Source organism: Planktothrix serta PCC 8927, from assembly GCF_900010725.2.
Taxonomy (GTDB): Bacteria; Cyanobacteriota; Cyanobacteriia; order Cyanobacteriales; family Microcoleaceae; genus Planktothrix; species Planktothrix serta.
The window spans coordinates 57,995-115,665 of the sequence record NZ_LR734826.1 but is presented as its reverse complement, the minus strand read 5'-3'; the positions used below and the strand labels follow the sequence as shown (position 1 = coordinate 115,665).

Annotated in this window: 46 protein-coding genes, 1 tRNA gene and 1 pseudogene; 20 read left to right on the top strand and 28 right to left on the bottom strand. The window is 38.1% G+C overall.

All coding sequences use genetic code 11. From position 1 onward, the window contains the following. Positions 1-201: 201 nt before the first annotated feature. The 6 genes and pseudogenes from PL8927_RS02135 to PL8927_RS02110 form a co-directional block, all read right to left on the bottom strand. Positions 202-384, bottom strand: coding sequence for a hypothetical protein (locus PL8927_RS02135; protein WP_083617099.1), 183 nt, complete (start codon positions 382-384; stop codon positions 202-204). Then, positions 377-955 (bottom strand): annotated as a pseudogene (locus PL8927_RS02130) (zeta toxin family protein); the annotation flags it as partial. The pseudogene PL8927_RS02130 and the gene PL8927_RS02135, both read right to left, overlap by 8 nt. Before the next feature lie 35 nt (positions 956-990). Continuing rightward, positions 991-3,858, bottom strand: coding sequence for an ATP-binding protein (locus tag PL8927_RS02125; protein WP_083617094.1), 2,868 nt, complete (start codon positions 3,856-3,858; stop codon positions 991-993). Between the two features lie 322 nt (positions 3,859-4,180). Beyond that, a complete protein-coding gene (locus PL8927_RS02120) occupies positions 4,181-7,042 on the bottom strand; it encodes a DUF1156 domain-containing protein (RefSeq protein ID WP_083617091.1) in 2,862 nt (953 codons plus the stop codon). A 62-nt stretch (positions 7,043-7,104) separates the two neighbouring features. Beyond that, positions 7,105-7,395, bottom strand: a complete 291-nt coding sequence (locus PL8927_RS02115) for a HigA family addiction module antitoxin (protein WP_083617088.1) — start codon at positions 7,393-7,395, stop codon at positions 7,105-7,107. Positions 7,396-7,663: 268 nt separating this feature from the next. Next, positions 7,664-11,101 carry a helicase-related protein gene (locus PL8927_RS02110; protein ID WP_083617085.1) on the bottom strand — a complete coding sequence of 1,146 codons (3,438 nt, stop codon included), beginning with the start codon at positions 11,099-11,101 and terminating at the stop codon, positions 7,664-7,666. A gap of 353 nt (positions 11,102-11,454) precedes the next feature. Here PL8927_RS02110 and PL8927_RS02105 point away from each other — a divergent pair, with 353 nt between their 5' ends. Then, positions 11,455-11,667 (top strand): hypothetical protein, encoded by a 213-nt coding sequence (locus PL8927_RS02105; protein ID WP_083617081.1) that lies wholly within the window; start codon positions 11,455-11,457, stop codon positions 11,665-11,667. Positions 11,668-11,769: 102 nt separating this feature from the next. Further along, positions 11,770-11,842: transfer RNA gene (locus PL8927_RS02100), tRNA-Ala, on the top strand. A gap of 137 nt (positions 11,843-11,979) precedes the next feature. On the opposite strand, the gene PL8927_RS02095 is transcribed toward PL8927_RS02100, so the two are convergent. From PL8927_RS02095 to ruvA, 3 genes are all read right to left on the bottom strand, one after another. Next, positions 11,980-15,588, bottom strand: coding sequence for a Yip1 family protein (locus tag PL8927_RS02095; RefSeq protein ID WP_083617078.1), 3,609 nt, complete (start codon positions 15,586-15,588; stop codon positions 11,980-11,982). 272 nt (positions 15,589-15,860) lie between these two features. Beyond that, positions 15,861-16,319 carry a phosphate-starvation-inducible PsiE family protein gene (locus PL8927_RS02090; protein ID WP_083617075.1) on the bottom strand — a complete coding sequence of 153 codons (459 nt, stop codon included), beginning with the start codon at positions 16,317-16,319 and terminating at the stop codon, positions 15,861-15,863. 150 nt (positions 16,320-16,469) lie between these two features. Beyond that, positions 16,470-17,102, bottom strand: coding sequence for a Holliday junction branch migration protein RuvA (gene ruvA / locus PL8927_RS02085; protein WP_083617072.1), 633 nt, complete (start codon positions 17,100-17,102; stop codon positions 16,470-16,472). A 71-nt stretch (positions 17,103-17,173) separates the two neighbouring features. Here ruvA and PL8927_RS02080 point away from each other — a divergent pair, with 71 nt between their 5' ends. From PL8927_RS02080 to PL8927_RS02070, 3 genes are all read left to right on the top strand, one after another. Beyond that, positions 17,174-19,792 carry an ATP-binding protein gene (locus tag PL8927_RS02080; protein ID WP_083617069.1) on the top strand — a complete coding sequence of 873 codons (2,619 nt, stop codon included), beginning with the start codon at positions 17,174-17,176 and terminating at the stop codon, positions 19,790-19,792. 101 nt (positions 19,793-19,893) lie between these two features. After that, positions 19,894-21,168, top strand: a complete 1,275-nt coding sequence (locus PL8927_RS02075) for an MFS transporter (protein WP_083617066.1) — start codon at positions 19,894-19,896, stop codon at positions 21,166-21,168. Positions 21,169-21,189: 21 nt separating this feature from the next. Then, positions 21,190-21,381 carry a hypothetical protein gene (locus PL8927_RS02070; RefSeq protein WP_083617063.1) on the top strand — a complete coding sequence of 64 codons (192 nt, stop codon included), beginning with the start codon at positions 21,190-21,192 and terminating at the stop codon, positions 21,379-21,381. Positions 21,382-21,541: 160 nt separating this feature from the next. Here PL8927_RS02070 and PL8927_RS02065 read toward each other — a convergent pair whose 3' ends face one another. Continuing rightward, positions 21,542-22,777, bottom strand: coding sequence for a BaiN/RdsA family NAD(P)/FAD-dependent oxidoreductase (locus PL8927_RS02065; protein WP_083617060.1), 1,236 nt, complete (start codon positions 22,775-22,777; stop codon positions 21,542-21,544). 9 nt (positions 22,778-22,786) lie between these two features. After that, positions 22,787-22,951, bottom strand: coding sequence for a rubredoxin (gene rd, locus PL8927_RS02060; protein ID WP_083617058.1), 165 nt, complete (start codon positions 22,949-22,951; stop codon positions 22,787-22,789). A 96-nt stretch (positions 22,952-23,047) separates the two neighbouring features. On the opposite strand from rd, the gene PL8927_RS02055 reads away from it, so the two are divergent. From PL8927_RS02055 to PL8927_RS02030, 6 genes are all read left to right on the top strand, one after another. Then, positions 23,048-23,752, top strand: a complete 705-nt coding sequence (locus PL8927_RS02055; RefSeq protein WP_231505886.1) for a polysaccharide deacetylase family protein — start codon at positions 23,048-23,050, stop codon at positions 23,750-23,752. A gap of 42 nt (positions 23,753-23,794) precedes the next feature. Further along, a complete protein-coding gene (locus PL8927_RS02050; protein WP_083617054.1) occupies positions 23,795-26,248 on the top strand; it encodes a Calx-beta domain-containing protein in 2,454 nt (817 codons plus the stop codon). Between the two features lie 12 nt (positions 26,249-26,260). Further along, a complete protein-coding gene (locus PL8927_RS02045) occupies positions 26,261-27,829 on the top strand; it encodes an S-layer homology domain-containing protein (RefSeq protein ID WP_083617050.1) in 1,569 nt (522 codons plus the stop codon). A gap of 503 nt (positions 27,830-28,332) precedes the next feature. Continuing rightward, the gene (locus PL8927_RS02040; RefSeq protein ID WP_083617047.1) at positions 28,333-28,605 is read left to right on the top strand and encodes a hypothetical protein; all 273 of its coding nucleotides are present in this window, start codon (positions 28,333-28,335) and stop codon (positions 28,603-28,605) included. Then, positions 28,583-28,813 carry a type II toxin-antitoxin system HicA family toxin gene (locus PL8927_RS02035; RefSeq protein ID WP_156093069.1) on the top strand — a complete coding sequence of 77 codons (231 nt, stop codon included), beginning with the start codon at positions 28,583-28,585 and terminating at the stop codon, positions 28,811-28,813. The genes PL8927_RS02040 and PL8927_RS02035 overlap by 23 nt, the downstream gene beginning before the upstream one ends. Before the next feature lie 63 nt (positions 28,814-28,876). Then, positions 28,877-29,827 (top strand): class I SAM-dependent methyltransferase, encoded by a 951-nt coding sequence (locus PL8927_RS02030; protein WP_083617045.1) that lies wholly within the window; start codon positions 28,877-28,879, stop codon positions 29,825-29,827. 158 nt (positions 29,828-29,985) lie between these two features. Here PL8927_RS02030 and PL8927_RS02025 read toward each other — a convergent pair whose 3' ends face one another. From PL8927_RS02025 to remA, 4 genes are all read right to left on the bottom strand, one after another. Further along, on the bottom strand, positions 29,986-30,183 hold the full coding sequence (locus PL8927_RS02025) for a hypothetical protein (protein WP_231505885.1): 198 nt from the start codon (positions 30,181-30,183) through the stop codon (positions 29,986-29,988). A gap of 64 nt (positions 30,184-30,247) precedes the next feature. Then, positions 30,248-31,585, bottom strand: coding sequence for a GNAT family N-acetyltransferase (locus PL8927_RS28315; RefSeq protein WP_083617042.1), 1,338 nt, complete (start codon positions 31,583-31,585; stop codon positions 30,248-30,250). Positions 31,586-31,595: 10 nt separating this feature from the next. After that, on the bottom strand, positions 31,596-32,153 hold the full coding sequence (gene gmk, locus PL8927_RS02015; RefSeq protein ID WP_083617129.1) for a guanylate kinase: 558 nt from the start codon (positions 32,151-32,153) through the stop codon (positions 31,596-31,598). An 82-nt stretch (positions 32,154-32,235) separates the two neighbouring features. Then, positions 32,236-32,502, bottom strand: a complete 267-nt coding sequence (gene remA, locus PL8927_RS02010) for an extracellular matrix/biofilm regulator RemA (RefSeq protein WP_083617039.1) — start codon at positions 32,500-32,502, stop codon at positions 32,236-32,238. Positions 32,503-32,819: 317 nt separating this feature from the next. On the opposite strand from remA, the gene PL8927_RS02005 reads away from it, so the two are divergent. Continuing rightward, complete coding sequence (locus PL8927_RS02005; RefSeq protein WP_083617037.1) at positions 32,820-33,791, top strand: NAD(P)-dependent alcohol dehydrogenase; 972 nt, start codon at positions 32,820-32,822, stop codon at positions 33,789-33,791. A gap of 11 nt (positions 33,792-33,802) precedes the next feature. Here PL8927_RS02005 and PL8927_RS02000 read toward each other — a convergent pair whose 3' ends face one another. Next, a complete protein-coding gene (locus PL8927_RS02000; protein ID WP_083617034.1) occupies positions 33,803-34,279 on the bottom strand; it encodes a hypothetical protein in 477 nt (158 codons plus the stop codon). Between the two features lie 11 nt (positions 34,280-34,290). Beyond that, positions 34,291-34,971 carry an SOS response-associated peptidase gene (locus tag PL8927_RS01995; RefSeq protein WP_083617033.1) on the bottom strand — a complete coding sequence of 227 codons (681 nt, stop codon included), beginning with the start codon at positions 34,969-34,971 and terminating at the stop codon, positions 34,291-34,293. A gap of 13 nt (positions 34,972-34,984) precedes the next feature. Here PL8927_RS01995 and PL8927_RS01990 point away from each other — a divergent pair, with 13 nt between their 5' ends. Further along, the gene (locus PL8927_RS01990) at positions 34,985-35,512 is read left to right on the top strand and encodes a GNAT family N-acetyltransferase (protein ID WP_083617030.1); all 528 of its coding nucleotides are present in this window, start codon (positions 34,985-34,987) and stop codon (positions 35,510-35,512) included. A gap of 81 nt (positions 35,513-35,593) precedes the next feature. Here the strand turns inward: PL8927_RS01990 and mtnB are convergent, their stop codons facing one another. The 3 genes from mtnB to PL8927_RS01975 all read right to left on the bottom strand — a co-directional run bounded on the left by mtnB (position 35,594) and on the right by PL8927_RS01975 (position 38,104). Then, on the bottom strand, positions 35,594-36,223 hold the full coding sequence (mtnB, locus tag PL8927_RS01985; protein WP_083617027.1) for a methylthioribulose 1-phosphate dehydratase: 630 nt from the start codon (positions 36,221-36,223) through the stop codon (positions 35,594-35,596). A gap of 42 nt (positions 36,224-36,265) precedes the next feature. After that, positions 36,266-37,426 carry a RuBisCO large subunit C-terminal-like domain-containing protein gene (locus PL8927_RS01980; protein WP_083617024.1) on the bottom strand — a complete coding sequence of 387 codons (1,161 nt, stop codon included), beginning with the start codon at positions 37,424-37,426 and terminating at the stop codon, positions 36,266-36,268. Positions 37,427-37,531: 105 nt separating this feature from the next. Then, complete coding sequence (locus PL8927_RS01975) at positions 37,532-38,104, bottom strand: 1,2-dihydroxy-3-keto-5-methylthiopentene dioxygenase (protein WP_083617022.1); 573 nt, start codon at positions 38,102-38,104, stop codon at positions 37,532-37,534. Between the two features lie 181 nt (positions 38,105-38,285). On the opposite strand from PL8927_RS01975, the gene PL8927_RS01970 reads away from it, so the two are divergent. From PL8927_RS01970 to PL8927_RS01945, 6 genes are all read left to right on the top strand, one after another. After that, entirely contained in the window at positions 38,286-40,556 is a 2,271-nt protein-coding gene (locus PL8927_RS01970) for an AAA family ATPase (RefSeq protein WP_083617019.1), read from the top strand. 6 nt (positions 40,557-40,562) lie between these two features. Continuing rightward, complete coding sequence (locus tag PL8927_RS01965; protein ID WP_083617016.1) at positions 40,563-42,140, top strand: DUF2357 domain-containing protein; 1,578 nt, start codon at positions 40,563-40,565, stop codon at positions 42,138-42,140. After that, positions 42,130-43,698: a hypothetical protein gene (locus tag PL8927_RS01960; RefSeq protein ID WP_083617015.1), complete on the top strand. Its 1,569-nt coding sequence runs from the start codon at positions 42,130-42,132 to the stop codon at positions 43,696-43,698. Before PL8927_RS01965 ends, PL8927_RS01960 begins: the two co-directional genes overlap by 11 nt. Beyond that, on the top strand, positions 43,695-45,401 hold the full coding sequence (locus PL8927_RS01955; protein WP_083617012.1) for a phospholipase D-like domain-containing protein: 1,707 nt from the start codon (positions 43,695-43,697) through the stop codon (positions 45,399-45,401). The genes PL8927_RS01960 and PL8927_RS01955 overlap by 4 nt, the downstream gene beginning before the upstream one ends. Continuing rightward, the gene (locus PL8927_RS01950) at positions 45,398-47,758 is read left to right on the top strand and encodes a pepsin/retropepsin-like aspartic protease family protein (protein WP_083617010.1); all 2,361 of its coding nucleotides are present in this window, start codon (positions 45,398-45,400) and stop codon (positions 47,756-47,758) included. Before PL8927_RS01955 ends, PL8927_RS01950 begins: the two co-directional genes overlap by 4 nt. A gap of 273 nt (positions 47,759-48,031) precedes the next feature. Continuing rightward, positions 48,032-48,484 carry a DUF29 domain-containing protein gene (locus tag PL8927_RS01945; protein WP_197047286.1) on the top strand — a complete coding sequence of 151 codons (453 nt, stop codon included), beginning with the start codon at positions 48,032-48,034 and terminating at the stop codon, positions 48,482-48,484. Positions 48,485-48,976: 492 nt separating this feature from the next. On the opposite strand, the gene PL8927_RS01935 is transcribed toward PL8927_RS01945, so the two are convergent. After that, positions 48,977-49,165, bottom strand: coding sequence for a response regulator (locus tag PL8927_RS01935; RefSeq protein WP_083617003.1), 189 nt, complete (start codon positions 49,163-49,165; stop codon positions 48,977-48,979). A 220-nt stretch (positions 49,166-49,385) separates the two neighbouring features. Here PL8927_RS01935 and PL8927_RS01930 point away from each other — a divergent pair, with 220 nt between their 5' ends. Next, positions 49,386-49,646: a hypothetical protein gene (locus PL8927_RS01930; RefSeq protein WP_156093067.1), complete on the top strand. Its 261-nt coding sequence runs from the start codon at positions 49,386-49,388 to the stop codon at positions 49,644-49,646. On the opposite strand, the gene PL8927_RS01925 is transcribed toward PL8927_RS01930, so the two are convergent. The 7 genes from PL8927_RS01925 to iscB form a co-directional block, all read right to left on the bottom strand. After that, positions 49,599-50,327, bottom strand: a complete 729-nt coding sequence (locus PL8927_RS01925) for a DUF4335 domain-containing protein (RefSeq protein ID WP_083617001.1) — start codon at positions 50,325-50,327, stop codon at positions 49,599-49,601. The two genes, PL8927_RS01930 and PL8927_RS01925, sit on opposite strands and share 48 nt — an antisense overlap. Before the next feature lie 24 nt (positions 50,328-50,351). After that, the gene (locus PL8927_RS01920) at positions 50,352-50,909 is read right to left on the bottom strand and encodes a DUF3038 domain-containing protein (RefSeq protein WP_083616997.1); all 558 of its coding nucleotides are present in this window, start codon (positions 50,907-50,909) and stop codon (positions 50,352-50,354) included. A 136-nt stretch (positions 50,910-51,045) separates the two neighbouring features. Continuing rightward, on the bottom strand, positions 51,046-53,481 hold the full coding sequence (locus PL8927_RS01915) for an endonuclease MutS2 (RefSeq protein WP_083616995.1): 2,436 nt from the start codon (positions 53,479-53,481) through the stop codon (positions 51,046-51,048). A gap of 93 nt (positions 53,482-53,574) precedes the next feature. Further along, positions 53,575-54,030: an EVE domain-containing protein gene (locus tag PL8927_RS01910; protein WP_083617126.1), complete on the bottom strand. Its 456-nt coding sequence runs from the start codon at positions 54,028-54,030 to the stop codon at positions 53,575-53,577. Positions 54,031-54,035: 5 nt separating this feature from the next. Beyond that, positions 54,036-56,192: a polyphosphate kinase 1 gene (ppk1, locus tag PL8927_RS01905; protein WP_083616994.1), complete on the bottom strand. Its 2,157-nt coding sequence runs from the start codon at positions 56,190-56,192 to the stop codon at positions 54,036-54,038. A gap of 177 nt (positions 56,193-56,369) precedes the next feature. Beyond that, a complete protein-coding gene (locus tag PL8927_RS28775) occupies positions 56,370-56,504 on the bottom strand; it encodes a response regulator (protein WP_269321999.1) in 135 nt (44 codons plus the stop codon). A 93-nt stretch (positions 56,505-56,597) separates the two neighbouring features. After that, positions 56,598-57,671: RNA-guided endonuclease IscB (gene iscB / locus PL8927_RS01895; RefSeq protein WP_083616992.1), on the bottom strand; the 1,074-nt coding region annotated here is incomplete at its 5' end.

The window sequence follows — 57,671 nt, the reverse complement described above, 5'->3', positions numbered from 1 at the left end:
AGGTGTTTGACAATACTAAACCTTTCGCGCTTCTGTCTGAATCAGGCGATCGCCTGATCCTTAATTCCCTATATATAGCGTCCTTGCGTAAGTCCTGAAACCCTGGAATCGGTTTCCATTGTCCCTGATGTTTTAGGTTTAACGGATTCCAATAACGAATCGTTGATTTTGCCATAACATCAATTAGATTTAAAATAACAACTAACTTTGATGATGGGATGGAGACTGAGGAATTTCATCTGCGCTTAAGGTGACAACTTTTCCATCCTGCCAAATACTAATTGATTCTCCTAATTTCCGATGTCTATCTACGGCTTTAGCAATAGCCAGTTTTACACCTGTGTCAATTAGGCTTGATAATTTATCAGGAATCGGTTTATTCATCGTTAGAAGTTGTAATTTGTGTCCACAATTGAGGTTGATAAATAATCGGGTCTTGGCTAAAAGGGCATTCAGCTATAATCTGCAAATAGAGATTAGAGTTATCATAAACTATCCAGCGATTACAGAGGGATAAATACAAATTTGTTAGGTTTTTCCGTCCCCGCTCATAACGACGGCGAATAACATCTTCTGGGATATTATGACCACCGCTTTCTACCCGTCTGCGTACCCTGGCGATCGCTAATTCCGGGCTTTGTAACCAAAAATAAATTAAGTTTATCTCATACCCTTTATTTTTACAGTTTCTCAAAAAACGGGCATAACTGCGAGTTGCTAAAGTAGTTTCAAACGCAAAATCAGCTTCAGCATTAACTAAAGTTTCGAGTCTTTCTAACATTAATCGTCCGGCTTGAATCGCTACGGATTCAGGATTAAAGGGTGAAAGCCCCGCAGCAATTTCATCGGCATTTACATATTCAAACACTTCTAGGAAGTTGGGGAGAATTTGTAAAGCTGCGGTGGTTTTTCCTGACCCATTTGCACCACAAATTATGTATAAATTCGGCATTCTTGATCTGGCGTATTTTGATTAAATAACGTTGTTTTTTACTCCAGTTTAGTATTTGCCTGAATATCCATCTCATCTAAAGGTTCTTCAATTGCATTCCGAATCCAATTTTGGTCAAACTCTCCCTTAGTAGACGCTTTAATTTCAATCTTAATACTCATATCATCCGCTTTATCAGATAACCTTTGCAACATTTCAAAAAATTCAAAAACTTGGGCTTTATTCAGAATTGAACTCAGAGTATAGCGTTTAGCAGCTTGTTTACCATCCACAATATCAGCTATTACTGTACGAGTTAAACTGCTATTAGCTGACTTGTATTCAACTGTAGGTTTTTGTTCTGCAACCTTTGAACCTGTATTTCCCGTTAACGAATCAGAATAGTTAGTAGAATCCGATTGAGTTTCATCATTCTCAGGCTCAGGACAAGGTTGTTGAAACTGTTCAACAATACGGGGTGCTAATAAATAACCCGATAAATCTAATTCATCTGCTGGAATATGGCGATTAAAACTAATTAATTCTGGCTTATCAATTGCGACACTATCCCCCACAATCTTCAGTTTAGGAACATAACCCATATTACCATCTGCGATCGCTCCTAAGATAGCTTTCTTAATCGGTTCATCACTTAATAACTTAGGATAACCCGGAAACCGGAAAAAATAACTAATTAACTCATCTCCCTGAATTACCCCGATTTCAGATTCATTAATCTGAGAATAACTAATAATTTTAGCAACCGTAATTGAATTAAACACATAACTTTTTAACGCATCTAACACCCTATCTTGTAAATTTTGACTGGTATTAATTTGAGATTGTAAATCCACCATCTCTAAGCGAATTTGGGCTTGTTCCTGGGGACGTAAAGGCAATAAAATTTGTTCATAGAGACGACGTAAACCCGCATCTAAACTTGATGTAGCATCCTTGGCTTTTGCTTTTAACTCATCCAAATCCTCAATAGAAAACTTATGTTTATCTTTATCCTTGACTAAAGAATTCACCGCCAATAACGTTCGAGCCGCTTTTCTGGCTTTATCAAATTGGATAGCATTAGGAATAACAAAAGCAATGGCATTTTTATAATCCCGTTTATCATTACCCCGATTTTCTAACCATCTCATACCATCTTCTTGTAAAGCCTCTGTGCTTTTTTCCGCCCAACTTGCATCTAAATAAACTGTACAAAACTGATTAATATGGTCAGGAATTGCACTCGAATCCTTCGGCCATAAAACCACCTTACCCTGAGCAGTTTTTAAACTATTTTTCAAATCCCCCTGAATGCGTTCTAAAACATCATCACCCGCAATTTTATTTTCCTCATCCGTGACTAATTTATTCAAATTCGCTTTGGTTTCAAACCGATAACGCTGTCCAACATAATGCAGATAAAGCAATTCTTCTCGTAAATCATTTAACACTGTAACAATTGTATTTCTATCTAAACCCGGAGCTAAACAAGCGCCCACAATTTCCTGTTCAAAAACCCCCCTTTCTTCCCCACCTCTCGCCCCAAACGAATACATTAAAATCGCAGAAGCCAAACGACTCCCAACCTTCAAATTAGACTTAGTTGGAACATCTTGAGCAATTCGTTGGTCTACAAAATTCACCTTAGCTTTTCTGCCAATTAAATCAGCCGCCATGACTGCACTATAATTATCGCGTTCACCGACTTGACTAAAAAAAGCACTCCTCACCGCTTCATGGTCAAACAGAACATTTCCCGGTGAAATTAACCAAGACAGGTCATTTTTTTCTCGCAACGCATAAACCATCGAAGCCAAAAATTGTAACGCTCCCCTCGTGCGTTGATAACTGGGTAAACTGCCCCAACGATGATACATTAAATCCAACAAATCCGGGTGAAACGGATAACTTAACTTAATTCGTTCTTCTAATAGTTTGGCTTGCTGTTCAACTTCCTGTTTTTCTCGGTTTGTGGTGGTGTAACTTTCCCGAAATTTCCGAAATAATGCCGCTTGCTGACGGGCGACTTCGGCAATAATTTCTGTATTCCCAATATCAGTAAATAACCGTTTTCGCACCACCTCCATCACTTCATCCCCAGAGACGGGTTCTTTTTTCGCATCAATACGACTAACGAGTTTATCTAAAACACTTAATAACCCTTCATTTCCTATCGCTTCTTGCACACTAGCTTGTAGAGAATAAACTAAAACTGTTTTAGGCAATTCTCGCACGACTTCTGTAAGTTTCTGTATAAAAGTTAGAATTTGTCGCCCAAAGGTAGAGTCTCCAAGGGTGATTCCCATGGCGTTTTCAATATAAACTAAAAATTCATCCATGAGGATAAGAGTGGGTTTATCTCCGATTATTTTTCTTAAATCGTTATTACCTGGTGCGGTGCGGTTTTTATCGTCTGCTTCTATTAATTGATAGGCTTCAATTCCCCCAATTTGCCAAGCTAAATATCCCCAAGGGGTGAGAATGTGGGGGCCGTTTTCGATTTGCTCTCCGGTTGAAACACTAATATCTAACCCCGTAAACGCAGCCACCGTCACCTCCCCAGGGTCAGGCAAGGCATCTAACTGAGAAATTCCTCGCAATTGTTCGCGGTTTTTAGTGAGATGGTAGAGACTTAACAATGTGTGGGTTTTCCCTCCGCCAAAGGGGGTTCGCAGTTGTATCACTCGGTTTCCGGCATCTCCCTGTAACCCTTTGAGAACATCAGCTAAAATACCTCGGAGTTCTCCGGTTAGATAGGTGGAGTTAAAGAAATCACGGGCATCTCGATACAACCGAGGGCATTTTGGTTCTTGACGAATTACACTGCCTAAGTTAGCGGCATAAGTGGCATTATCTAATTTACCATCGAGAATATCAGGATGGGGAGTAACAACTTGTGTCCAGGGTTTTAATTGATAAGCGGTCATAATTTTTTAGGGAAATAAACAACAATTTGGAAGCAATTAATTACTGATAACTGATCATGGGCGGGAAGACTAATTGGTGTCAGCTTAAGCCGAAAACCTCTGATTGTAGCCTAGATTAGATCCCCCTAAATCCCCCTTAAAAAGGGGGACTTTGATCTCCTTTTTTTTCTCTTTGTTAATGCAGACTTAGATCTCCTGTCCCCCCTTGTTAATGCAGATTTGGATCTCCTGTCCCCCCCTTTTTAAGGGGGGTTAGGGGGGATCATTGACTTGAGTTAACTAATAACAGACGCGCCATGGCACGTCTCTACTGATAACTAATTCAAGACCTTCGTTGGGTAAATAAATTATCCTCAACTAACCGTTTCCAAGAGGCTAATAAAGTATCAATAGCTTGCTGTTCTTTGGTACGGTTAGAAAGGGTTTCTGTGGTTCCCGCTTCTGGGGTTAACGCTCGTCCTCCTAACGCTTGGGCGACTAATTTTAATTGAGTTGCATCGGGCATACTTTGGGCTAAGAAATTATTAACGTTTTGGGGTTGATGTTCCGCTAACCAGAGTAACCGATGCAGAATATCTATTAACGTTGGAGGTGAACCGATAGTCTGGGGGGTTTCGTTAAATTTTTGTTGTTTTTCAGTTTTCTGAATTCCTAAATCTTCAAATTCGCCCCGTTGACTATAATCCTGTAATTGTACTTGATTTTTAGTTTTCTTAACTAAGGATAATTTACCCTCGGTTAAACCTCCTAAACTATCGAGTTCAACGCCAACGCCTCTGGCTAAAGTATTGGCTTCATCAAATTCAACAACGGCTTCCCCATATTCATAACGCGCTAAAATATAATATTGGGTGGGTTTATCAACAAAACTCACGCCTTTTTTATCGCAAAGTAAGACTTCTGTTAACACGGTTTCTAAGACTTCTTTCTGGACTTCATCTAAGAAGGAATTGGCATCTAATTCATCCCCGTTTGGTAGTTCAACTTTATCATATTGAGTATAAGCGCGTAACCCCGCACCGACACAAGCAATAATTAAATCTGCCCCGGCTACTCCTTCTGACATTAAGCTTTTTACTCGGTCTTGAATTATGCTTTTGAGTTGCGGTTGTACGTCCATTGCATAATCACCAATTTCTGTATTGGTGCGTTTTCTAGCCACTAAAAAAATACTAGAAGCCAGAGAAGCCCGAAGACTTCTTAACCCGCCTTGCTGTTCAGTATCTAACGGCCATGCTTCTGTAATTGTAAATTTTGCCCGTCTTAAAGAATCAATTAAAGTTGACCATCCGGCGGTTGTTTTATGAGCATAAACGACAACCATCATTCCCCCATCTTTTAGGACTCGGTTGGCTTCACAAAAGGCTTGGTGCATTATGTCTTCATAAGCTTTAGCAGCTTTCTTTTTATCTCCGCCATGCCGAGAAGGTTCCATAGTAGCTTCATTTTTTTTAGGCGTTAATTGTCCTGAAAAATGTTCAGGATACAAATAGCCTATTGAACGTTTAAACCATACATAGAAGTAATCAGAAAGGTCAGCATACGGAATTGCATCGAAATAAGGTGGGTCTGTAATAATCGCATCTAAGCTAAAATCGGGTAAATCTAATTTTTGGCAAGGCTGCCTTTTAGCACTTGCTAGATTACTAATTTCTCCCAATTTTCGCAGGGTTGAAATTAAATACTCTTGTCCTTTTTCCCAACCACCCGAACCTTTTTCTAAAGGATTAGCTTCTGGAAAATCCCAACACATCGGTAAACGACCACTAGCTACTGGACTTTGAAGCTTTTCTCCTCCTGTATACCACACTCCAAGAGCGGAAAGTCTATCCAAAACTTTACCTATTCCTAAGCATAAATAAGTAACAATTGCCTTTGCTAATTCCTCCTCATATCCCTGCTGTAACATTTCCTGGTGTGCTAATTTTACCCATTTAACAAACGTCATTAACGATAATAATTGACGCGAAGTAAATAACTTTTCAAATTTATCTAAACCATAAAGAGGGGCATTAAAAACACCAGACCATACTTTTACAGGTTCATCTGGCGTGCTGATTCCTGTTTCTTCAACAATTTTTTCTAACCGTTTTGCAATAGCAAAATCATCAGGAATATAATGTTGATATGTTGTACCGCTTAAATAAGTTTTGCCTTGTTCTCCCTGTGTTGTACAAACAATAGCCATTAATTGCTGACCGATTTTCCCTGCTTTCCCCTGTTCTTGAATATAGGGTTTACTGGGAACCGTTGTTCCACAATGACGACAAATAGAATTACCTCTTGTACTTCCAGAAGACGGGTCAAACCCTAACCCTTTTTCTGTAGTAGATTCAAAAACTTTAAACTCTACTTTCTTGGTATCATAATTAGGAATAACCTGCAAAGCTACATACTTTTTACTTTTTTTACATAACCAAGTTTGTCGCACTAAAGGAACTGTCGCCCCACAACTAGGGTTAGGACATTTAACCGTTCTTGTCCATAAATAAGCAACCGGAGTTAAAGATTGTCCTGTAGAGACGTTGCATGCAACGTCTCTACATTGTTTCGGTTGAGATTGAGTAAATAATTCTAACTGTTCACCTTCTGGAATTAATATTTCTCCCACCCGAATTGCTGGATATAAATCCCCGATTTCCTCCCTCACTTTTTCAATTACCCAGTTACCCCATTTTTCCACCTCATCCGCCAAATTTTTCCCATATTTTTGCGGATAAACTAACGTACATAATTCAATAATATGGGCAACGGGGTTTAAATCAACCGCATAAGTTTCACAGCCTAACCGTAACGCCTCTAAAGGAATTGCTCCACCCCCGGCAAACATATCTAAAACCTTGGGCGGTGGGACTTCATCTAAGGGAGTATTTTCTGGTAAATTTAATCTAACTTTTTGGGCTTCTAAAATTTGTTTTCTAGCTTTTTCTAACGTCGGAGTTCCCGTTTCCCATTTACATAAATCAATCATAAATTGTTTCAAAGCCGTGCGTTTCTGGTGGCTTTCTGGCGCCGCCACTAAGGAAGCAAAAACCGCAGCCCTCGCCGCCACTAAGGGCCGTCTAGCCCACCATAAATGCAGGGTTGAAATATGACCCTTTCTAATCGATTTTTCTCTCGCGGCTTCAACAGATATTTCTCGAATGGGAATAAAATCTTCAATTAAACGGCGTTCTGGGTTCATGGGAATTAGGAATTAAAAAAGTTAGGGTGAAATCGGGTAATCAAGAAATCTAGGAAAAACTTTTAACCTGGGGCTAAAATAATGGGTGGTGTTTTAATTTTAGGTTGATTTAAAGTTAAATCATATTGGATTTGTAAATTCATCCAAAACTCAGGAGAAGTTTGGAACGCTTGAGCGAATAACCAAGCCGTTTCCGGTGTTATCCCTCGTTTTCCTTTAACAATTTCATTAATTCGTTGTACCGGAACCCCCAAATGTTCTGCTAAAGCCACTTGAGTTAAACTTAAAGGAATTAAAAATTCCTCCGATAAAATTTCCCCAGGATGAGTTGGAATTCGGTTTCGAGGTGACATATACAGGACTTACGCAAGCAGGTTATATATAGCGTGTCAAAAGTAGGCGCTCGCATACCAATGATAATAGCAATCGCCCTAAAAAGTCCTAATTATTTATTTTCCCCCCAATGTTGGGGGCTAGGGGGCTAGATGGCTTGAAATGTATAGGGTTTAGAATGATTTCTAAGGCAGCAATATTTGCCCCCTAAATCCCCCAAAATTGGGGGACTCAGGCAGCAATATTTGCCCCCTAAATCCCCCAAAATTGGGGGACTTTAAGAGAGTGCTATATCAGGGCATTTTTTTGTAAAGCTTCCCCCTCCACTAAATAACGAGTCACCTGCTGAATTTCCTTAGCATCCCTGGCTAAAACCTGAGTGGGGTTCGGAATTCTCAGTAACTCCGGGTTAGACGTATGACATCCCCAGACCACATATAACCAATAAGAATCCCCCAATTGTAAAGCTTTGCGCCATTCATTGGCCGTTAAAGACACCCCTTGCCCCCGTTGCGCCCGTCCCTTGACCTCAATGCGTCGCACCGGGGGCGGTTGCAGATTATCAGGACTCGGCCCAATACTGCGAATATCAAAACCACTGCCATCCTGATAGCCACTGACATCCTCCGGTTGCCATCCCTGCTGTCGTTCATAGTCCATCACGAACTGCATGGCAAAGGCTTCCACCTCTGGGTCATTTCGCATCATCGGGGTTAAGGTTTCCTGGGGTGTGGGATAAACGAGAGCCGTCCCCAAATACATCACCCGTCCGGGGCGAACAATTTGCAGATAACCCAGTTCGGTTTGTTTCGTTTTATACCGTTCTTGCAGGGTGCGGACTTTGTTTTGGGCGCTATCCCGTGCCACCCGATAGGTTTCATCCCCCTGGGCAACTTTAGCCGCCAACTTCATTTGAGTGCTTTGAGCTTCCCGAATTGCCGTATCCATAGCGGTTTGGAGATAATCTTGCCGAATTTGTAACTCTCGTTGGCGTTTGGTGCGGGCTTCAGTCATTAAACCTAGTTGAATTTTCACTTTTAACCAACTTTCTAGTGTTTGCTGTAACCGGGGAGTTAGGGGGTTTAAAATGTCCCCGGACTCTGGGACAAACCCAGCCGGAGTTGGAGATAAATCATGCAAACTATCCGCAGCCATTAAACTCAGTTCCCCAGCAAGGTTTTCAGCTAACGCACAGAGTCGGGCGTTGAGAATTTGGGGTTCTCCGCGACTGGTTTGGCCCTCAATTTGTACCTTGAAAAAGTGAATTCGATAAGGAGTATCTGTATCAGCATCGGTAAAAATAGCCGTTTGTTGTCCTACCTTTTCTTCCAGTTGTCCATCTAAGCGCTCGGCTAAAGCAGCAAATAGGCAATGTCCAGGGGAAAGAAATTCTATATCTGGGTGACTAGCAAGTTCTAAATGTTGTTTGTAAAACGTCAATTTTGCATAATTTTTGTCCGGCGTTCCTAACCGTCTCACCGCTTCTAACTGTTCAGAGCGAAATTCTTCTTTAACATAAGGAATGCGCCATAAACCATCCGCTCTGACTTCTAAATTCACCCGCAGATATTCACAAGCTTTGTGAAAAAAATCTTCCACATAATAGGGCATTAAACGCTGTTCTTCTGAATGATAATCTTGAGTTTGGGTTGTGCAGATTTGACTCAAATCAACATGGGATGTTGCTAATGCTAATCCCGTTGCTTGTTCTAAAGCTTGTAAGCGTTCAGTGGCAATATGGTCAATGGTTTCTATGGCTTTATTTTCGTTAGCTTGGGAGTAAGTCGCTTCTCGAACTAAATCCTCAAAGCGGATTTCATTGACTTGTAAAAGTTGCCCAATGACATCAAAAACCCTATCGCCCATCGCATTTTTAATTTCCTCTAATTTGGTTAATAATTTATTTAAAACCCGTCCTTCTACTGTTGTAATAGAAACAAAGTTAAAAATATAAACTTCATGTTCCTGTCCAATGCGGTGAATGCGTCCCATCCGTTGTTCTAAACGGTTGGGGTTCCAGGGAATATCATAATTAATCATTAACCGACAAAATTGTAAATTAATTCCTTCTCCGGCGGCTTCGGTAGCGAGACAAATTTGTTTATTAGACCGAAAATCTTGTTGTGCGACTTTCCGTTGTAAAACATTCATCCCGCCATGAATTTCACAGGTACTATAACCCCAAAGGTTAAGATTTTTTTTCAGATATTCTAAAGTATCCCGATGTTCGGTAAAAATTAACAGTTTTCCCCGTGCGTCTTTTAACTCGCTGAATTCACTCCGTTTTAAACAGTTTTCTAATTCATTCAGTTTACGTTCTGTTCCTTGTGCTATTGTTTCTTGAGCTAATTTAACTAACCGTTTGAGTTCCCGTAATTCTTCTCGTAATTGTTCCAATTGTTCAGCTAAGGTTAATTCAATGGCAAAATCCTCTAAATCTTCTTCTGAACAATCATCAGATTCTACTTCACTATCAACAGGTTTCCCTAAATTAATTAACCGTTGGCGTTGTTCTTGGGGAGGAAGTTGTTCTAATTCTTCTAATAAATCCGAAAACCGTTGTTGTCGTTTTTTTAAGGAATTGAGAATGGCGTTTAAACTACTCGCTAACCGTCGTTGTAATACCGTTCGCGCTAAAGCAACGGCGGCTTGTTTCCGTCCTGGGGTTTTCCCTAAATAGCGGTTAATATATTGGGTGACTTGGTGATAAAGAGATTCTTCAGCCGGAGACAGGGAAAAGGAAACGGTAATCGCATGGCGTTGTTTAAACAATTTTTTTCCGTTAAAATCTCGCAGTTCTTCTTTAATTCGTCGTAAAAACCAAGGACTATTTTCTAATCGGAGCAAATCGGGATTAATTGTATTAGAAATAAATTGTTCAGGGTCTAATAAGCGTAAAAAGTTATGAAATTGATTCACATCTCCTTGGTGGGGCGTAGCAGTTAGCAGGATAATTCGTTCTGTGATTTTAGAGAGTTCTTCTGCTAATTTATAGCGTCCAGTGCGGCGCAGTTCCTCCCCTTGGGTTCGGGCAGAACATTTATGGGCTTCATCAATAATTACTAAATCCCAATCGACTTGTAAAAGCCCCGGAATCACATCTTCTCGTTTGGCAAAATCAATGGAAGTAATACATTGACGAAACCGTTCCCAAGGGTTGCCAGCCAGTTGATTTTTTGCTAAAGTTGAGGTGATTACTTCATAGGTTTCAGCAAATTTGTTTTTAAGTTCATCCTGCCATTGAGTCGTTAAAGGCGCTGGAGTCAGAATTAAAACTCGTTCAATTACACCCCGCAATTTTAATTCTTTAATCAGTAACCCCGTCATAATGGTTTTACCTGCTCCTGGGTCATCTGCTAACAGAAACCGTAATCTAACTTGGGGGAGAATGCGTTCATAAACGGCTTCAAGCTGGTGCGGAAGGGGCCGGACTCCACTTAAACTAACAGCAAAGTGGGGGTCATAAGCAAAAGCGGTTTTAATGCGAGTTGATTCAATGAACAGCGAAAAAGCCTTGGCATCAACGGTTTGAGCAGAGAAGTTTTGCTGTTGGCTGAGGAGGTTTTCTACCTCTGCAACGCTGAGGATGGCTTCTCGCAATTCTCCGTTGGTGGTACGGACTTGTAACAGGACAGTATCTTCTATTTGGTCAGCCGTTTCAATGGTGACAGCCCCAGTAAATTGTGTGGGGATTAAAATACGTTTACCGACAATTGTATCAATCATCTATTTATTGGTAGGTTTACAACCCTAATTAATAAAGTTTGGCTTTTAGCTACACTTTATTAATTCTGGATTTGGGATTTTTTTTTAACTCAACCCAAGATAATTGATAGCGGGAATCAGAATCTTTTCAAAAGTAGCCAAATTAATCCGCTCAGATGGCGGAAATAACCAAGCTCTATGAGTGATGTAGCAGAGACTCAGTATTCTCCGTTTCCCGATTTCTTTTGGGAAGCGCGATCGCTAACTCCTTAGTCCGCTACATATAGCGTAACTGCTTAAGTCCCGTCTAAGTTAAACTCGCATTCTGCTCAGAACACCTGTTAGAATAGAGGAAATGTTACGAAACGTAACTTATGCTGATTCCTATTCTAATAATTGATGTCGCCCTCGTTGCTTGGTCATTACGCCTGATGAAACAAGCTGTTGAGTGCAAAGAATTTTCCTTCATGCTGGCCGGAATTTTGGTGGCGTTGTCGGCTGCGGCTATGGGGGTAGTGTATTTCCTGATGGGATCTTGCATTGGCCACATCGCCCAAATGTCTCAACACGCTTATATTTACTTTTAATGGCCATCGGAGTGATGGACACCGTTCTCCGACACTCCAAAAGTTTTTTTCCCTAAACTCTTGACAAAGCACAAGTTAAACGAGTATATTGGAATACTGCAAGGGGTTATAGCTCAGTTGGTAGAGCACCGCAATGGCATTGCGGGGGTCAGCGGTTCGAGCCCGCTTAGCTCCATTTAAAATTAGAAGCGAACCCAGAAACTGGGTTCGCTTCTAGGGTTTGAGTTAAAAAATAATATTCTGCGCGATTTGTTCGGGGGTTTGAGTTGTGGTATCCCCGATTAACGTGCGTTCTGGTGCTAGGGAATGAAATTAATCATATTTAAAGGGTTTTATTTTGGGAACCCCAAACCAAAAATCTGTGGGAATCATCGGTTGAATCAGGGGATCGTTCCCGCCGACTTGATTGGTACGAAGAATCCATAAATAAGCTCCTAATTGTAGAAAGATCATCGCCATTTGATCGTTAATTAATCGGGGTAATAAAGATCGCCAACTTTCCGCTAATCGAGACAAGGTTTTTAAGGGGGTTTCTTCAGGAAAACGGCCTAATGTTGGGGAACCATATCGCCAATCTTTTCTGACTTTTCCGGTGGGGGTTAAGATATTTTCTAAACTAGCTACTAAGGTATTGAGTTGAATAAATCGTTGGGTTTGTTCGTGGTCTGGATGTTCTCGCAACCATTTCATTAATAGAGGATTTAATTGAAATTGAGCTAACATCCGTCTGAGGGATAAATACAAGGCTTGACTGGAATCTTGAGAACAGGAATTAATTGCACTCACAAAGGTAGTTCCGGTTCCATCTCCAATGCGATATCGCGCCGTCATTACATCGAGTTCATTAATCACAAAATCCAAGGGAGAAAATTTAAACCCATCAAAATCATAATCTTGGGTTAGGGGATCAAATTTAATTAGAATATCGGTAAAGGGACGACATCCTAACCATCCAAATTGACGATCACCACTGTAGCGAGTCCAGTCTAAACTTCCTGAGATAATTCCATCACAATTATGAGTATAAATTTGACGATATTCGATGTTTAATCGCAGGTCTTGGGTAATGCGATCGCGCACAACTGTAGCCAGTCCATAAGCAAAATGTCCGAAGTAAATTCCAAAGGGTGTATGATCACCATTCGGCCCGCCAATGCCTCCATAAACGTGCATTAATAAAGCGCGATCGCCTTCTTTCCAAAGGGATTCTGCTGATATAGAATTAGCTGCATCCTCCTGATTTGGATTGAGTAAAATCGTCTTAATTTCTCCTTTGGGAGTGACTTGATTTTTCCAGTATTCTTTATTAATATAATCTAAGGTGGTTTGTTTTCCTGAAATCACCAAATCTGGCGTTAGAGAAAATAAACGATAGGGTGCGATCGCCTGAACAACAAACTGACCATCTATATTTTTTTGCCCAAAAATATACCATCCTGAAGGATTAACTGGAGAGTGCTCTAAATCTTGATTGACTGAAGATAAAACCCCATCTCGGTTAGGGATAATCGAGGGCAAATACACCTTTTCTTCTATGCCATCAAATTGTTGGGATTGAGTATTATAATGACAAACTAAAAAGACATCATTGCCTAAATTTTGAATAAACGTAACTACCCCATAAAATCGACCTGTAATTTCAACCGGATCATCCTGAATATAAAGACTAGGACGTTCTGCCCCCGTATCTTCAAAAACCACAGGTTCTTTTAATAAGACAATCAGATCATCCTGGGGTCTGGCTGCGGCGATGGATTCTAGGGGGTCAACTTGTGACCATCCCTTAATGCGTTCCGGGTGAATATTTCCTTGGGATTCACTCACTCTTACCTGATCAATAAAGTTCAAATCCTGGGTGACTAATTGCACTCTGGTATTCACAGTTGGAACTTGTAAATCCCATCTTAAATTTACAATTTGTCCGATGCGATGTTGATGATTCTTATCTGCATGATAGATTTCAAATAAGACTCCTTTCACCTGTTGACGTTCTGATTTTTGGGGTAAAATTAATCGCCCAATCCAGGTTCCAACGGGTTGATAAAGTTGAGGATCAAGGGTTTGTTGAACGGGATAATAATCCACTTGATTAAAAGCGGCTTGTTTATAGATTTCATAGTTACTGGGTTTTTTAAATATCTCAGGAGCTAACCCGGTAATTTCCCAATTTTCTAATAAAATTCCCGTGACAATATTAACAGTTTGGTCGAGATAGGTTTTACCATTCGGAAGTTTATGATCTCCCATCGGGCCGCTCATGGTATTGTGTCCCACTGGCCCTAAAGAAATAAAGCTAATTTTGCCCCGGCGTTTGGCATAATTCCAATTCGATAATAACGATATCGGCCAGCGTCCAGGAAACATAATCGCCCCGACTTTTTCGACGCCATCTTTTTCACCTACGAGATGATACAAATGTTCAGTGACCATCGCCCCCGTATTTCCACTGATCACACCTGCAATTGAAATCACGTTAATGGGCGCTTTGATGGTGCGTTTGAGAAACGTTACCGCCCCCATCGACATTTGACCACCGCCACTATAGCCAATTAATGTCACCGGAACTTGACTTCCCAAGGGATAGCCGTAGCTGATTAGACTGTTGTAGAGAACTTGCGCCAAGCCTTGATTTTGAAGCGGGCCGTAACGAGGATCAGCCGAAACCGCCACAGAAACGACATTTCGGGCATTAATCACAAACCCAATCGGATTGGCGGGATTTTTAACCACCAATGAGTCCACAATGCTCCACAAAAAGGACAACGGCCGATTTTGAGTTAGGGGTTTATTAGTAACAGAATAGGGCATAATCCCTTTAACAATTGCAATATTATCGGGAGTAGCCTCTGCTAAACTATCTAAAAAACGTTCAACTTCGGGTAAATATTCATAAGAGCCTTGATTGATGCCATCCAAGTACATAACATAGTGATTGACCGGAGTATTCGGGCAAGCATCTTGTACTAATGTTCCCGGATTTTCTAAAGGTTGAGCCCCATACCATCCCGCCCACCAACTTAAGGATTCTAGTGGGGTCAAAATAATAGCAATCAACAGCGCAATGAAACTATATCTCAGTAATTTAAAAGCTAATTCAAAAGTTTTATCGAGTAATCCTAACCCAATTAAAAGCGGATTTTTATCAATCGGAGCTAAGATTAAAACTAATAATAATCCTAAGACTGCTAGGGCGATAAATTTTAGCAAATAGGAAGTTTTGGGCTTAGGGTTTTCTTCGTTCTTTTCGGCTTCTAACCAGAGTTCTTTGCCAACGGTAATGATTTGAGGATCATTTCCATACATGACCAGTTGTTCTAATTGTTTGGGGTCGGTAATTAATGAAGTTCCCGCAGCCCAATTGGATAACCAACGACTAAAGGCTAAAATCGGACGACCAATAGTTCGTTGTAGAATTTGTAAGACAACCCACCCAATTAAAGCACAGGTAAATGCTGACCAATCTTCATAGGTGGCAATGGTTTCTAGTCCGATAAATTGAGCCAGTAAACTCCAAATGGAAAGTATTACTCCGACTGGAGTTCCCAGGTAAGGTAAGGCAATTAAAAACCCTAACATTTGGGGCGCATAACTCAGTCCCAATGTTGTAAAAATAAAGTTAAAACCTACAGGAATTTGAAATAATACCAAACTGGTAATCCAAATACTAAATGCCCATAAGCCGTAACTTAAAGTAAAAACAATTGCAGAAATTCCTAAGCTGAGAATAAAGCGAAAGGGTTTAACTTTATTGACGAATAAAACAATACATTGGCCAATTGCTTGCGATAAACCTGCCATTAAAACAATGATTAATGCCACGATCAGGCCATCGGGGAGATTATTAATTTTCTCAAAAACTTCTGGGTTGAGGGCGAATGCCCCTGAAACGAGATCCCAAAATTGGTTAAATGCGGTTTCCATAAAATCAAGATTTAGAAAGGTCTAATCAATAGTTTTTGGTTAGTTGTTAGTGTAGCCTAGATTAACAATCTTTCATCATACAATTTTTGTACCTAAGCTGATTCTCGTCCTGGGTTTTGCTATGGGTAACATCTTGTTAACCCTCTGGTTTTGTATAATTTACTACATTGTCGCTGAGTTGAATTCCTATTTGTCCTTAGAAAGTAATATATAGGGTACATGACTCTAAAAGCACCGCACCCTAAAACAAAGTTGAGGAACAATTGAAACCCTTACTTGTTTTTATTCAGTCGCACAATTAAATAGCTGATTGATAAAGCTAATACGGCAACAGCGAGTCCAATTAAATCCCCTCCTGTTTTTTTATCCAAATCAAAAATAATAATTTTTCGTCCCACCGCAATTAAGGAAGTAACAATCACTAACTCAACTTGGATCACGTGCTTTTTTAAGTAACCTGAGATGTTTTCTAAAATCTCAAACGCAATTAAAATATTTAAAAATAACCCAAAAATTTCAAACAAAGAAACTTTAAATATGAAAGTAGAATCTGTCAATAATTTTTGGCTTAAATATAAAATAAGTTGACCACAGCAAACTATGATAATAATTACCATCGCAATTGATAAGGTTTTAGCGACCGCGACTTGAATTTCTTCTAATAGGTGTAAAAAACTTTCGTCGCTAAACCAATGGGTTAGGGATTCAAAAAAGGTTCTTTTGCGTGACATAATAGGCAGTGAATGGGAGTTAAATCTAAAATTCAGGAGGATGGAGCAAATTAGTATCAATATATAAGTTAAAGCCCGTTAATGCAATACTATTCTTTGTGTCTTCGTGGTAATAATTCTCCCCTCAAAAACCCGAAGACACAAAAGTTTTCAAGTTCCTTGACTTAACCAAGCGATCGCACTCCTGATCCATTCGTCAGAATTCGTTTGTTTAGCTAAACTAGAATCTTGACTAATAGCTTGTAACGCTTGCATGACTTCAGCCCCCGTGTAACCCAGGGCGAGTAGGGTCATTTCGACTTCTTCCTGAATGTGGGGGGCAATATTGGAGGGAATAGAGGAAAGGAGTCCGGCTTGGTGTCGCCATTCCGAGAGTTTGGTTTTGAGTTCGAGGGCGATGCGCTCTGCGGTTTTGCTTCCCACCCCTGGGGTTTTTGCCAAAACGCGAGTATTGCCGCCGACGATGGCTTGAATCAGATCTTGAAGTCCGAGGGTATCTAAAAGGGCGATCGCTAATTGAGTTCCAATTCCACTGACACTAATCAATTGGCGAAATAAATCTCGTTCAGCCATACTAGAAAAGCCATACAAAACCATCTGATCTTCTCGGACTTGTAAGTGGGTAAAAATTTGGATTGACTCCCCAACCGCAGGTAATTCCATTCTCATCCGAGGTAAAATTTGCAGTTCGTAGCCCATGTTATTGACATCGAGTAATAAGGTGACTCGATTTCCATTTCCTTTTTGAATATCAGCAATGATACCTTTCAGATAGCCAATCATATAAAGTTAAAACTAAGTCAAAGTGTAAGGGTGCATTATATCATTTTTCTCCCTTATTATATTGTTTTCAGATGTCTAAAAGATTACTGAAAAGATGGGTCTATAAAATTGCTAGAACCCTTCCACTCCGATCTATTATTGTGGTTCCTTTTGTCCTCCAAACCTTTATTGCTGTGGGTTTAACGGGATGGTTATCCCTCCGTCATGGACAAGAAGCTGTTAATGAAGTAGCAACACAACTGCGCTCGGAAATTAGTGATAAAATTAGGCAACATCTGTCTGATTATCTGAAGGTTCCTAATTTTATCAATCAAATTAATGCTGAAGCTGTAGCTCACTATCACTTTGATATTAATGATTCCGAACCTCTTGAAGAACATTTATTAAATTATATCCGGGTTTTTCCTTCTGTGAAGTCAATTTTATTTGTTTCTCCAGAAAAAACATTTATAGAAGCTAATAAATTATCCGATGACGAGGTAGTTCTTTTAAGTTCAACTTGGGATACCAATTTTTCTTTATTTTACCATAATCTGGATTCAGAAGGTCGTAAAGCTCGGAGCTACAAAATAATTGATAACTTTGATCCTCGTCAAGAATTATGGTACAAAAATATTATTCAGGGAAAAGGTAAGCCTGTTTGGAGTGAAACTTCTGAAAATTTAGAGTTTGAAAATGAATTATCAATTATCCAAGGAATTGCCCTTTATGATGATCAGCAAAATTTGCTGGGAATCACCGCCGTTAAACTTTCTTTGGATCATATTAGTCAGTTTTTACAGGAGTTAAAAATTGGTCAATCAGGACAAACTTTTATTCTGGATCAAAGTGGAATATTAATCGCTAGTTCTCTTCCCGAACAAAATTCTCTACCGACAACAGAAACCTCCTTGATTGATCAACAAAATTTAATTCCGCCAACCCTGCAATTTTTAAAGCATAAATTTGATAATTTTAAGCAAATCAAAGACGGGGAGAATCTCAGTTTTAAAGTTAATGGAGAACAACAATTTGTTCAAGTTGTTCAGTTTAATAATTCGTCTGGACTGCAATGGTTAATTGTTGTCGTGATTCCCGAATCGGATTTTATGGATAAAATTTATGAAAATACTCGAATTACTATTTTACTTTGTATTGTGGCTTTATTAGTTGCTATTTTATTAGGATTTATCACCTCTCGTTGGATGACCCAATCGATTCAATCGATGAGTCAAGCTGCTGCGGCTATTTCTCAAGGAGATTGGAATAAAACGGTGGTAGGAAGAACTAAAGAATTATTTGATTTGGCTGAAATTTTTAACAATATGGCAAAGCAATTACAGCTTTCTTTTGCCGCACTTCAACAACGAGAAGCAAACCTTACTGAAGCTCAAAAAGTCGCTCATATTGGCAGTTGGGAATGGGATTTAAACACTCAAAATTTTACTTGTTCTGATGAGTTATTCATGATTTTAGGACAAGAAAAAAATCAGTTAACTTATGATCACTATTTTCATCTAATTCACCCCGATGATCAACAAATCTATCAACAGGTCATTCATCAAGCCATTGAAACCGGATATAGTTTTGAATTAGATTATCGGATGATTAGAGCAGATGGTTTGATTCGATATGTTTATGGAAAAGGTCAACCCACAGTTAATTCCGAAGGAAAAACAATTCGACTGTTAGGAACATTGATGGATATTAGTGAACGAAAACTAGCAGAAAAAGCCCTGAAAACTTCTGAAACTGAATTAAAACAAAAAACCCAACAACTTGAACAAACTTTAGAAGAACTTCAAAAAACCCAAGCGCATCTGATTCAAAGTGAAAAAATGTCATCTTTGGGTCAGTTAGTAGCCGGAATTGCTCATGAAATTAATAATCCCGTGAGTTTTATTTATGGAAATATTATTTTTGCGAAAGAATATGCCGAGCATTTAATAGAACTCATTGAAATTTATCAAAAAAATTATCAACCTAACGCCGAAGTGATAGAAAAAATTGAAGCCATAGAGTTAGACTATTTATTACAAGACTTCCCCAAATTGATTGATTCGATTAAAATGGGTGCAGATCGGATTCAGTGTATTGTTAAATCCTTAAGAAATTTTTCGCGTTTAGATGAATCCCCGATGAAAGATATTGATATTCATGAAGGAATCGAAAACACATTATTAATTCTACAGAGTCGCCTCAAAAATTGTGCAGAAAAAGCGACTATTGAAATTATTAAAGACTATGGAACACTCCCGAAAGTAGAATGTTATGCGGGGTTATTGAATCAAGTTTTTATGAATATTTTAGCAAATGCAATTGATGCAACGGAAGAATATAATAGTCAGCGTTCAGAATTAGAGCTTCAGGAACACCCCTCATGGATTAAAATTAAAACCGAATTTATTCAAGCTCAACCTTTAAAAACTTCGATATTATGTTCCCGATTAAATCGGCTTAAAATCGTGAATCAGGATAGTATTATGATTAGAATTCAGGATAATGGCCCCGGAATTCCTGAAGCCACTCAAAAACGGCTTTTTGATCCCTTTTTTACGACTAAACCGTTAGGAAAAGGGACGGGATTAGGATTATCGATTAGTTATCAAATTATTACGGAAAAACATCGGGGTCAATTACAATGTTTATCGGAAGTGGGAGTAGGAACAGAATTTATCATTACAATTCCACTCTCCCAGAGTCATCATTAATTTTGTCAAACTAGAGATGAGTTTTCTATTCCTCTCAATAGAATCCAAGAGCACCCTAATCCGCTATGATTATCTAAGTATTATATTAGGAAATTAAAAGAATGGGATTCCGACGGAATCGTTTTTTAGCTTGGCTTCCCCAACTTAATCCCCAAATTTTTATTTTAGCCTTCGGTCGATTACTATCACAAATAGGGACAGGATTTACACTATTTTATGCTCCGATTTTCTTTGTCAATCAAGTGGGATTATCTTCTACCTCAGTGGGATTGAGTTTAGGATTAGCTCAAATTTCAGGAATTTTGGGTCGGGTTTTAGCGGGCTCGTTGTGTGATTCTCCCCGTTGGGGTCGCCGTTTTACTCTGTTAATTTCAGCCGTTATTTCAGCGATCGCTTCTTTTATTTTAGCCACAGCTAATGACTTTACAAGGGTGGTTTTAGGGAATTTATTATTGGGTTTAGGGATTGGGTTATATTGGCCTGCAACGGAGGCGGTTGTTGCCGATTTAACCACAGGAAAACAGCGCAATGAAGCCTATGCGTTGACGCGATTAGGGGATAATATTGGCTTACAATTGGGAATAATTTTAGGAGGATTAATTATTAGTACATCTGGGAATTATCGGGCTTTATTTATGATTGATGGTATTTCATTTATTGTATTTTTTGGTGTAATTTTTGTTGCAATTCAAGAAACAAATACCGCTTTTAAACAATCTCAACCTGATCAAAGAGGATGGGGGACAAACTGGTGGATTGCATTGCGCGATCGCACCCTATTAATTTATGTTATTGTTAATATTATGTTTACCGTTTATGTCTCCCAAATTAATAGTACCCTTCCCCTGTATTTTAATAATTTTGTTAATGGAGGATTTTCTGCGGGCATAATTAGTTGGTTATTTATTGGCTATACTGCCATTTCTGTTATCTTTCTACTCCCGATTTCTCGATGGTTAAATCGGTTTAGCCATGCTCAAGCCTTAAGCTTTTCTGCGTTATTATGGGGAGTCGGATTTATTATCATTGCTTGGACAGGAATGGTAGAAAACCAGGCGTTAATTTTAGCCAGTTTAGGATTAGGAATTTTAGCCCTGGCGGTTATCTGTTATACTCCCGCTTCTTCGTCTTTAGTGGCTGATTTAGCCCCCGATTCTTTACGCGGAATTTACTTAGCAATTAATGCTCAATGTTGGGCAATTGGCTATTTAATCGGGCCACCTTTAGGGGGTTGGGCACTGGATCAAAGTCCTGAAATTGTTTATAATTTTTGGATCAGTCTAGCGTTTAGTATTATTATTGCCCTGTTGATTTTGAAAGTTCTTGACCGCAGAATAAAACGTCAAAAACAGGCTAATCTAAAGTCAAATCAATAAAAATTTTAAGGAGATCAACCGATGGGAAAACAATCTAAACTCAAACAAAAACGACAAGATTTAAAACACAATCCTCCTGAAGTATTACCTGTTAAAGAGGATCTTGATCCCACTCATTTTGTAGAGACAATGGAAAAACAAGGTTATCAGTTAAAAACCTTCAATTCCTCTCCAAATCTTCCAGAAAAGCAGGATGGAAAGCCTCAAATTTAATCTAGGATGAGCTTAACCTAGTCCTAATACCTAAATTTTTAATGGACAGATATAGCAATCCGTGTAGGATTTATGAAAAAGTTCTGTAGGGGTTTGGTTTCCAAACCCTCTTTGCGCCTGGGTTGGGAGGGACGCCACCCCTACGATAAAATATTACAACCTATTTACCTATAGATTGTCCGGCTAACCATCCGGTTGTCCAAGCACTTTGAAAGTTAAATCCTCCGGTGATCCCATCAATATCTAAGAGTTCTCCGGCTAAATATAACCCTGGACAACAACGACTTTCCATTGTTTTAAAATCAACTTCTTTTAAGTTTACACCCCCACAGGTGACAAATTCTTCTTTAAAAACACCTTTTCCAGTAATATTATAACTGCCTTGAGTTAACTCTTGAATCAGTTGATTGAGAGATTTATTAGAAATTTCTGACCAGCGTTTTTCTTCATCAATACCAATATAATTAACTAATTGTTTCCACAACCGACGCGGTAAATCAACAGGACAATTTGCTGAAATTAACCGTTTAGGAAATTCGGATTTAAGGGTTAATAATTTTTCTTTTAATTGTTCAGGATGTTCTTGAGGAAGCCAATTAATTTGTAGAGGAGATTTATAACCACAATCATATAAAACTCTGGCCCCCCAAGCGGATAATTTTAGAATTGCTGGCCCACTTAATCCCCAATGGGTAATTAATAAAGGCCCCGTTTGTTCCAGTTTAGCTTCAGGAAGTTTAACCTGAACTGAACTAACAGAAACTCCCGCTAAATCTTGCAGCCGTTGATCTTTCAAATTAAAGGTAAATAAAGAGGGAACCGGGGGAATAATCGTATGTCCTAAAGCTTGGACAAATCGATAACCAGAGGGGTGATTTCCCGTCGCCAATAAAACGCGATCGCTTTCTAAAAATTCCCCTGTTTTCAGTTGAATTTTAAAGGGATAAGGGTTAGAATTGTTATAGGAAATAGAAGCAACTGGAACTTGAGTTTTAATTCTAACTCCGGCTTGTTCTGCAACCCGAATTAAACAATTAACAATCGTCGCAGAATCATCGGTTGTCGGGAACATTCTCCCATCGGATTCTGTTTTTAATTGCACCCCCTGACGAGTAAACCATTCAACGGTATTTTTAGCTTGAAATCGACTAAAAGCGCCGCGTAACGCTTTACTTCCCCTGGGGTAATTCTGCACAAATTGAGTCGGTTCAAAACAAGCATGGGTGACATTACACCGTCCCCCGCCAGAAATTCTCACTTTAGCCAGGGGTTGCTGTCCGGCTTCGAGTAAAATTACTTGAGTATGGGGGTGATGACTTGCACAAGTAATTGCCCCAAAAAAACCCGCCGCCCCACCCCCAATTACAATCACTTTTAACGGATGTATACTAGACAAATTAACCCTCTATTCTTCTAATACTTCAAAATCTTTTTTTTCAGCTTGGCAAAGCGGACAAATCCAATCTTCGGAGATTTCTTCAAACGGTGTACCTGGATCAATCCCCCCATCGGGATCACCGTACTCAGGATCGTAGGTATAGCCACAAACGGTACAAACATATTTTTTCATAGTGGGATTTCACCGATAAATTGATGATTAATATGGTACAGTTTTTTGAGTTAGATTATAACCGTTTTATGCAAAGTTTTGTGAACTGAAATTTTAATGAATACTCCATTTCGTTTTAAACTGCAATTAGCCCCTTTTTTTCCCTATTTACATTCGATTTTAACCCCCAGTTTTCCCCGTTGTTTATGGAGAGGAAACTTATCTCAACCTGAAATTGCTTTAACCTTTGATGATGGGCCGCACCCAGAGTATACTTTAGAGTTATTAAAGGTTTTAGATCAGTTTCAAATTACAGCCAGTTTCTTTTGGTTAGGACAATGGGTAGAACAATATCCTGAAATTGCCCAAGCCGTTTATCAACGCGGTCATTGGATTGGATTACATGGTTATCAACATCAATCTTTTCCTTTTTTAAGTGAAATAGAATTAAAACAAAGTTTAGAAAAAACCCAAACTGCTATTTTTAAAGCCTGCCATCTTGAACCAGAATTAATATTAGATGTGCGTCCTCCCAATGGCTTTTTTTTACCTCAAACTTTAGAGTTATTAACCGCTTGGGGATATCGTCCGGTGATGTGGAGTGTTGTACCGGAAGATTGGTTACATCCTGGGGTTAATGTTGTTACCCAACGTGTGATTAAACAAACCCAAAATGGGTCAATTATTGTCCTCCATGATGGGTATTTTGGAGGAAAAGATGTTGCAAAAACAGTACAAGAAATTATTCCTAAACTGTTAGAACAAAACTATCGGTTTGTAACGATTTCTAAATTTTGGCAGTCTGCAAAACCGATGATATGATTAGCAATGTTAGCGTTTTAATTTAGTTTACCCAATGATATCATGGTGCTAAAACCAGAAACCGATCCCACCACAGGTCAACTTCGCTTAGTCGGAGACAATACCGCCGAAAACGTGAAATTCTTTCCCGGAGAATTGGCGGTATTTCCATTAGGTGCTTTTTTATTAGGAGGAGATGACACGGTTCGCGGTTCATCTGATCCTGAACTGATTTATGGGAATTTAGAGAATGATCAACTATTTGGAGAAGGAGGAAATGATACTCTTTTTGGGGGTCAAGGAAACGATCAAATTTCAGGAGATGCAGGTAATGATCTGCTATTTGGAGAAGCAGGAAATGATCAATTTATTGGATTTGTAAATCCTGATAATCCCTCTGAATTATCAGGAATTGAAGGAGATGATACGATTTATGCCGGGTCAGGAGATGATCAAATTCGAGAGAATCAAGGCAAGGATTTAATATTCGGAGGTCAAGGCAATGATGAATTAAGATCGGGGTTAGAAAATGATCTTGTTGAAGGCAATGATGGCGATGATTTTATCGGTGCAGAAGATGGGGATGATACGGTTTCTGGAGGGAATGGAAATGATCAGGTTCGAGGGGATGTAGGGAATGATTTAGTGGAGGGAAATGTTGGAGATGATCAGGTATCCGGGGGGAGTGAAAATGATACTTTATTTGGGGGTCAAGGGAATGATCAACTGAGCGGAGATGACGGAGATGATCGCCTGTCTGGGGATGAAGGAATTGATACTTTAATTGGCGGAGATGGCAAAGATATTTTTGTTTTAGATAGTCGTCAATTAGGGAGTAACCCCGAATCATCGGAGACAATTGTAGATTATAAACCCGGAGAAGATATTATTTTTTTAACGGGTGATTTAGGGTTTGAAAATTTAACTAGCAAACCCGATCCTAGAACCGAAAATAGCACCATTTTAGAAGCACAATCTGGGGGTATTGTTGCGGTATTACAAGGAATTAAACCCGATCAAATTAATCGTTCTAACTTTATTATTCCTGGGGTTGTAGAATTTAGTTCAGATCAATTTGCTGTTAATGAAAATGGGACTCCAATTAATCCAATTACGGTGGTTAGGAATAGTGGAAATGATGGGGAAATTAGCGTTACTGTGGTTCCGGTTCCTACGCCCTTAACGCCTGGAGGGAATCAAATTAATACAAACCCCATTGTTGTTAATTTTGGCAATGGGGATAATACCCCTAAAATCATTAATATTCCGATTGTTAATGATAATGTTCCTAATTATGCTGCTAATGTTTTTTTAACCTTAGAAAACCCCACAAACTTTGCCCAACTGGGAACACCTAATCAAGCAACTTTAGATATTATTGATGATGAAATTCCTCCTTCAGCCGTCGGAACTTTAATCAATCCCATTCCTGAAGCTTCTGCTCAATTTGGTTCAGCATTATCACCCGTTGCTAATAATTTTGTAGGGGTCGGTGCACCCGGTCAAACTAATAACCAAGGAATTGCTTATTTATTCAATCTCACCACTCAACAACCCACATTAACCTTTCGTAACCCTTCCCCCAGTGCTGGAAATTCAGCCTTTGGTCAATCTATTGCGACAATTGTAGGAGATAATGTTATTATTGGTGCGCCTCAAGATAGTAGTTTAGCACCTAATTCCGGGGCGGTTTATGTGTTTAGTACCGCCACAGGAACGCCCTATTTACTCGTAAATAATCCTACCCCAGATGTCTTTGATTTATTTGGCTATTCCGTTGCCACTTTAGGTAATAATATTATTGTCGGTGCTCCCAATGATTCCACCTTAGCACCCGCAGGAGGAACCGCCTATTTATTTGATGGAAATACGGGTCAATTGTTACAAACCTTTTTGAATCCCAACCCTCAAGCTAATGACTTTTTTGGGGCTTCTGTCGCTGCGGTTGGCGGAGATAGAATATTAATTGGTGCTCCTGCTAGTTTAACCCCAGGAGGAGGACAACAACCCGGTGAAGCCTATATTTTTGATAGCGTTACTGGGCAACTTTTACAAACATTTAAAAATCCGATCCCTGGGTTAGATAATTTTGGTTATTCCGTCGCCTGGTCGGGAATTGGTCGAGATATTTTAATCGGTGCACCCGGAGATGATTCAGGAGGAATAGACACAGGAACAGCGTTTTTATTGGATGGCATTACTGGGGCAGTTTTGCAAACCTATAATGCACCTAAAATGGAGGATTATAATCAATTTGGTCAAGCCATAGCCTTGATAGGAAATGATGTTTTAGTCGGTTCTCCCGGCTATGGATTAGCGAATTTAGGAGGAACATTCCGCTATGAATTAAGAACCGGAAATTTAGTTCAAACCTATTTAAGTCCGGTTACGGATAATGCCGATACAGACTTGAATTTTGGAGCATCCGTTGCCAGTGTTGCTAACCTTATACTGGTAGGAGTCCCTGGTTTAGATACAACCTTGCCTAGTGTGGGTGCTGTTAATCAATTTGTTTAAATTAGGAGTAATATGAAAAGAAAATCCTTCCTTCCTCAGTTTAAATTATTTATTGTTGTTGTTTTAGGAATTATCTTAACTCAGAAATCTTTACCTTTAATTTATCCTGTTTCAGCCCAAAAGTCTACAACTTTTGATGATATTAAAGGTCATTGGGCGCAAAACTGTATTGAGAATTTAGCTCAAAAAAATATTGTTAAAGGTTATTATGAAGATGATACATTTCGCCCCGATAATCCTGTAAATCGGGCTGAATTTGCGGCGATGCTGAGTCAAGCTTTTCCTAAGCTTCCTAAAACTGAAAAAGCGATTAATTTTGTAGATGTACCTACGGATTTTTGGGCTCATAATGCGATTCGAGATGTTAATCAAAGAGGGTTTATGTCAGGATATTTAGGAAGTGTTTTTAATCCTTTATTAAATATTCCTAGAGTGCAAGCATTGGTGGCTTTAGTTAATGGTTTAGATTATAAACCGACTCAAGTTTCCCCTCAACAATTAACCAAAATCTTTGAGGATGGTTCTGATATTCCTGAATATGCAAAAAAAGCGATCGCCACAGCAACCGATAATTGGTTAGTAGTTAATTATCCCAATATTCGACGATTAAACCCTAATAAACCTGCGACCCGTGCCGAAGTTTCGACCTTCATTTGTCAGGCGATTTTAGAGGATAAAAAACAAGCGTTAGTTCCCACTCAATATATTGCTAGAGTTGCCATTTCTGAACCCTCAGAAACCCCTTCCGAACCCAAACCCAAACCATCAACGCCTGCGGTTACAATGCAACCCCAAACAACACCTCCCATAGAATCCCGACCTGAATCCTATCCCGAAATCAAAGATTTAAAGGTGCAAAAAACAGCAAAATTAGGGGATGTTAAAGCGGAATTATTAGCAGATTCTGATAATACAATTCAGTTAATGCAAATTAAAATTAGCCGAAAAGGAGATTTAGTATCTGAAGATGTGGTTTCAATGGCTACTTTAGCAGCACCGGGGGTTAAAACGGTTAAAACCGGGAGAGTCCTTGATTTTAAAGTGTTAGATTTAGATAACGATAAAGAACCGGAAATCTTAGTAGATTTATTAATTGATGAGGATAACAATCGTAAAAATTACTATTCGGTGATTTACCGATATAGCCCCATTAAAAAAGAATATCGAGATTTACAACAAAAATGGGGTTTAACGTCCTATCGACTGAATACAGAGAACGCAGAAACCCCGATTTTGATTCATTATGATCAACGATTTAGCCAACAATTTCAAGTTTATACTCCTGAACAATTACCGTTACAGATTTTTCAGTATCAGTTTGGAGAATTTAAAGATGTGACTCAACAGTATTCTGAATTCCTCGAAGAACATAACACTATTTTATTGCAAGAAATTAATAAACGTCGTCGCCTCAAACAAGATTTAAAAGCAGTTTTAGCTGCTTATTTAGCGCAACAGTATTTACTCGGTCAAGCCAACACAGCCTGGAAAACCGTTGAGGAAATGTATCAAAACCCTGACAGAAATCAATTTTTTCCTCAACTTCGCCAATGGTTGAAAAAGACAGGATACATGGAATAAAACTTCATAAATACATTGACTCAGATATTCTATAATGGCAAAAATGGAATGAGTTTAGGGTCAGCACCCCGCTCTGAAGATACGGGGCTTCATGCCTCTGATTTGGATAGCTGACCAGCCTAAGCCTTAACTGGCTACGTTATCGGGAAGCGTTAAAGTTCTTACCTTGGGATGCGTAGCTAGTCCCAAGCTCTAAAACTCGAAAGTTAAACAGTTTTACGAGGGGTAAGACAGTGCTTTCAAGATAGTACCGACCGATAACATTGGCGAAGCTAACATTACCTGAGAAATCAGTGGGGTAGAAATACCAAAAAAACCGGGAATCGGCAAATACAAAAATTTTTGTCGATTCCTAATCTAGTATTCACCGAGAATAAATTCTCCTGATGTGTCCCACTGAGCGTTCGACTGAGCTCACGCCGAAGTCTTGCCGAAGTGTCGTTTTTCCTCCGCGCTCGCTTATAGACGCGGTTTCCAAACTTCCCATTTTTTTATTATGAGCAATGGCTGTACAGTATATCCTCAGTGATTATGTTGAACAGGCAATGGCTGAAGCCGTTTATGACAAACTGGAAGATCTGAGTTTTGTTGGAAAAATCCCTATTTGTCAAGGAGTTATTGCTTTTGGTTCAACCTTAAAACAATGTGAACAAGAATTGCGTTCAACTTTAGAAGATTGGATTTTATTGGGGATCAAATTGGGGCATCCATTACCCATTATTAATAATATTGATTTGAATCAGGAGCCTCAACTTGAGCCGATGGAAACCCTGTAAACGACGAGACTTTATTCAAAAGTTACAGAAATTTGGTTTTTCTGGCCCTTTTTCAGGAAGTAAACATCAGTTTATGATTTATGAGAATCATCGTCTTACTATCCCCTCTAATGATGAATATTCTGTTCCTCAGTTGCGAATTATGATTCGAGAGGTTGAAGATATTTTGGGCCAGCAAATCACCCTAAAAAAATGGGATAGCCTGTAATTTTTTCTGAATTCATTCTATTTTATGATAAATTAATACCTTGTTTTCAATCATTTTCAAACCATGATTAACGCTAAACTCAAACCAGACTGGGCAGGAGAAGATTTTCTGTCTCAAATTGTTAATGTTCTCATCAAAACTAAACCGCTTTACAGTTTAATGAAACTTCAAGCGCGACAAGTTTTAATTAAAACCGCCGAAAAAAATGGGGTTCAGTGGCGAAAAACTTGTCAAGAATTAGACGCATCAGGCGCAAAAGAACTGTTAAAAAGTTTCACAAACCCTAATATTAAATATCCCGATTATTATCAAGTTCCCTTTCATGCTTATGATCAAGGAAATCTCTGTTGGTTAGCCGCTTATGAAGCCGAACCCGCAACAAAAGCAATGGGGTTGCGAGTCTGGCCAAAAGAACAAATTACCTGGGAAACCGCAGAACATCGGTTACGTTCTAGTTTCCATGAAATCTTAGGCAAATATTGTCCTGAACGGGTGGAGAATGTGTTAGATATTGGTTGTTCTGTGGGGATGTCAACTCTCCCATTACATCGCTATTTAGTGCAGAAATATGGTGATAATATTAGAACAGTGGGGTTAGATTTATCACCCTATATGTTGGCGGTGGCAAAAATTCGAGATCAACAGGGAGAAATCGCCGAATGGAGACAGGAACTCGCGGAAAATACCAGTTTTCCCGATAACAGTTTTGATGTTGTTACCCTGCAATTTCTATTACATGAACTCCCGAACAAACCCAGTCGAGATATCTTTCAAGAAGCCCTGAGAATTTTACGACCGGGCGGCTGTTTAGCCATTGTTGATAATAATCCTAAATCAGAAGTGATTCAGAATTTACCTCCAGCGTTATTTATTCTGATGAAAAGTACCGAACCCTGGAGTGATGAATACTATACTTTTGATGTGGAAGAAACCTTAAAAGAGGTGGGGTTTGATTATAAAATCACCCTTCCCAGTGACCCTCGCCATCGGACAATTATTGCAATTAAACCCTAATGTACTTTAGAACGTAGGGTGCGTAAGGCAAAGCCGCACGCACCATTTCTCTGCGGCAACCTGAGTAATTATTAGGAGCCAATATTTTGGAATTTCAGGTTAGATGGTGCGTGCGCGGAGCTTACGCACCCTACGATTGAAATTAATCAAGGTGAAACCTAAAACATTCCTTTAATTCCGTTAGGGTCGGTCATAAACCCTAAATAATGATAGAAATTAACGGCTTTAGAACCTGCAAGTTTTAATTGCAGAATAAAAGGAGAATTAAGAATTAGGAGCGTAGGAGCGTAGGGTGCGTAAGGCAAAGCCGCACGCACCATTTCTCTGCGGCAACCTGAGTAATTATCAGGAGCCAATATTTTTAAATCTCAGGTTAGATGGTGCGTGCGCGGAGCTTACGCACCCTACGATTGAAGTTAATCAAGGCGAAACCCAAAACATTCCTTTAATCCCGTTAGGATCGGTAATAAACCCTAAATGCTGATAGAAATCAACGGCTTTGGAACCTGCAAATAAAGTAATATTTTCAATATTTTGCTGTCGAAGTTGTTCTAAAGTATATTGAATTAAGGCTTTTCCTAATCCTTGACTTTGAAAATTAGGATGAATCACCACATCCCAAAGGGTTGCATTATAAACATGATCGGAAACGGCGCGAGTAAAGCCAATTAATTGTTTTTGCGAGTCTTTTTCCGACCACAGAGTAACGGCTAAAAAACTATGTTCCAGGGCGATTTTCATTTGTTGATGGGAACGAGTCATCCAACCGACTGCTTCAAAGAGTTGATCTAATTGGTTTAAATCAAAATTAATATTGGTACTAAATATAAATTGTCCGAAGTCTTGATTTACAGCTAAAGGATCTGAAAAACTATTGATGTTGGGATCAGAAGTGATACCTTCGTCATATTTAGACCATTTATTTAAGTTTTGCTGAATATTTTGATGTTGTAAGTTAATCGTTTGTTCTAAATGATTTTTTTTAAGAAAAATAGTATTAATTTTTTCTCCAATAGAGAGATGATCAGGATAAACTTCTCGCGCCATTGAATACACAATTAAAGCGGCATTATTAAAATGTTTATGAATGAAAAAATCGGCAATTTTAATCCAGGCTTCTTGATTTTGGTGTAAAAATTGAATCACATTTTGATACTCAGGATACTTTTGACTATTCTGAATAACTTTTTGATAATAAGCGATCGCCAGATTAATGGTTTCAGGTAAACAATATTCCAGGGTTTCCCCTAATTTAGTGGCAATAATTCCAAAATCCTGTTCTTGATTTGTTCGGAACAAAATTACTAAACTATTCCAATAACTGGTAATGGCTAAATCCCACTTTTTCTGTTTAACAAACGCATCTCCTAAATTTCCATAAGACCAATGAAATTCAGGGTTTAACTGAATCGCCTTGCGGTAAACGGGAATCGCTTCTTCCCAGGATTGTAATTTTAATAAGGCATTTCCTAAATTATGATATGACCAAGAAAAATCAGGATTAAGTTCAATGGCACGACGATAATTAATAATTGCGTCTTGCCATTGTTCTTGTTTTAATAAAACATCCGCTAAATGGTGATAAAACCAAGAACAATGGGGATTTAATTCGATAGCCTGACGATAATGTGCGATCGCAGCTTCCCATTGTTCTTGCTGATCAGACAAACGCCCTAAATTTGCATAAGCTTCAGCCGATTTGATATCCGTTGCCATCGCATTTAAAGAGTCTTGTTTTAAAGGGTCTTTCTGGGGCATATTTCCTGATTTAAACAGGAGTATATAACACAGATTCTAATCGCTGTAAGGCAAAATCAAAATCATCATTAATTACTTCAAAATCAAATTCACTCGCCGCATCCATTTCTGCTTTTGCTCGCATTAAACGCCGTCGAATCGCATCTTCAGAATCCTGACCTCGCTCTCGTAAACGACGTTCTAATTCATTAATAGAAGGGGGCATAATAAAAATGCGTAAAGCGGAGGGAAACGTGCGCCGAATTTGGCGAGCGCCTTCTAATTCAATTTCTAATAAAACCGATGTTCCCGCTTCAATTTGTTCTTTAACCGGAATTAAAGGAGTTCCATAACAATTTCCTGCAAATTCAGCCCATTCTAATAACTCTCCCTGTTCTACCATTTCCTGAAAACGTTGTTGATTTACAAAATAGTAGTCTCGTCCATTGATTTCGCCGGGACGGGGAGAACGAGTTGTTACTGAAACGGATAAATGCAGGTCAGGATGACAGTTGAGTAGGGAACGAACTAAGGTTCCTTTTCCGACCCCACTAGGGCCTGTCATCACAATTAATCGGCCTTTTTTCATAGCAGTTTTACTCATTCACGCTGAACAGGAGTTTTTCTATTTTCTCATGGTATGCCGATAGAAACCAAGGGGTATAAATCCCTTAATCATCACGGGAATTCCCATCTTTCGCCAGTACAAACCGATGAGCAACGGTTTCCGGCTGAATTGCAGAGAGAATAACATGGCTAGAATCAGTGATAATCACGGCTCTGGTTCTACGTCCATAAGTAGCATCAACTAATTGTCCACGCTCACGGGCATCGGTTATAATGCGCTTAATCGGAGCCGATTCAGGACTGACAATAGCAATCACCCGATTAGCAGAGATAATATTACCAAAACCAATATTGATTAACTGAATATCCATAAAAACTCAATTATAGGGTTTGCTGAGGTTTTTGTGCCATAATTCCATCATAGTGACAATTTCACGGAGTTACAACTGTTAATCGAGGGAAAACTCTATTTTTTATCCTCTTGAGTTTGCCTTTTCCTGTTGAGTTAAAGCTCGAAAAGTAGCGGATTCTGAATCAAAAATGGAAACCAGAAAATAGGTCAAAAAAAAGTAGATCTCAACAAAATTATCACGCTGTTTGAAATAATCAAAGCAAAAAATGAAACCTTAATCCCCAGTTTAAGAAGTTTGTGTTAAGCTGACAGGTGTTCTATTTCTGTTAACAGTTTATGAAAGCAATTGTTATTTATCAATATGGATCACCTGATGTTCTTCGGTATGAAGATATTTCTACCCCAAGTATTAAGCCGGATCAAGTTTTAGTCAAAATTCATGCCAGTAGTGTTAATCCTGTGGATTGGAAAATTAGACAGGGATTATTACAACCGCTATCCGGCTACAATTTCCCTAAAGTTTTAGGCTCTGATTTATCAGGAGAAATTGTAGAAGTGGGAGAACAAGCAACGCGCTGGCGGGTTGGCGATCAAGTTTATACCTTCGTTAACCCGTTATTTGGAGGCGCCTATGGGGAGTATGTGGCTGTCCCCGCAGCCAACGTCAGCTATAAGCCCCAAAATATATCCTATACCGAAGCAGCAACGGTTCCTGTAGCGGGTCTGACGGCTTTACAGGGGTTATTAGATTTAGGTCAATTGCGACCGGGACAACGGGTATTAATTAATGGGGCGTCTGGCGGTGTCGGAACCTTTGCGGTGCAAATTGCTGTGGCGATGAATGCCGATGTCACGGGGGTTTGCGGGACGGCTAACGTTGATTTTGTTAAACGTTTAGGAGCGCATACGGTTATTGACTATACCCAAGAGGATTTTACCCTGCAAGAAATTCAATATGATATTATTTTTGATGCGGTGGGTAAACAGTCCTTTTTTAATTGTCAAAAAGTTCTACAATCGGATGGAATTTATATCTCGACTGTACCAACGGTTGATAATATGGGAGCGACCCTACAAACCTTATTGTTTTCGAGTCAAAAATGTAAATTAGTATTAGCTCAACCTAGCCGTCGAGATTTAGATGCGCTGCGAGATTTGATCGAAGCGGGTAAGGTTAAAACAGTGATTGATCGAACTTATTCCTTAAGTGATATTGCTGAAGCTCATACTTATAGCGAAATGGGAAGAACCGTTGGTAAAATTGCCATTACGGTTAATGAAGGGTTACAAACGATTAATATTGATTGATTGTTTTTTTGTCATTTTGGGGGAGTAAAGTTTTCTAAGCAATCGGTGTTTAATGGCTCTACATCAAACACTTGTTCTTGACTCCAATTCCCCCATTCACCGTTTACCATCGCTCTGACTTTCCATTTCCATCCCATCCGGTTTTGATCGGCTATATAGGCCCTACTTTTGCTAATATAATCTGTAGATGTTAAGTTAGAATTATTAATAACTGGATTTAAGGCATTCGTTCCCATTACATACAAATGATAGGCTGTTGCATTGGGAATTTCAGACCAGGAAAATACCCACACAATGTCATTTTCTAAAGGGGGTACACAGCCATTATCTAAAATATCTGAGGGTTGGGGGAAAGTGAGTTTAGGTGCAAGGGGAATGCTGCTAAATTGTGATAGTAGGATCGGGCTAATTAGCAAAAAAGACCCGAATAAACTATAGCTATACTTCCCAGTTAGTAGTGGATTAATCCCATCAATTAATCGTTTCATGATATTTAAAATTACCTCAACTCAACTTCTAATATAGGTTGAATACAGTCCGGTTGATTATAGTTTGTCCGATTAACATTAGCACTGACGGGATAAACAATTAAGTCAGGATTTTGTTCAACTAATGATAAAATCGTTTCAGAATCTTTAAGAGTTGGATCTAGCCATTGGGAATAGACCGAAGTAGATAAAATAATCGGCATTCGTTCATGAACCGGACGAACAATCTCACTAGCAGCTTGGGTTAAAATCGTACAAGAAAAAATATCTTCCCCATTCGGATGTTTCCAACGTTCCCATAATCCCGCAAACCCAAAAAGTTGATGATCCTTTAACTGAAAATAATAGGGTTGTTTGATTTTACCCTGATGTTGCCATTCATAAAACCCATCGGCTAAAATTAAACATCGTTGGGAACGAATAGCCTGCCGAAATGCAGGTTTTTCCGTAACGGTTTCTACCCTAGCATTGATCAGTTTGTATCCGATCTTTTCATCCTTTGACCAATGGGGAATTAACCCCCAGCGCATCGGTTGAAATTGTTGTTCTTGCTGTTCTAAATTATATCTAATTGTAGAAATTTTTTGGGCAGGAGCAATGTTATATTGAGGGATAAACTCAGGAATTGATGATAAATTAAAGGTTTGAGCGATCGCTGTTCCTGAACAAGTTAAACTAAAACGTCCACACATAATAAAATCCTCTATGACATCTGAAAAACTTTACCTCCATTCCCCCCAAATTGGCTTACCGACTGGCTGTATTTTACGTCCAGCAACCCCCCAGGATAGCATGAGAATTCTGTGGTTAGTGTTAAAGGATCTGCTTGATCCGACTCAATTACGCTGGCAACAATTTTGGGTAATTGAATCCCATAAACAAATTATAGCTTGTGGACAACTGCGACAGTTTAACGATGTTGAAGAACTGGGGAGTTTGGTGGTTAGTCGAGCTTGGCGAGGACAAGGTTTAGGAGCAATTTTAGTGCAGCATTTAATTCAAGAATCTACAAAACCTCTCTATTTGGAATCTGTCGGAAAACGCTTGGCTAATTTTTATGCTCGTTTTGGGTTTGTTCCCGTTGAATTTTCAGATTTACCCGCTTCTTTAAAACCCAAGTTTGGCATTTCCAATTGGGCAAAAATTCTATTAAAAATTCCGGTAATTTTTATGTATAGAAGGGAACAGGGAACAGGGAACAGGGAACAGAAAGAAACAAAGTTCGCCCTATAGATAGGTTTGAGCATTTATCTTTGTAAAAGACAGTTTTGGCTACTGGTATATACTGTTTACAAACCAAACCCTTCAGATTAATCAATGGTGAAATTTTAAGCCTGCTTGACGGGCTGCTACAATATAACGGAAAATATATTCAGCCAGTTCAACATGATTTTCTGCCGCTTCTGGAGAAGAAGCCCAAACCGTTACTCCATGATTTCTAATCAGCAGTGCTGGCACATCAGGAATTGTAGTTTTAAACCGTTGAACAATTGCTTCCGCAATGCGAGGCACTTCTAAATAATTCTCAAAAACGGGCATATAAACTTTCGGGTTTTCTTCCCAAATTCCTAATCCTTTTAACATCTCAATGGGAGGTAAAGGCAATTGTTCATGATCAATAAAATTTGATACTAATTTTGCTTCTACCGAATGAACATGATAACAAGCGTTTGCTTCAGGAAATAAAGAATAAATCGCTTGATGAATACTGGTTTCTGCCGAAGGTTTATTCTGAGGAGACGGATTTTCTAAAACTTCTCCCGTTAGAGAAATTCTGACAAAATCCTCAGCCACTAATTTACCTTTTTGTTTACCACTCGCCGTAATCCAAAAACTATTATCAGCTATTTTAGCCGAAAGATTTCCGGCCGTTCCTGCCATCCAACCCAGTTGATGAAATTGACGAGACGCATGAATTAAAGATTGACGGGGATCAGTGTTCATGATGAATTGGGAATTATGAATTACGAATTGGAAATTGATCGTTTATCCCCATTTTTCCATAGCCTGACGCAAAGAACTAGGGGGTATTTTATTAATATCAAAAGGTTGATGTTGTTGATATCGATCCAGCGCTTGAAAAAAGGCTTCAACCCCCGAACCAGGGCCATTAGGGTGATCCATAATTCCCGTTCCCGCATTCAAAATGACATCATTTCCGTAGTCCGATAAAGCTTTGGGGACAATTCCGGGGTGAATTCCCGCCGAGGGAACCGGGAAAACGTTGCGCGATCGCAAAATATCCCTAATTTTCCCTTCTTCAGCCGGATCAAAGGGTAAACTGCCATAATGGGCCGGATATAATACCGCATCAGCCCCGGCATGGGCCATTAAGGTTCCGAGCACGACGGAATAGGAAAAACCCGTATCACCAGAGGCACATAACGCCCCCGCCAAGGCAGGATGGGCGAAAATAGGAACATTTATTTCTGGATCGGCGGCTAGGGCTTCTAAGACCGAAAAACCGTAGGTGAGCACATTTAATAATAGGGCATTTGCCCCTTCTTTAACCAGAAGTCGAGCTTTTTCTAATAAAGTTTGGGCGTTTCCAGTAACATTAACTGCATACAAAACCGTGCGCCCGGTTTCTTGTTTAATTTGGTCTAAAATCGGCCGACAAGCTCTTAACCGTTCTAGTGTGGGGGCTGTGTTTAAATCCCCCATAATTTCATCATCTTTAATAATATCTAATCCCGCCGTTGCCACTTCTTCTAAAATAGCAGCATGATCCTGGGCTGATAGTCCTAAAGCGGGTTTAAAGATTGCCATAATTAAAGGACGATCAAAAACGTTTAATTGTTGACGAATTCCTGATATCCCAAATTTTGGCAACTGACCATAATTATTATCAAGTCTAACCGCAACTATTTTCCCGACTCCAGCCATTGAATATTTACCAAAAATCATCGTTAGCAAACTGGCAATATCATTTTCAACGTTAATTTCTGGGAATTGAACGGTTGCAATATTATAACCTTGTTCATCGGTTTTAACGTTAATAACTTGGGCTAAATGCGATCGCAAATTATCCTCACGATGGCTAAATCGTTCATCCCAAGTTCCTGCGGTTTGTCCAATAGCAATGACTTTCGCCTGACGCAACGCATCAATATTAGGAGGAAAACGATAATCTACTTCAATGGTCATTGTTTTCTATTCTAGCAATTGTTATCATTGCAGTAGAGACGTTGTATACAACGTCTGTACAAATTAATACAACATCTCTACAAATTAATTCAACGTCTCTACAAATTAATTCAAAGCTAAGGTTTTTTTCGGTCTTCTGGAAAAAATTCTAATTTCAGTATCCGTATATTCGGGAGTCCAACCTTCTGTTGTGGTGAAATAACGAACAGCTTTAATCCGCCGAGTTTCTGTTAAGTAAAACCAATGTTCTGTATTTGCAGGAACGTTAATATATTCTTCGGCTTCAACGGTTAATTCAACTTGACTTCCATCGGGACGGACAAAACCAAAAACTCCTTCCCCATCAACAATATAGCGGATTTCATTATCAGCATGAATATGACACTGTTCAAATTTTGCTAATAAGGTTTCCAGGTTAGGGGTATCCGGGTTAAGAACAATTAAATCACGAGATTGATAACCCGCTTTTTGTTTTAATTCTTCAAAATATTGATCTAAACCTTGCAGAACAGTTTCTTTCTCTTCATTGTTCAATGCAGGTTGATTGACTAATTCTATCACTTGAGCATCGGTTCCCACAGACCAATGGTTTAAATGAATATTCAGACAAGCTAATTCTCGCTGAATTTCATCGAGTTGGGTGTAGGTTGTTCCGTCTTCTAACTGTAAAACTGCCATGCTTCACCTCGGTAGTATGAACCGTTTTTAAGTCAAATACTATTATATAGCGGTGTGTTGTCCCGTGAGGTACAACGCAAAAACCCGGCTTCTTAAACAATACCTACGCCAAAATCCTAGAGAGTTGCGTAATTGTTGCCATTACCAGCGATATAATAATTAAACTGCGAGTTAAGTCAATATGCGAAAGAATATTTGGGCGAATCTACCAAAGGACATCTTGCTGGTCGGTGTTCTGAGTGTGGGGATGGGGACAGTCGCATCAGTGGTTTTTCCTGGGGGTGGTCTCGGAACTCCATTAATGGGAAGTACCGCCGGGGCGTTAATTGGGACGGCGGTTTCTAGTAAACAGAAAGAACAAGAACATAAACGGAGTCTACAAGATTCCCAAACCCAAAAAGATAAAGATTATCAACTCAGTCTACAAGACCTAAGCAAACGGAAAGACCAAGAGTATCAATTTCGTTTACAAGCGCTAGAAAAACAACTCGACACACAACGAAACTGGCAAGAATATCAGACTAAATTGATTAGACTAAAAGATCAGGTAGAAAGTCTGGAGCAAAAACAAACAAACTTAGGGGAAGTTGAAGGGAAGTTAACGCAAAAACAATCGGAATTACAGGAAGTTCAGGAGAGATTAACCCGATTAAATCAAGAAAAACAAGATTTAGAAAATCGTGTTAATAGCTTGCATAAAAATCCTCCAAATTTATCGGAATTAGAACAATTAAATACTCAATTAGGTCAGTTAAGGCTAGAAAAAAGTCAATTAGAGGGTGAGATTACTGCCTTACAATCTCGAAATCAAAACTTACAAGAACTTGAGCGATCGCTCCGTGAAACCCAATCTAATTATATCGTAAAAAATGTCGAATTGCAACAATTAATTGCTGATATTGCCAAGAAACAAGAGGAAACAAAAACCCTGGAGCAAAGAACCGTAGAATTAGAATTAATCAGAGCGACCTATGATAGTTTATCTCTGGAAACACAACAGTCTCAAACCCGAATTAATCAACTCCGTCCTGAAATTGATCGTTTAGAAGCAGAGAAACAAAGAATTCTGCAAGCGATTCAAAATCATACATTAGATTATCAACAAATAGAAAGAGATAAACAAAGAATTAGAAATTTGAGTTTTGAACTTCGAGAAAAAGAATCTCAAAAACGAGAACTTGAACAAATTGTACAGGAGTTAGAAGGACAGCAATCAGTAGTATTAGGAAAAATTGAAGGTCTCAGAGCAGAGAAAGAGGGACTTCAAGAAGAAATTAATCAGATGAGAAATTTGAGGGAAAGCACGGAAAATACGGCGGATTTTGCCTTGCGGTCGCTACGAGATTATCTATGGACACCGAATTCAAATCCAGAGTGGAATCCACCAGAAAACGTTTTTTTAGATGCGTTTATGCAGCATTTAGAAGCCAAAGGATTAGCATTTCCTCGGCGGGTTGTTTATGCGTTTCATACCTCTTTAAAAGTGCAAGATATTTCTGCTTTAGTGATTTTAGCTGGAATTAGTGGAACTGGAAAAAGTGAACTTCCCCAACGATATGCAGACTTTATCGGCGCCCAACGGTTAACTTTAGCGGTTCAACCTCGATGGGATTCTCCTCAAGATTTGCAAGGGTTTTATAACTATGTGGAGAAGAAATTTAAACCGACTGATTTGATTCGAGGAATTTATCAATATAACCATGATCCAGTTATGAAAAATCGGATTGTTTTGGTATTATTAGATGAAATGAACTTAGCCCGTGTAGAATATTATTTTAGTGATTTCCTCTCGAAATTAGAAAGCCGTCGTTCTAGTCCTACCTTTTTAGAATTAGATGTAGGTAGTTTACCAATTCCTGAAGCACAAAGAAAGTTACAAATTCCCACACAATTTTTATTTGTGGGAACTATGAATGAAGACGAAACTACTCAAACTTTATCGGATAAAGTGTTAGATAGGGCTAATGTTCTCACCTTTGGAAAACCAAAAACTTTACAATTAAGCAAGACGAGGACTACTGAAGGTCAACGTCCTGTGTATGTCAGCTATTCAAGCTTTGAACAATGGTTCAAAACGCCCGATCAAAATTCTGAGGGGGTTCAAAAAGTTAAATATTATTTAGATCAGGCGAATAACATTATGGAAAGCATCGGACATCCTTTCGCCCATCGAGTCTATCAAGCAATTACTCAATATGTGATTAATTATCCTGGGGTTTCTGACTCAAATTCTGAGGAATTTCGCTTTGCTTTAGTCGATCAATTTGCTCAAAAATTGTTACCAAAACTTAGAGGATTAATGATTGATGATTACCAAGAAGAATTAAATAAATTTGCCAGTTTAATTGAACAATTGGGCGATACTTCCTTAACAGAAGCATTTATAAAAGCACGAGGTTCGCGTTCTGGTCAGTTTGAATGGAAAGGATTAATTTATCCAGAGGAGGAGTAAACGCAAATGAAGTTATATTCTAGTATTTTTGCTTATTTGAATCAACCACGTGAAGTTAGTATTGATCATCTTTTTGAAGCCAAAAATCGCCCCTATTTGGTATTGGAAACAGATGATATTTTATCCCGATGTCCTATGTTGATTGACCAAACCAATCAGGTCTATGAAATAGGTTTTCCTTGGTTAAATCCAACGGATTTAAAACATAATAATTGTCAACTTGAGACTCAGTTAAGCTTGGAAATTAACCTGCACTTATCTGTTTTAAAAATTCGAGGTGAAGTGTTAGATAGTGCTCCTATTGAAGAGGACAAGCAATTAGAAGAATGTAAAGATAAATTAGGCGATCGCTTAGATGACAAAGTTGCTCAACTATTACAAATTTTTACGGGATTATGTGAAAAGATTTTCACTAAAAAAGTAGGAAAAAATCAAAAAGTTCGAGTGCTGGAGTTACCCGAAAAGTTTCAACAATTCCAGACTGCTGATGCTGTTAAACCTTTAATTATTGCTTTATTAAATAAGTATAATTTAGACAAGAATTTACAAATTATTAGCCCTAAACTGAGACAACAACTCAGACGAAAAGCCGAATTAATGCCTGTTGGAAAGATTCAAGAAATGGATGCTTATTGTTTACGAGATTATACCCGTCGTCCAGGTTTAACCGCCGCAGAAAAAGCCGGATCTCGACAGGAATTAATGGGGATAAAACGTCACCAAGATTATAATACACCTGAAAATCAGTTTCTGATTTATTTTGCCGGACAAGTTCTTTACCGAGAATCAAATATTTATAAAATTTATCCAGAATATCCAGAATGTGAAAAATTTTATCAAACAATTAAACAGTTTAGACAACAACCAACTGTTCAACCGATTTTAAAAACTTTACACCGTTTTAAACCAGGGAAACCCAATTATGTGTTATTACAAAATCCCATCTATCATAGTTTTTATCAAGCCTATTTAGATTATATTGCCAAACGGTCAGAAAAAGAGAAGTTATGGACATTCAGAAATCAACTGTTAAAGGATGTGATTTATTTAGCATTTACCGCAACATTTTTGCGATTTAAAGATTCTTATGTTGAACCTTTAAGCTATTTAACAGGTTTTCTGAGTCCTAAACAGGGACAATATTTAAACCATGATGATCAAGTTTTCCCTAAAATTCGTGTATTTTTACGAGATAAAGTCTATGTATTTCAGATTCAAAAATTCAGAAATATCGAATTAGGAGATTGCTTAATGACGGTGGAAGTTCATGATTTAAATACATCGGAACTAAAAGTTAAAAAACTGCGATTTCCCATCTGGATATTTTGGTATCTTCCCTCAAAAGAAACTTTGAAACAAGCTGTTGAATATATTAAAGAATTACCAGATATTGAATCAGCGATTATCTTGTATTTACATAAACCGCCTAATTCTGGATCAGAAAAAGGTAAAATTCAACGAATTACTAATGAAAAAATTTGGGTTTTTCAAATTCCTGACCCAATCTTAGCTAATGGGTTTGAGCAAACGTTACAATTAATAAGTATTTTAATCAAAGATAAATTATTAAACTATGATCAATAAACAGCAATTTTGGCAAGGATTAAAAGCACAAATTAACGATTCTGAAATCACCCCAGAATGGCGTTTAAGTTTGTTAGAGCAGTTAGTTAAAACCCAAACAGAGTTAACATTACCGACGGAATTAATTGTTGAAACAATCTGTAACTGTGCGGTTTATTTACAAGAGCGATCGCAACTTAATTTTACCGCAGTTTATCCCGTTTTACAACTTTCTCCTCAACAAATCCAATCTTTAGAAATGGGATTATCTAATAGTCCGATTACGGTGATTTCTGGTTTACCCGCAACGGGAAAAACTCGCATAGCGTTGAATCTTGCGGATGCTGGGATTAAAGATGAAAAACGCATTTTAATTTTAAGTCATTATCCGAGTACATTAACCGTCTATCAACAATTACCCGGATATCCTTATTTACTGTCGGAAATATCAGGAAATCAATCAGCAATAATTGAACGTCTTCAGCGCGATCATTTAGCACAACCACAACTCAATTATTTACCGCTTTACTGTTTACCCGATACTGAATTAGAAAAGTTGCGATCGCCAGTTAAACTAGAAAGATATTTACCCTTAATTACCACCCAATCTATCCCGCAACTCACCCAAACTTTGAGTTTAGAATTTCCCGATTTAAGTACAGCAAGGTTAAACTGGTTTGCTTATCAACTCAAGAGATTAGAACCCTTATTAAGACAGCAAATTACTCTAGTTCAATCTTACCAAAATCTATCAAAAAATGCAATAGTAACTCTGGAGCAATATTTAAGTCAAAATCCCCTTAATCCTTTTTTAGCAACTGTTAAAGAATTTCTGGGTGTTGATGGTCAAACCCTCTGGGAAAATTTCTATGATTTAATTATTATTGAAGATGCTCAACAGTTAACCTGGTTGGAATTAATCTTAATTTCAGGATTAACCAATAAATTAGTATTATTAGGGGATGAAAATATCGGGTTTATTCCTGCTTCTCGGAATCAGAACTTTTTCCAGCGTGTTCTCTATGGTTTTCCTTGGTTATTGCAATATTTACTTCCTGCTTATACCATACAACTTTCAGAACAATTTCGTTTACATCCCGAACTAGCAACTACAATTTATGATAGGTTTTCCCATGAATGGATCTCAACAAATTTTCAACAAATGAGTGATTATTTTCCACAGTGGGAATATCGGTTATGGTGGGAAGATATTCCTAATCAACAGGAAGGAGAAAAAATATTAGAATTTTTAAAAAGTTTTGATTTAGAATTAATGCCAAAAATAGGAATATTAACCTTTTCGGAAATTCAGCGAGATCAGTTAATTGCTAATTGTCCGATTGACTATATTTCTGTTATGATTAAAACAGTTACAGAATGGCAAGGAAAAGAAGCATCTATTGTCTTAATTTGTTGTAGTGGAAATCCTAAACTTATTCCTATAGAACATTGGAAAATTGCCTTAACCAGAGGACAAAGTTACTTAATTTTATGGGGAGACTATGAAAAATGGACTCATGCAGTTTCCCTATTAAAACGAATGAAATTACCTAGAATTCGTCAAGGAGTATTATCATGAAAATCCATTATCAAATTCAGGGAACATTTTACCGTCAGTTGGAAGAAGGAAACCTTTTATCCGATGTATCTTTATGGCAATTATTACAAGAAATTCAAGCAGTTGCTACCCAAACTCACCGACGAACACCGCAGCTTTTACGTCAATCTTTTGGGTTACAATTTATCCCTAATTCAGTCTTAACGGATTTATTAAAAATTGCTAATGGAGTCACTCAGGATGATCAACTTTATCAAGTTTCTAGTTTAAAGCTATTATTTCCTAGGGAGTCTAACTTAAAAGAAAGCATTGTTAACCGTTATATTTATCAATTTATTAGTTCAGAAATTACCTTAAATTTGTTAGCAGATGATCCTCAATTTCCTCTGTTTAATGGTAATGAAACTCAACAAGATGGGAGTTATACTGTTATTTTAGATCAACCTTATTATCCAGGGTTATCATTAGAAATAGCCAAAAAAATATGGCAAGAGGCAGAAACTTTTTGGCAGAATTTACCCAATTATCAAAAAATTGATCGTTTCTTGAGAAACGTTGATACTCAGGAGGCAGTTTTTAGAATTAATGACCAATTAAGATTAGGGATAAATTGGCAAGAATTACCCTTGAGTTTAAGAGAAGCAATGATTAGTTTACGAGAAGGAAATACGGACATTTTCGATCAGTCAGAATTAACTCAACAATTGATTCAAGAATATCAAGAGCATTATAGGATTATTGTTAGTCATTTTCCTGAAAATCCTGCTCTGAAACCTAATCTTTCTCCTGTCAATAAAATTTGGGTAAGTCGAAAAAATCGTACTCTATTTCAAAAAATAATTGCTCAAGCGGAGAAGTTTTTACTAATTTCTAGCTATATCCTCGAAGATGAAGCATTAATTAATCAAATTTGTGAAAAATCAGCCACTCTACCGCAAGGAGTCTGGATATTAACAGATTTGCGGGATGAAGTTGTGGATAGAATTGATCAACAAGTGACGATTTCTAAGTATTTACCTGAACATTTTAAACGTGCTGATGAACGCAAAAAAGATTGTCTACGTCAATTATTAGATGCTAAAGTTAAGATCAGAAGCGGTGCATTTCATTTAAAAACTTGCATTTCTGAAAATAATTGTTACTTAGGATCAGTGAATTTGACAAGGGGCAGCTTAGATGTTAATTTAGAGTCAGGAATTATCTGTAAAAATAATGAAACTCATCAACAACTAATTAATGTATTTCGTTATTTTTGGCAATGTTCTAGTCGAGATCATGTAATTCCTGTATTGGGTTTTGATGGGTTTGAATTGCGAACTGTCAAACGTTATCGTCAAGAATCTTATCCGGTTTCTTCCACTTTACTAACTGCTGATCAATATTATAATGATCTTTTAAAAGAGTTAAGTAATTTTGCAGGAAAAGTCATAATTGTTAGTAGGAGTTTTCAAGCAACTGCTGAATTAAGATCCCAATTACAGCGTTTAAATACTATAATTTATATTGACCAAGAAATGAGATTTTTAGATTCGACTATCAATATTAAAAGAGTGAAAAATCTACACGCAAAAATCACAATATTAGGAAATAAAATCGCTTATATCGGCGGAATTAACTTTAATTTTTCTCTGAAACATCAAGGAAGTTATGATTTAATGTATAAAACTACAGATTCTCAAGAAATTAGTCAAATTATTAACACATTAAAAGGTTCAAAATCATGACTCAACTATTTAATTTAGAATCCTATATTAAATTATGTCAATATGCTTATCAGTTTGAATTAAATCCTGATGATTTAATTCATTCTCAGGGAAACTTACCCAGAAGATATAAACAAGAATTAATCACAGAATATGGAATGACTTCCTATCGAGTTGATCCCGTGATTTCAAATCATCGTAGTCAACAGTTAGAAATTAAAACTAATGAAAATAATTTTCTGGGTGAGGAGTTAACCCAAACCGGAATACAACGGTTATTTATTATTAGAGATACAATTGATTTATTAACTTTAAGTACCAGTCAATTTTTAAATTATCAAGAAACTTATTTATATCAAAGTGCTTATTATTATTGGAATTATTATCAACAACTGAAACATCTAAATCCTGATAAACCATTAATATTTATAGATTTAGATTGTTTTGAATGCGATCGCTTAATTCCCATTCAACGAGATCAGAAGGGAATTCCTATTCTTAATACAAGAGAACCGTTATTGATTCAAACGCCTTTTAATAGTGTTGAAACATACAATCAAATTTGTAGAGATATTTCTATCAAAATTTTAAATAACTTTTTCTCGAATAGTAATTTAGAAGAAAGTGCGATCGCTCATCTACAAAAATATTTACAAAAAATTGCAATATTTGAACAAATACCTTCAGAATCAAATACAGAATCAATGTCTATTATCGTTGAAATTATGTATTCTGAGCAAATTTATTATAAACAAGTCCAGTTAAATCTTGCAGATATTAATATTATTATTAATAATAGAGTTAATTTTTATGCTTTAGAACAACTACAACTAGCATATCCTAATTATCACTGGATTTTAATTTCTCAATATAATCGGTTTCCGATTATTAAACAGCGACTTCCGCAATTTTTATGCGTAAGTTCTGATCATCAAATTTTTCCTAGAGTGTGGGAAATGAAACAAAACTCTAATTTTCCCTTATTTGGGATTTATTTAGATACCATTGAATTTGAAATTGGAACAAAAGATGAACAGGGAAATCTGATCACTCAATGGATTCAATTATCCGATCAAACCATTTCCTACGAAGGTTCACCACGAACATTAAGAGGAACTATCCCCGAAACTAATCAAAATGAATTCTTAATTCGTAAAAATCTTGTTAAACTTCCAATTAAAGTCAATGGGGAAAAATTCTTAAAAAAAGGAATTCCACAAAATTATGAAATCTTGATTGAGAACTTCCCAGAAACAACACCAGATCGAGAAGATGTGGAAATCAAAATAAAAATAGAATTTATTCTCAAACTCAATGCACCTCCAGAATTAAAAGTTAGCGATGTTAACGAAACTTATAGAATTACATCAAAACTTGTAGATAGAGTTGAGGAATCCTTTGGTTATATTCCTTATCAACAGATTGTTAACAATCGGGGGGATCAATCAGACAAGCATATACAATACTTAAAAAACCCAGGACATCAAAAAAAGTACAAAGAATACTTGGAAGAAGTTAAAGCAGAACTTGGCAAAATATCTATTCCTATAGAATCAAAATCTAGCCAGGAAAAAATATTAGATAATCTCTTGAACTCCATTAATAAAAAACTTCCTAAACCTAATAATATTGATATTTTTCAAAATATTCAAACAGATAGCTCAGAACCAGAAGTTATTGAATTAAAGCAAATATTTGAAAATTCTGATTTTATTAAGCTACCTGATTTAATGATAAAATCCTATCCAAATTCTATTAATTTAGTAAAAAAAATGCTTCGATTTGTCGGTAAAATTTATAGATTTTCTGAACCTTTTAACCTAGAACCAGCTTTTGATTATTTCAAAGATAAGCTGACTACCAAACGAAAAAAACAAGTTATCAGACAAGGTAGCAGCGCATATTTTGAAAGTCTGGCTAGAACTGCTTTCAGTACCTCTCAGCAAAAACTCTACTTTGATTTATTTGAGGAGGAGTATAAGTTGACAAAGAATCAATACCTATGGGGATATGCAAGAATTTTATTGTGGTATTATAACTTTCAATCAAAGGCGGAAAATTTCAACTATAAAAATCATTTTTTGTTAATAACCAAGTATCTCCTGAGTAAACCCGCTAACCAATTTACTGAACAATATAAACAAAATGCCTTTTTAGCTTTATCTTATTTGCTAACATTTCGAGAAATTGATCCAGATTTTTTCAAAGAATATTCTCAAGAAAAACAACAAGCAATACAAGTAATTAAACACTTTGAAGATGAAAAAGTAATGTTAAACCAAGTGAGTCAAGAAAAATCTTTAAATCAACTATTCGCCGAACTAATAGAAGGAAAAGCATCTCAATCCGATATTGACGGAATGATTCAAGCAAGTTAAGTTTTAATTAATAGGGAAACTACACCTAAAATGATGGGGAGGTAATCATTAACGAAATTGGGCGGACAAAACTAGAGGAATCATGATAGGAAAGATTCTAAGACTTGTTTCTGTCATTCTGAATGGAGCGTCAGCGAAGTGAAGAATCTATCAGATACTAATAGAAATATCTCTAAGATACTTCGTTTCACTTAGTATGACATGATGAATCAATGGGCGATCGCTTTTCAACTGCGTTAAAATAAAATCCTAATCAAAATGTAGGTTATAATTATGACCAAAACTTCCTTAAAAACACTTTATGATGTCGATTTTGCACTGTGGATTGAAGATACCGTTAATCAGTTAAAATCTCGAAATATTGAAAACTTAGATTGGGAAAATTTAATTGAGGAGATTGAATCTTTGGGGAAGCGGGATAAACGGGAATTAGAAAGTTGGTTAACGATGTTATTTGAACACGCTTTAAAACGGTGTTATGTTCCGTTACTCAATTGTTATCGAGGCTGGGAAGTAACCATTTCTCGAACGCAACAGGATATTAAAAAACAGTTAAAGGATTCTCCAAGTTTGAGGAATTATCTACAAGAAAATTATCTTAATTGTTATCAGGAAGCTTTGGGAAATATGCAAATTGAATATGATGCAAAATTTCCTGATGTTTGTCCGTTTCCCCAGGATGTAGACAGTTTATTAACGGGGAAATTTTGGGAAACACCACTATAAAACCCTAATTCAAGGATTCTAAAAATGCTTGAACACTACCATCCGGCTGTAAAACTAACCGAATTTTCGGGGTTTTTCCTGACTCTAAGGGAGAAACAAAAGGTTTCCCAATTTCTGGAAAATCTAGTTGTTTTTGACGATTAACCGCAGGTTGACCCACAGGTGTAATAGTTTGTAAAGAACCATCAGAATTGAGTTTTAAACTATATTGTAAGGTGCGTTTTAAATTTTTAGGAGGATACCAAATATTTTGAAAATAGTTTCTGACTTCACTCACCTGCGGAATTTGATCAAATAGGGTGGTATCCTGTTGACGAGTGGCGGCAATTGTGGGCGGACGTTTATTCAGTTGAGCCAAATAATTCTGTTCATCTGGATCGGAATTTTCTGNAGCCACAAACTAGCGTCGCATTCGTGGGTATTATGATCCAGAAAACGTAGCCGTTAGGCTGAGGCTGGTCAGCTATCTAAAGTTGGAGGCATGAAGCCCCGTCACAAAGAGAGCGGGGTGCTGACATCTAATAAAATAGCATCGGGTTGATGGTGGGCAGCAAGGTTTAATGCTTCTTGACCACAACAGGCGGTAATCACCTGCCAACCTGCTCCCATTTCTAACCCTAATTTAGCGATCGCACGCACATCCGGTTCATCATCTACAATTAAAATTTGTTTTGGAAGCATAACATTTATTCCCTGAATCTGATTAGTCTTACTCTAATTTATTCCTCAATGGGTTTAGCCTGATTAATCAATATCTGCCATTCTGACAAGCCGATCTGTTCTAATAATTTTGATCTAAAATTCCACAAGTTGCCAGAGTCGAAGTACCATAGAAACTAGGGTTTATATCAAACCAAACCCACTCAAAACGTAAGGTTTGATGACGTTGGCGGAGGATGAGATGGCAACTAAATTGGAACGCCCAATTTTAATGACAGGGATTGGACTTTCTTTGGGTCTGTGGCTGTTGCAAAGCATTCAGCATTCAGCCTCGGAACTGGGGCAAATGGTGCTGTTTAGTTTAGCGTTAGGGAGTGCGGGACTCTGGTGGTTTCAGCAACAAGGGACAGAAGCTCTGCAATTGTCGCCTCCTCCAGTCCCTTTAAATCAGGAATTAGTGGAAAAAGCGATCGCCCAGACTCAAACTGGGAAGGGGTGCTAAGGTGGGAGGGGGTAAGGGAACCAGATTTGGGGGCGGAATTTTAACAGTTTGGGTGGGTTGGGTAGCGGTTTGAGTTTGGGGTTGTCGATAGAGATTAATCAGTTTAATTAAACCCGTTAAACAACTAATAGAAATAATAATAAATAAAATCGTTTTTAACCATTCTGAGTCAGTTTTTTCGGGAGATTTTAGATTAGGTAACTGGTCGGCTTCCGTTGTATATTCTTCTAAAGCATCGGCGAGATCAAAGAGTTGTAAAACGCTCAAGTGAACAAATGAAGCCGCAGAATTGTCGGATAAATTTCCTAAAAATAAATCATGATATAATAATCCATCGGGTTTGATTTTAATTTCTGATTGATCTCCATCAAAAACAACAAATGCTGGGGTATTTTCGGTAGAGGATTTGAGGTTAACTAGGGCTGGATAACGGGTTAAGTTTTGAGAAAAAGCGAGAAAATTTTGAATATAATTTTTAATAACTTGATAGAGGGTTTCTAGTTGAGTGCGATCGCCTTCAATGGTAATATGATCGGCATCGGGTAAACGGGGATCATCAAAGCAGAGTTTGAATTTAAACTGTTCTAAAATCGGTTGATGTTTTAGACGAGATATTAAAGAACGTTTCGCCTGAACTTCCAAGGTGCAAGTTGGGGGAGTATAGCGTCGAATAATCATCATAATGGCTTCACCGTTAAGGATAAACTAAACAGGGGACTCTATCAGCGTTAACCATAATTGTTGATGGCTATCCGGCTTACTATAAAATAATAAATCAATCAGTAATTTTATGGCTAGGGTATCCAAGTCTGAGGGGGTTTGAGGGTGTGGGGTCATCCATTGTTGATAACTTTGATTAAAGGTATCTAAATATTCTCGCAGCAATGTGACTTGACGAAACTCGGTTTTTTGGTGCGCCATTTGTTCTACTAACCCTAATGCACGACGAATTAACACTTGATCCTGTTGAGCAATATAACAAATAATCAGAACGAGCGATCGCATTTCTTCCGTAGATAAGGAATCTTGGTCTGATTTTTTTTGAAATAATTGAATTTGATCAGGAACATTAGGCTCTAATTTTAGCAGGTTTCCTACCTGTAAAATTGTTTCTAAAGGAATACCAATTAAGGCTTCAATTGCTAATAATAATAACTGAATTTGAACGGTAATTTTCCCAAATTGTTCGGGTTGAGGTTCGGGGTTTAAATCCTTTCGATTTGGGTTAAATTTTTGATCATCAGTAGAATCTGAATTCAACATTTTAAAGACCGCTTATTATATCCGAGAAGATCCCCCTAAATCCCCCTTAAAAAGGGGGACTTTGAGCTAATTCCTCGCTTAAAAAGGGGGGGATGAGGGGGGTCAGGGGAATCAACAAAGGAAGTTTCCTTTATTATTAATTCCTTAAATAAGCAATTGTAACACCAATTCCGCCATCATTCTGTAAAGCTAATTCAAATCGTTCTACTAACGGATGATTTGTCAAAAATTCATGAACTCCTTTTCTGAGTTGTCCTGTTCCTTTGCCATGAATAATCCAAATTGCTCCAAAATCATGAATTTGACCTAACATCCGATCAAGTTCAATTTCAGCTTCAGAGGTACGTTTTCCTCGGAGATCAATGGTATTTTTAGACGTTCTAACAATAGGTCGTTCTTGTTTTTGTTCCTTTTCGGGAATAGGTTCTTTTTTGCGTTCAGGGGGTTTCGGAATAGTCGGTTTTAAGCCTTCTAAGGACTCAATTTCGGCTAACCCTACAGTCATTTTCATTATCCCAAACCGCACCGTAATTTCACCGTCTGGAGTGGGCTCGCTTAGGACTTCTGCGGTTTGACCAAAACGAGGAATTCTAATCCGATCGCCCACTTTGGGTTTAAACTCTGGGGGTGGTTTTGGCGGTTCTTTTCGAGAGGGTAAATACTGTTGGGCAATTTGATTTAAAGCCTCCGTTGCTTGGGTGGTATCTTGACCCGTTGGGGTTCCTTGTTGTAAGCGCCGAATCACTTTGGCAATTTCCGCTTTCGCTTGAATTAATGTTTCTTGAATTGCTTTTTCTTGAACTTGTTTTAACTCCCGTTCTCGTTCTTTTAAATTAGCTGCTTTTTGGGCTAATTCTTGATGCAAACGTTCCGTATCTTTTAAGAGTTGACCTGCGGCTTGAGCTTTGGTTTCCTGTTGACGACGTTGAGCTTCTAAGCCTGCAATAACTTGATTAACTTCCTCCGAACTTTCCCCGACATAACCCGCCGCTTGGTCTACAATTTCTGGGTTTAATCCTAAGCGTTTAGCAATGGTTAAAGCATTAGAACGCCCTGGAATTCCCCATAATAATCGATAGGTGGGTTGTAAGGATTGTTCATCAAATTCAACGGAGGCATTTTCAAACCGTTCATCTTCATATTTTAACGATTTTAGTTCCCCAAAGTGAGTGGTTGCAATCGTTAATAAGGCATGATCTGCTAAATATTGTAAGAGGGCGATCGCTAAAGCACTACCTTCCGTTGGATCGGTTCCCGCGCCGACTTCATCGAGTAGAATTAAACTCGAAGATCGAGGATTTTCTTGATTTTCACCTTGAGGATTAATGGCGGCTAAAATCCGACTAATTCGACGAATATGACCGGAAAAAGTGGATAAACTTTGCTCGATGGATTGTTCATCTCCAATATCCGCTAAAACTTGATCAAACCAAGGCAATTCTACAGGTTCTTTTGCCGGAATAAATAATCCCACTTTTGCCATTAATGCGGCTAATCCAATGGTTTTTAAGGTAACGGTTTTGCCCCCAGTATTAGGGCCTGTAATCGCTACAACTCTGATTTTAGGATGGATCATTACATCAATGGGAACAACGGGAAATCCTTGTTCCTGCTGTTGTTGCCACACTAATAAAGGATGACGAAGTTGTCGCAATGTGATCGATTCGGGAGTTGAATTTTCTGAAGATTCTAAATCAATAAATGAGGGGGGATTTGCTTCTAACCATAGGCTATAACGCGCTTTAGCAACGGCTAAATCGAGGGTTGTTACAATCATTAATAAGCGTTCTAAATCGGGTTTAACTGCCCCGACTTGTTCACTTAAAGCCTGTAAAATAATTTCTTCTTCGGCTTTTTCTTGCCGTTGAATTTGTCTGAGTTGATTATTCAGATCAATCGTGGCTTTGGGTTCAATATAGAGGGTTGCACCCGTTGTTGAGGTATCATGAACAATCCCTGGAATTACATCTTTTTGTGATGCTTTAACGGGGATTACATAGCGATCGCTGCGTTGGGTAATTAACTGTTCTTGAACAGCGTTAGATTTGCGTTGAATAATGCTTTGAAGAATATCATAAATCCGATCTCTAAGACTGCGTAACCGTCCCCGAATTTCTCCTAATTTAGGACTAGCGCGATCGGCAACATCTCCTCGTTCATCAATACAGTGATGAATTTCCTGTTCGAGTTCAGGATAAGTTCGCAATTCTGAGACGAATTCTGTTAAAATAGGTACATCGGATTGATTATCAATACTGCGCCGTAACTGCCTTGCTCCTGCTAAAGTTGTGGCAATATTAAGCAGTTCATTTCCTGATAACATTCCATTGCGTTCTACCCGTTCTAAATAGACGCTAATATCTTCAATTCCTTCAAATTTTAAACCCTGTTGTCGGAGTTCTAATTTGTAAGTTTCTTGAGTTTGCGCTAACAGTTGCAGGGTTTGCTGCGGAGTCGTGGGAATGTGTAAATGCTGCGCCGCCACAGCAGCCAGTTTTGTCGCCGTAAAGGTGGATAAATGACGACATAACCGTTCCCATTCCAATAGTTCTAAGGTTTCTGTTTGAATCAATGCCTCAAAATTTAATAGTGTAATGTTTATATACTACATTATTGTAGCAGTTTTGGGGATTTTCTTCAATCCTCTTGGGGAGGAGAAGGAAAATCATGATGATTTTAACCTTAAAATTGTTTCTGCAACGGCGGGTAAAACAGGCATGACGGATAAGCGATTTCCCCGTTTAACAACGCCAAATTCTTCAGCATTAAAGGTTTGTTTGAGAGTATCTAAACTAATTAGAGCAGAAAATTGCTCCACAAATTCGACTTTAACCGTATGCCATCTAGGGGAATTTGGCGTTGCTTTGGGGTCAAAATAGGGACTATTGAGATCAAATTGAGTCGGATCAATCTGATGATTTTCAATAATTTTAGCCAGTCCCACAATTCCCGGAGGTTTAGTATTAGAGTGATAAAAAAACGCTAAATCTCCCCTTTGCATTTGCTTGAGAAAATTTCGAGCTTGATAATTTCTCACCCCGTCCCAAATTGAAGTGCGATCGCGTTTTAAATCCTGAATACTATAACTCTCCGGTTCTGATTTTATTAACCAATAATTTATCATTCTTAACTGTTTAAAGCGTTCTCCATGAAGATATTATGGGCGATTAATTCTGGGCTATTTTCTGCCGGATGACGTTGAATATATTGACCATCCGGTTTTAAATCCCAAGCTTTACAATTATCCGATAACATAATCCCTAAAATCTCTTCTAACTCTTTAGCAATTTCAGGATCTTCAATGGGAGTAATGGCTTCAACCCGGCGATTTAAGTTGCGAGGCATCCAATCTGCTGAACCAATATAAACCTCCTCCTTTCCGGCATTACTAAAATAGAAAATCCGAGAATGTTCTAAAAATCGTCCAATCACACTAATCACCTTAATATTATCACTAATTCCTTCTAAACCCGGACGCAAACTACACATTCCTCGAACAATTAAATCAATCCCAACTCCCGCTTGAGAAGCTTCATATAAGGTGGCAATAATTTCCGGGTCAACTAAGGAATTCATTTTAGCAACAATTCGACCCGTTTTTCCGTGATGGGCGTGTTCTGCTTCCCGACGAATTAAGTCTAAAAATCGTTGTCGCATATTCACAGGTGCAACTAACAATTTACGATAGGATTGTTGACGGGAATATCCGGTCAGAAAATTGAATAAATCTGTTAAATCTGCTCCCAACTCTGGACGAGCACTTAATAACCCTAAATCGGTATACAGTTTAGCCGTTTTGTGATTATAGTTTCCGGTTCCAATATGAACATAACGGCGAATTCCGTCCGCTTCCTGACGCACGACCATAACAATTTTGGTGTGAGTTTTTAAACCTACTAATCCATAGACAACATGAACCCCCGTTTGTTCTAATTTTTTCGCCCATTGAATATTATTTTCTTCATCAAATCGAGCTTTTAATTCGACTAAAACCGCAACCTGTTTGCCATTTTCTGCCGCATCAATTAAAGCCGTGACAATCGGAGAATCCCCTGAAGTCCGATATAATGTCATTTTAATCGCTAAGACATTAGGATCATGGGCAGCTTGATTAATAAACTGTTGAACGGTTGCCGAAAATGAATAATACGGGTGATGAACTAAGACATCTTTTTGTCGTAAAATTGCAAAAATATCTTTTTCATCTTCTCCCGAAGTCGCCGGAATAATATCTTCACTATCTTTCATCCAACGGGGTAAAGCAGCACTCCAAGGTTTATCTTTTAATTCGGGTAAAGGTAAACTGATAAAAGACATTAAATCGCGTAACCCCATTAACCCGTCTACCGTATAAATATCTTCCGGTTCTAACTCTAATTCATCTGCTAATAAATTGCGTAAATAGTCCGGCATTGAACTATTAATTTCTAAACGAACAACCGACCCCCCGACTCGACGTTTTCGCAATTCTTGTTCAATGGCTAATAATAAATCATCGGCTTCATCTTCTTGTACTGCTAAATCAGCATCCCGTGTAATCCTAAAAATGTAATAATCTTGAATATCCATTCCGGGGAATAAGGATTCTAAATTATGAGCAATTACTTGACCAATTGGAACCCCGATCCAAGCAGCATATTCCCCATTAGCTTGCACTCGTAATTCCTTGGGTAAAGCAATAAATCGAGGCAAAGAACTCGGCACTTTTACCCGTGCAAATAATTCTTCTTTGGTTTCTGGATTTTTGAGAACAACGGCTAAATTTAAACTCAGATTTGATAAATAGGGAAAGGGATGGCTGCGGTCAATGGCTAAGGGGATTAAAACCGGAAAAATCCCCTCTTCAAAATAACGCTGTAAATAAGTTCGTTGTTCTTGATTAAGATCAATATAACTTAATAAATGAATTCCATTTTGAGCTAATTCGGGTTTAATTTGTTGTTCAAAATATTGGTGTTGTTGAGCCACCATGGGTAACAACCGTTCATGAATGGCATTGAGTTGTTGTTGAGGTGTTCGACCATCGGGGGTAACTTTATTAACTTGAGCTTCAATTTGGCGCTTAATTCCCGCCACTCGCACCATAAAAAATTCGTCTAAATTAGAGCTAAAAATCGCTAAAAATTTCAGCCTTTCTAATAGAGGAGTCCGAGGATCTAAGGCTTCTGCTAAAACCCGACGGTTGAATTCTAACCAACTGAGTTCACGGCTAAGGTAATATTGCGGATCTTGAAGATTGATGTCTTTGGTAATTTTCGGCTCGGTTTTTTTAGATTTGGACATAATTTAGAAGTTAGAAGCAGATCTGGCAAACTTAATCCTTATTGTAATTCTGAATGGTTCAAATGGTTAAAAATTTAGTGAAGATTGAGCAAACGGGGAGAGATTCAGGTTAACAAATGTTTAAATTAGCGACATGAGATGAAAACCAGGAATCCCTACCTTGAAATCATCTTAATTTTAGCCCAGCCAATTCAGGGCTTGACTAATTTGTTCTGCTAATTTTAACGGACGAAAAGGTTTGGCAAACACAGCTGCCACATCCATCCCGGAAAAGTTTTCTCGTTCCCACTGTTGAGCTTTTGCCGTTACCAAAATCACAAGAAAAACATGGGAAGGTTGGAAGCCTCGTCTATAAGCGAGCGAGGAGGAAAACCGGGACAAAAGCGGTTTTAACCGCCTGTTTTTTTAGAATCCATAAGAATAACCATCCTTTTTATGAATTGATTGACAATATTTGTGACTAATTCCTGTTACTCTTCCATTTTGAGTAACAATATCAAAACTACCAGATGCACGGCAGAGAACTCGACCCAAATAAAAGCCTATTTTCTTGCCTTTAGTAACAACAGCTTTAACAATATCGCCCGTCTGAAAACCTTTATGAATCTGTATTCGTGAGCGATGTCGCGTTGGAAATCCGTATTGATCCGTACCACACATTTGACGAGTGCCACGTCCTGTTGCCTGAATCAATAAGGGTTTATTAGTTAACACCTTTAAAGTTTCAAGTTTCCCAACACAAGCTGCATCTAGCCAATGGGTTTTAGGTAGATTTAATCGAGTGCGGTTAAATTTAGTTAAACCACCGGAGCCAGTTGAAACAGATAAACCTGTTTCTTTTAATCGATTAAACAGTGCCCATCGAGTTGAGTTTACAGCAGTAGCATCTTTTAACGGTTGTTTAGCTTGTCTCAAAATCCGATGTAGTAAGTCAGGTTTACCCGATAGGAAATCTTGAATATCTTGATTTCCTTTCTTTTGATTACAGTCATGACAAGCAATAGCAAGATTAGAAATTCGGTCAGTTCCACCTTGGGATTTGGGGTGAATATGTTCTACTTCTAAGGGTACGTTTTCAACCCCACAGTAGGCACATTTTCTACTCCATTTTTCCAGTAAATATTGCCGAACTTCGTATCCCTGTAGCTCTCCTTGTTGGTACTCAATTCCAGAGATTTCAGGATTTTCAAGTTGCTGCAAGTCAAATCTGACTAACTCTTGAACAATTAAATCAATGGGTGTAAACCTAATTAATTTACTGACCCAAGTTAGAGTTGTTTCTACTCGATGTTGAAGACTGGGTGCTAACCAACCTTCACGCCGTTTTCGATTGAGAAATCGAGGTTGACGGTAACGAGTTTTACGGTTTCTTCGGGAACGACGTAATGAACGTCGAGATTCCAAAGACATTTTAATTGTTTGACCCCGATGGGTTAATTCTGCACCCCAAATTACTTTATTTCCCTGAACTAATGCAAT

Coding starts and splice junctions, on each gene's coding strand:
- PL8927_RS02135 (WP_083617099.1), bottom strand. CDS start 384: ATGAATAAACCGATTCCTGATAAATTATCAAGCCTAATTGACACAGGT.
- PL8927_RS02125 (WP_083617094.1), bottom strand. CDS start 3,858: ATGACCGCTTATCAATTAAAACCCTGGACACAAGTTGTTACTCCCCAT.
- PL8927_RS02120 (WP_083617091.1), bottom strand. CDS start 7,042: ATGAACCCAGAACGCCGTTTAATTGAAGATTTTATTCCCATTCGAGAA.
- PL8927_RS02115 (WP_083617088.1), bottom strand. CDS start 7,395: ATGTCACCTCGAAACCGAATTCCAACTCATCCTGGGGAAATTTTATCG.
- PL8927_RS02110 (WP_083617085.1), bottom strand. CDS start 11,101: ATGATTGATACAATTGTCGGTAAACGTATTTTAATCCCCACACAATTT.
- PL8927_RS02105 (WP_083617081.1), top strand. CDS start 11,455: ATGCTGATTCCTATTCTAATAATTGATGTCGCCCTCGTTGCTTGGTCA.
- PL8927_RS02095 (WP_083617078.1), bottom strand. CDS start 15,588: ATGGAAACCGCATTTAACCAATTTTGGGATCTCGTTTCAGGGGCATTC.
- PL8927_RS02090 (WP_083617075.1), bottom strand. CDS start 16,319: ATGTCACGCAAAAGAACCTTTTTTGAATCCCTAACCCATTGGTTTAGC.
- ruvA (WP_083617072.1), bottom strand. CDS start 17,102: ATGATTGGCTATCTGAAAGGTATCATTGCTGATATTCAAAAAGGAAAT.
- PL8927_RS02080 (WP_083617069.1), top strand. CDS start 17,174: ATGTCTAAAAGATTACTGAAAAGATGGGTCTATAAAATTGCTAGAACC.
- PL8927_RS02075 (WP_083617066.1), top strand. CDS start 19,894: ATGGGATTCCGACGGAATCGTTTTTTAGCTTGGCTTCCCCAACTTAAT.
- PL8927_RS02070 (WP_083617063.1), top strand. CDS start 21,190: ATGGGAAAACAATCTAAACTCAAACAAAAACGACAAGATTTAAAACAC.
- rd (WP_083617058.1), bottom strand. CDS start 22,951: ATGAAAAAATATGTTTGTACCGTTTGTGGCTATACCTACGATCCTGAG.
- PL8927_RS02055 (WP_231505886.1), top strand. CDS start 23,048: ATGAATACTCCATTTCGTTTTAAACTGCAATTAGCCCCTTTTTTTCCC.
- PL8927_RS02050 (WP_083617054.1), top strand. CDS start 23,795: ATGGTGCTAAAACCAGAAACCGATCCCACCACAGGTCAACTTCGCTTA.
- PL8927_RS02045 (WP_083617050.1), top strand. CDS start 26,261: ATGAAAAGAAAATCCTTCCTTCCTCAGTTTAAATTATTTATTGTTGTT.
- PL8927_RS02040 (WP_083617047.1), top strand. CDS start 28,333: ATGGCTGTACAGTATATCCTCAGTGATTATGTTGAACAGGCAATGGCT.
- PL8927_RS02030 (WP_083617045.1), top strand. CDS start 28,877: ATGATTAACGCTAAACTCAAACCAGACTGGGCAGGAGAAGATTTTCTG.
- PL8927_RS28315 (WP_083617042.1), bottom strand. CDS start 31,585: ATGCCCCAGAAAGACCCTTTAAAACAAGACTCTTTAAATGCGATGGCA.
- gmk (WP_083617129.1), bottom strand. CDS start 32,153: ATGAAAAAAGGCCGATTAATTGTGATGACAGGCCCTAGTGGGGTCGGA.
- remA (WP_083617039.1), bottom strand. CDS start 32,502: ATGGATATTCAGTTAATCAATATTGGTTTTGGTAATATTATCTCTGCT.
- PL8927_RS02005 (WP_083617037.1), top strand. CDS start 32,820: ATGAAAGCAATTGTTATTTATCAATATGGATCACCTGATGTTCTTCGG.
- PL8927_RS02000 (WP_083617034.1), bottom strand. CDS start 34,279: ATGAAACGATTAATTGATGGGATTAATCCACTACTAACTGGGAAGTAT.
- PL8927_RS01995 (WP_083617033.1), bottom strand. CDS start 34,971: ATGTGTGGACGTTTTAGTTTAACTTGTTCAGGAACAGCGATCGCTCAA.
- PL8927_RS01990 (WP_083617030.1), top strand. CDS start 34,985: ATGACATCTGAAAAACTTTACCTCCATTCCCCCCAAATTGGCTTACCG.
- mtnB (WP_083617027.1), bottom strand. CDS start 36,223: ATGAACACTGATCCCCGTCAATCTTTAATTCATGCGTCTCGTCAATTT.
- PL8927_RS01980 (WP_083617024.1), bottom strand. CDS start 37,426: ATGACCATTGAAGTAGATTATCGTTTTCCTCCTAATATTGATGCGTTG.
- PL8927_RS01975 (WP_083617022.1), bottom strand. CDS start 38,104: ATGGCAGTTTTACAGTTAGAAGACGGAACAACCTACACCCAACTCGAT.
- PL8927_RS01970 (WP_083617019.1), top strand. CDS start 38,286: ATGCGAAAGAATATTTGGGCGAATCTACCAAAGGACATCTTGCTGGTC.
- PL8927_RS01965 (WP_083617016.1), top strand. CDS start 40,563: ATGAAGTTATATTCTAGTATTTTTGCTTATTTGAATCAACCACGTGAA.
- PL8927_RS01960 (WP_083617015.1), top strand. CDS start 42,130: ATGATCAATAAACAGCAATTTTGGCAAGGATTAAAAGCACAAATTAAC.
- PL8927_RS01955 (WP_083617012.1), top strand. CDS start 43,695: ATGAAAATCCATTATCAAATTCAGGGAACATTTTACCGTCAGTTGGAA.
- PL8927_RS01950 (WP_083617010.1), top strand. CDS start 45,398: ATGACTCAACTATTTAATTTAGAATCCTATATTAAATTATGTCAATAT.
- PL8927_RS01945 (WP_197047286.1), top strand. CDS start 48,032: ATGACCAAAACTTCCTTAAAAACACTTTATGATGTCGATTTTGCACTG.
- PL8927_RS01935 (WP_083617003.1), bottom strand. CDS start 49,165: ATGCTTCCAAAACAAATTTTAATTGTAGATGATGAACCGGATGTGCGT.
- PL8927_RS01930 (WP_156093067.1), top strand. CDS start 49,386: ATGGCAACTAAATTGGAACGCCCAATTTTAATGACAGGGATTGGACTT.
- PL8927_RS01925 (WP_083617001.1), bottom strand. CDS start 50,327: ATGATGATTATTCGACGCTATACTCCCCCAACTTGCACCTTGGAAGTT.
- PL8927_RS01920 (WP_083616997.1), bottom strand. CDS start 50,909: ATGTTGAATTCAGATTCTACTGATGATCAAAAATTTAACCCAAATCGA.
- ppk1 (WP_083616994.1), bottom strand. CDS start 56,192: ATGTCCAAATCTAAAAAAACCGAGCCGAAAATTACCAAAGACATCAAT.